This window comes from Rouxiella badensis (genome assembly GCF_002093665.1).
Taxonomy (GTDB): Bacteria; Pseudomonadota; Gammaproteobacteria; order Enterobacterales; family Enterobacteriaceae; genus Rouxiella; species Rouxiella badensis.
This window is the reverse complement of record NZ_MRWE01000004.1, coordinates 56181-113851: the sequence shown is the minus strand read 5'-3', so window position 1 is coordinate 113851 and position 57671 is coordinate 56181. Positions and strand designations below refer to the sequence as shown.

Annotated in this window: 55 protein-coding genes and 1 other RNA gene (2 of these 56 cut by a window edge); 27 read left to right on the top strand and 29 right to left on the bottom strand. The window is 52.9% G+C overall.

The window, feature by feature from the left end:
- Positions 1–380: the 3' portion of a tRNA uracil 4-sulfurtransferase ThiI gene (thiI, locus tag BS640_RS03870; protein ID WP_017489822.1), read on the top strand. Its footprint begins 1069 nt before the window's first position; 380 of the gene's 1449 nt are visible here — the last part of the coding sequence; the start codon falls outside the window, past its left edge; its stop codon occupies positions 378–380.
- A 97-nt stretch (positions 381–477) separates the two neighbouring features.
- On the opposite strand, the gene BS640_RS03865 is transcribed toward thiI, so the two are convergent.
- The 5 genes from BS640_RS03865 to BS640_RS03845 all read right to left on the bottom strand — a co-directional run bounded on the left by BS640_RS03865 (position 478) and on the right by BS640_RS03845 (position 4057).
- On the bottom strand, positions 478–1200 hold the full coding sequence (locus BS640_RS03865) for an acid phosphatase (protein ID WP_084911954.1): 723 nt from the start codon (positions 1198–1200) through the stop codon (positions 478–480).
- 136 nt (positions 1201–1336) lie between these two features.
- Positions 1337–1750 (bottom strand): hypothetical protein, encoded by a 414-nt coding sequence (locus BS640_RS03860; protein WP_139802761.1) that lies wholly within the window; start codon positions 1748–1750, stop codon positions 1337–1339.
- 118 nt (positions 1751–1868) lie between these two features.
- Positions 1869–2459, bottom strand: a complete 591-nt coding sequence (gene yajL, locus BS640_RS03855; protein WP_017489819.1) for a protein deglycase YajL — start codon at positions 2457–2459, stop codon at positions 1869–1871.
- A complete protein-coding gene (gene panE, locus BS640_RS03850; protein WP_017489818.1) occupies positions 2419–3333 on the bottom strand; it encodes a 2-dehydropantoate 2-reductase in 915 nt (304 codons plus the stop codon). Before panE ends, yajL begins: the two co-directional genes overlap by 41 nt.
- Positions 3334–3508: 175 nt before the next feature.
- Entirely contained in the window at positions 3509–4057 is a 549-nt protein-coding gene (locus BS640_RS03845; RefSeq protein WP_017489817.1) for a helix-turn-helix domain-containing protein, read from the bottom strand.
- Between the two features lie 102 nt (positions 4058–4159).
- Between BS640_RS03845 and BS640_RS03840 the strand changes: the two genes are divergently transcribed.
- The 3 genes from BS640_RS03840 to BS640_RS03830 all read left to right on the top strand — a co-directional run bounded on the left by BS640_RS03840 (position 4160) and on the right by BS640_RS03830 (position 5779).
- Positions 4160–4849, top strand: coding sequence for an AzlC family ABC transporter permease (locus tag BS640_RS03840; protein WP_084912007.1), 690 nt, complete (start codon positions 4160–4162; stop codon positions 4847–4849).
- Positions 4846–5169, top strand: a complete 324-nt coding sequence (locus BS640_RS03835) for an AzlD domain-containing protein (RefSeq protein ID WP_017489815.1) — start codon at positions 4846–4848, stop codon at positions 5167–5169. Before BS640_RS03840 ends, BS640_RS03835 begins: the two co-directional genes overlap by 4 nt.
- Before the next feature lie 118 nt (positions 5170–5287).
- On the top strand, positions 5288–5779 hold the full coding sequence (locus tag BS640_RS03830) for a YajQ family cyclic di-GMP-binding protein (protein ID WP_017489814.1): 492 nt from the start codon (positions 5288–5290) through the stop codon (positions 5777–5779).
- A gap of 85 nt (positions 5780–5864) precedes the next feature.
- Here BS640_RS03830 and BS640_RS03825 read toward each other — a convergent pair whose 3' ends face one another.
- The 8 genes from BS640_RS03825 to BS640_RS03790 form a co-directional block, all read right to left on the bottom strand.
- The gene (locus BS640_RS03825) at positions 5865–7295 is read right to left on the bottom strand and encodes an MFS transporter (RefSeq protein ID WP_225741563.1); all 1431 of its coding nucleotides are present in this window, start codon (positions 7293–7295) and stop codon (positions 5865–5867) included.
- A 143-nt stretch (positions 7296–7438) separates the two neighbouring features.
- Entirely contained in the window at positions 7439–8326 is an 888-nt protein-coding gene (gene cyoE / locus BS640_RS03820; RefSeq protein ID WP_017489812.1) for a heme o synthase, read from the bottom strand.
- A gap of 17 nt (positions 8327–8343) precedes the next feature.
- Positions 8344–8676 (bottom strand): cytochrome o ubiquinol oxidase subunit IV, encoded by a 333-nt coding sequence (locus BS640_RS03815; RefSeq protein WP_017489811.1) that lies wholly within the window; start codon positions 8674–8676, stop codon positions 8344–8346.
- Positions 8673–9287 carry a cytochrome o ubiquinol oxidase subunit III gene (locus BS640_RS03810; protein WP_017489810.1) on the bottom strand — a complete coding sequence of 205 codons (615 nt, stop codon included), beginning with the start codon at positions 9285–9287 and terminating at the stop codon, positions 8673–8675. The genes BS640_RS03815 and BS640_RS03810 overlap by 4 nt, the downstream gene beginning before the upstream one ends.
- The gene (cyoB, locus tag BS640_RS03805; protein WP_017489809.1) at positions 9277–11268 is read right to left on the bottom strand and encodes a cytochrome o ubiquinol oxidase subunit I; all 1992 of its coding nucleotides are present in this window, start codon (positions 11266–11268) and stop codon (positions 9277–9279) included. The genes BS640_RS03810 and cyoB overlap by 11 nt, the downstream gene beginning before the upstream one ends.
- A gap of 4 nt (positions 11269–11272) precedes the next feature.
- Positions 11273–12226 (bottom strand): cytochrome o ubiquinol oxidase subunit II, encoded by a 954-nt coding sequence (gene cyoA, locus BS640_RS03800; protein ID WP_017489808.1) that lies wholly within the window; start codon positions 12224–12226, stop codon positions 11273–11275.
- Positions 12227–12772: 546 nt separating this feature from the next.
- Entirely contained in the window at positions 12773–14251 is a 1479-nt protein-coding gene (ampG, locus tag BS640_RS03795; protein WP_084911949.1) for a muropeptide MFS transporter AmpG, read from the bottom strand.
- Positions 14252–14383: 132 nt separating this feature from the next.
- Positions 14384–14962 carry a lipoprotein gene (locus BS640_RS03790; RefSeq protein ID WP_026110240.1) on the bottom strand — a complete coding sequence of 193 codons (579 nt, stop codon included), beginning with the start codon at positions 14960–14962 and terminating at the stop codon, positions 14384–14386.
- A 314-nt stretch (positions 14963–15276) separates the two neighbouring features.
- Here BS640_RS03790 and bolA point away from each other — a divergent pair, with 314 nt between their 5' ends.
- The 9 genes from bolA (at position 15277) to BS640_RS03745 (ending at position 25992) form a co-directional block, all read left to right on the top strand.
- Positions 15277–15591: a transcriptional regulator BolA gene (gene bolA, locus BS640_RS03785; RefSeq protein ID WP_017489805.1), complete on the top strand. Its 315-nt coding sequence runs from the start codon at positions 15277–15279 to the stop codon at positions 15589–15591.
- Between the two features lie 316 nt (positions 15592–15907).
- Entirely contained in the window at positions 15908–17212 is a 1305-nt protein-coding gene (gene tig / locus BS640_RS03780) for a trigger factor (RefSeq protein WP_017489804.1), read from the top strand.
- A gap of 420 nt (positions 17213–17632) precedes the next feature.
- Positions 17633–18262, top strand: a complete 630-nt coding sequence (gene clpP, locus BS640_RS03775; protein ID WP_017489803.1) for an ATP-dependent Clp endopeptidase proteolytic subunit ClpP — start codon at positions 17633–17635, stop codon at positions 18260–18262.
- Between the two features lie 226 nt (positions 18263–18488).
- Positions 18489–19763: an ATP-dependent protease ATP-binding subunit ClpX gene (gene clpX, locus BS640_RS03770; protein ID WP_017489802.1), complete on the top strand. Its 1275-nt coding sequence runs from the start codon at positions 18489–18491 to the stop codon at positions 19761–19763.
- Positions 19764–19953: 190 nt separating this feature from the next.
- Positions 19954–22308, top strand: coding sequence for an endopeptidase La (lon, locus tag BS640_RS03765; protein ID WP_017489801.1), 2355 nt, complete (start codon positions 19954–19956; stop codon positions 22306–22308).
- Between the two features lie 216 nt (positions 22309–22524).
- Positions 22525–22800, top strand: a complete 276-nt coding sequence (hupB, locus tag BS640_RS03760; protein ID WP_009638628.1) for a nucleoid-associated protein HU-beta — start codon at positions 22525–22527, stop codon at positions 22798–22800.
- Between the two features lie 278 nt (positions 22801–23078).
- Entirely contained in the window at positions 23079–24959 is a 1881-nt protein-coding gene (gene ppiD, locus BS640_RS03755; RefSeq protein ID WP_017489800.1) for a peptidylprolyl isomerase, read from the top strand.
- 151 nt (positions 24960–25110) lie between these two features.
- Positions 25111–25494 (top strand): ComEA family DNA-binding protein, encoded by a 384-nt coding sequence (locus tag BS640_RS03750; protein ID WP_206600907.1) that lies wholly within the window; start codon positions 25111–25113, stop codon positions 25492–25494.
- Between the two features lie 105 nt (positions 25495–25599).
- The gene (locus BS640_RS03745; protein WP_017489798.1) at positions 25600–25992 is read left to right on the top strand and encodes a YbgC/FadM family acyl-CoA thioesterase; all 393 of its coding nucleotides are present in this window, start codon (positions 25600–25602) and stop codon (positions 25990–25992) included.
- Between the two features lie 135 nt (positions 25993–26127).
- Here the strand turns inward: BS640_RS03745 and queC are convergent, their stop codons facing one another.
- Positions 26128–26826, bottom strand: a complete 699-nt coding sequence (gene queC, locus BS640_RS03740) for a 7-cyano-7-deazaguanine synthase QueC (protein ID WP_017489797.1) — start codon at positions 26824–26826, stop codon at positions 26128–26130.
- Positions 26827–26948: 122 nt separating this feature from the next.
- Positions 26949–28682 carry an SgrR family transcriptional regulator gene (locus tag BS640_RS03735; protein ID WP_084911943.1) on the bottom strand — a complete coding sequence of 578 codons (1734 nt, stop codon included), beginning with the start codon at positions 28680–28682 and terminating at the stop codon, positions 26949–26951.
- 140 nt (positions 28683–28822) lie between these two features.
- Between BS640_RS03735 and cof the strand changes: the two genes are divergently transcribed.
- Entirely contained in the window at positions 28823–29680 is an 858-nt protein-coding gene (gene cof / locus BS640_RS03730; protein WP_084911940.1) for an HMP-PP phosphatase, read from the top strand.
- A 72-nt stretch (positions 29681–29752) separates the two neighbouring features.
- On the opposite strand, the gene BS640_RS03725 is transcribed toward cof, so the two are convergent.
- Positions 29753–30796: a PLP-dependent cysteine synthase family protein gene (locus BS640_RS03725; protein ID WP_017489794.1), complete on the bottom strand. Its 1044-nt coding sequence runs from the start codon at positions 30794–30796 to the stop codon at positions 29753–29755.
- Between the two features lie 122 nt (positions 30797–30918).
- Here BS640_RS03725 and BS640_RS03720 point away from each other — a divergent pair, with 122 nt between their 5' ends.
- The 5 genes from BS640_RS03720 (at position 30919) to amtB (ending at position 37048) form a co-directional block, all read left to right on the top strand.
- Entirely contained in the window at positions 30919–31374 is a 456-nt protein-coding gene (locus tag BS640_RS03720) for an Lrp/AsnC family transcriptional regulator (protein ID WP_017489793.1), read from the top strand.
- 92 nt (positions 31375–31466) lie between these two features.
- Entirely contained in the window at positions 31467–33230 is a 1764-nt protein-coding gene (locus BS640_RS03715) for a SmdA family multidrug ABC transporter permease/ATP-binding protein (RefSeq protein ID WP_017489792.1), read from the top strand.
- A gap of 2 nt (positions 33231–33232) precedes the next feature.
- Positions 33233–35041 carry a SmdB family multidrug efflux ABC transporter permease/ATP-binding protein gene (locus tag BS640_RS03710; RefSeq protein ID WP_084911937.1) on the top strand — a complete coding sequence of 603 codons (1809 nt, stop codon included), beginning with the start codon at positions 33233–33235 and terminating at the stop codon, positions 35039–35041.
- Positions 35042–35397: 356 nt separating this feature from the next.
- Positions 35398–35736, top strand: coding sequence for a P-II family nitrogen regulator (glnK, locus tag BS640_RS03705; RefSeq protein WP_009639071.1), 339 nt, complete (start codon positions 35398–35400; stop codon positions 35734–35736).
- A gap of 25 nt (positions 35737–35761) precedes the next feature.
- Positions 35762–37048: an ammonium transporter AmtB gene (gene amtB, locus BS640_RS03700; protein ID WP_084911934.1), complete on the top strand. Its 1287-nt coding sequence runs from the start codon at positions 35762–35764 to the stop codon at positions 37046–37048.
- A gap of 101 nt (positions 37049–37149) precedes the next feature.
- Here amtB and tesB read toward each other — a convergent pair whose 3' ends face one another.
- Positions 37150–38016 (bottom strand): acyl-CoA thioesterase II, encoded by an 867-nt coding sequence (gene tesB / locus BS640_RS03695; protein WP_026110582.1) that lies wholly within the window; start codon positions 38014–38016, stop codon positions 37150–37152.
- A gap of 281 nt (positions 38017–38297) precedes the next feature.
- On the opposite strand from tesB, the gene BS640_RS03690 reads away from it, so the two are divergent.
- Positions 38298–38867: a YbaY family lipoprotein gene (locus tag BS640_RS03690; RefSeq protein ID WP_026110583.1), complete on the top strand. Its 570-nt coding sequence runs from the start codon at positions 38298–38300 to the stop codon at positions 38865–38867.
- A gap of 33 nt (positions 38868–38900) precedes the next feature.
- On the opposite strand, the gene BS640_RS03685 is transcribed toward BS640_RS03690, so the two are convergent.
- Positions 38901–39209 (bottom strand): MGMT family protein, encoded by a 309-nt coding sequence (locus BS640_RS03685; RefSeq protein WP_017492275.1) that lies wholly within the window; start codon positions 39207–39209, stop codon positions 38901–38903.
- Between the two features lie 143 nt (positions 39210–39352).
- Here BS640_RS03685 and ffs point away from each other — a divergent pair.
- Positions 39353–39449, top strand: an RNA gene (gene ffs / locus BS640_RS03680) — signal recognition particle sRNA small type.
- A 46-nt stretch (positions 39450–39495) separates the two neighbouring features.
- Here ffs and BS640_RS03675 read toward each other — a convergent pair.
- Complete coding sequence (locus BS640_RS03675; protein WP_017492276.1) at positions 39496–40845, bottom strand: NCS2 family permease; 1350 nt, start codon at positions 40843–40845, stop codon at positions 39496–39498.
- 64 nt (positions 40846–40909) lie between these two features.
- Positions 40910–42697 carry an adenine deaminase gene (locus tag BS640_RS03670; protein ID WP_026110584.1) on the bottom strand — a complete coding sequence of 596 codons (1788 nt, stop codon included), beginning with the start codon at positions 42695–42697 and terminating at the stop codon, positions 40910–40912.
- Positions 42698–42840: 143 nt separating this feature from the next.
- Between BS640_RS03670 and BS640_RS03665 the strand changes: the two genes are divergently transcribed.
- Complete coding sequence (locus tag BS640_RS03665; protein WP_017492278.1) at positions 42841–43767, top strand: LysR family transcriptional regulator; 927 nt, start codon at positions 42841–42843, stop codon at positions 43765–43767.
- A gap of 178 nt (positions 43768–43945) precedes the next feature.
- Here BS640_RS03665 and BS640_RS03660 read toward each other — a convergent pair whose 3' ends face one another.
- The 3 genes from BS640_RS03660 to BS640_RS03650 form a co-directional block, all read right to left on the bottom strand.
- The gene (locus BS640_RS03660) at positions 43946–44149 is read right to left on the bottom strand and encodes an HHA domain-containing protein (RefSeq protein WP_026110585.1); all 204 of its coding nucleotides are present in this window, start codon (positions 44147–44149) and stop codon (positions 43946–43948) included.
- A gap of 44 nt (positions 44150–44193) precedes the next feature.
- Entirely contained in the window at positions 44194–44562 is a 369-nt protein-coding gene (gene tomB, locus BS640_RS03655) for an Hha toxicity modulator TomB (RefSeq protein WP_017492280.1), read from the bottom strand.
- 200 nt (positions 44563–44762) lie between these two features.
- Positions 44763–45116 carry a hypothetical protein gene (locus BS640_RS03650; protein WP_017492281.1) on the bottom strand — a complete coding sequence of 118 codons (354 nt, stop codon included), beginning with the start codon at positions 45114–45116 and terminating at the stop codon, positions 44763–44765.
- A 429-nt stretch (positions 45117–45545) separates the two neighbouring features.
- Here BS640_RS03650 and BS640_RS03645 point away from each other — a divergent pair, with 429 nt between their 5' ends.
- From BS640_RS03645 to BS640_RS03635, 3 genes are read left to right on the top strand one after another with little or no spacing between them, the layout of a single operon-like run.
- On the top strand, positions 45546–46283 hold the full coding sequence (locus BS640_RS03645) for a metal ABC transporter ATP-binding protein (protein ID WP_017492282.1): 738 nt from the start codon (positions 45546–45548) through the stop codon (positions 46281–46283).
- Positions 46280–47137, top strand: coding sequence for a metal ABC transporter permease (locus BS640_RS03640; RefSeq protein ID WP_017492283.1), 858 nt, complete (start codon positions 46280–46282; stop codon positions 47135–47137). The genes BS640_RS03645 and BS640_RS03640 overlap by 4 nt, the downstream gene beginning before the upstream one ends.
- A 36-nt stretch (positions 47138–47173) precedes the next feature.
- On the top strand, positions 47174–48052 hold the full coding sequence (locus BS640_RS03635; protein WP_017492284.1) for a metal ABC transporter substrate-binding protein: 879 nt from the start codon (positions 47174–47176) through the stop codon (positions 48050–48052).
- Positions 48053–48184: 132 nt separating this feature from the next.
- On the opposite strand, the gene ykgO is transcribed toward BS640_RS03635, so the two are convergent.
- The 4 genes from ykgO to BS640_RS03615 form a co-directional block, all read right to left on the bottom strand.
- Positions 48185–48325 (bottom strand): type B 50S ribosomal protein L36, encoded by a 141-nt coding sequence (gene ykgO, locus BS640_RS03630; protein WP_009639085.1) that lies wholly within the window; start codon positions 48323–48325, stop codon positions 48185–48187.
- Positions 48326–48345: 20 nt separating this feature from the next.
- Positions 48346–48600: a type B 50S ribosomal protein L31 gene (locus BS640_RS03625; RefSeq protein ID WP_009639086.1), complete on the bottom strand. Its 255-nt coding sequence runs from the start codon at positions 48598–48600 to the stop codon at positions 48346–48348.
- 183 nt (positions 48601–48783) lie between these two features.
- Complete coding sequence (gene acrB, locus BS640_RS03620) at positions 48784–51933, bottom strand: multidrug efflux RND transporter permease subunit AcrB (RefSeq protein ID WP_017492286.1); 3150 nt, start codon at positions 51931–51933, stop codon at positions 48784–48786.
- Positions 51934–51950: 17 nt separating this feature from the next.
- Complete coding sequence (locus BS640_RS03615) at positions 51951–53123, bottom strand: efflux RND transporter periplasmic adaptor subunit (RefSeq protein WP_017492287.1); 1173 nt, start codon at positions 53121–53123, stop codon at positions 51951–51953.
- 118 nt (positions 53124–53241) lie between these two features.
- Here BS640_RS03615 and BS640_RS03610 point away from each other — a divergent pair, with 118 nt between their 5' ends.
- Positions 53242–53460, top strand: coding sequence for a hypothetical protein (locus BS640_RS03610; protein WP_225741454.1), 219 nt, complete (start codon positions 53242–53244; stop codon positions 53458–53460).
- Between the two features lie 131 nt (positions 53461–53591).
- The gene (mscK, locus tag BS640_RS03605) at positions 53592–56984 is read left to right on the top strand and encodes a mechanosensitive channel MscK (protein WP_017492288.1); all 3393 of its coding nucleotides are present in this window, start codon (positions 53592–53594) and stop codon (positions 56982–56984) included.
- Between the two features lie 12 nt (positions 56985–56996).
- On the opposite strand, the gene rsmS is transcribed toward mscK, so the two are convergent.
- Both rsmS and priC read right to left on the bottom strand, forming a co-directional pair.
- Positions 56997–57170 carry a pleiotropic regulatory protein RsmS gene (gene rsmS / locus BS640_RS03600; protein ID WP_017492289.1) on the bottom strand — a complete coding sequence of 58 codons (174 nt, stop codon included), beginning with the start codon at positions 57168–57170 and terminating at the stop codon, positions 56997–56999.
- Between the two features lie 139 nt (positions 57171–57309).
- Positions 57310–57671: the 3' portion of a primosomal replication protein PriC gene (gene priC, locus BS640_RS03595; RefSeq protein ID WP_017492290.1), read on the bottom strand. It continues 175 nt past the right edge of the window; the window shows 362 of its 537 coding nt (coding positions 176–537); the start codon falls outside the window, past its right edge — the gene reads right to left on this strand; its stop codon occupies positions 57310–57312.

Here is a 57671-nt window from a genome sequence, read left to right as displayed (position 1 = left end):
AAGCAAAAATCGAAGCCGAAGAAGCGCTATTTGATTTCTCGATTCTGGAAAAAGTCATTTCCGAAGCCAAGAATCAGGACATTCGCACCATTGCCGAAGAGTCGCAGCAGGAAGTGGCCGAAGTCGAAACCGTGGCCGATTTTGCCGCGACCGACGTCGTGCTGGATATCCGAGCACCGGACGAACAGGAAGAGAATCCGCTGCAGCTTGAAGGGGTTGAAACAGCGGTGCTTCCGTTCTACAAACTCGGCGGCGCTTTTGGCTCGCTCGACCAGAGTAAGACCTACCTGCTTTACTGCGATCGTGGGGTGATGAGCCGCCTACAGGCGCTTTATCTGCACGAGCAGGGCTATAAAAATGTGAAGGTTTATCGTCCATAGGCCATCAGCGCTGAGTGCGATAACGAGGTAGAAAAAGGGATTGCCGTGGCAATCCCTTTTTTATGCGCAGATTTTAGCAATCCGGTCCCGGGCAGGGTTACTTTGCGTTTTGCCGCAGTTTGGCGATTTCTTCTTTAGCTTTCGCCAGCTGGCTGACGAACTGTGGGTTGTTGTGCAGTCGGGCGACGACCGCCGACGACACGACGCGCGCCGCATCGACGTCACTCTGCCAGTGATAGCCGCAAATCACGCGGCTTTGGCCCAGTTCGAAGCCACGTTTGAGGATCTCGTTTTGGCGCGTTGGATTAATTTCTGCCAGCACCAACGCAATCGACCAGCCGATGGCGGTATGGCCTGACGGGTAGGATCCGTTCTTGGCGAGCTTGCTTTCATCATCCGGGCGGCAGGTAGGTTCGTGGAAGAAGGCGAAAGGACGAATACGGTTATATTTTTCCTTGGCGGATTTGGTGGCATAGTCTCCGGCGTCTTCCTTCATGGTGGCGATGAGCTCATAGATTGCCGGGGTATTCTGCGCGGTTATCTCGAAGCCGAACGGGGTGGAGAAGTTTTTGGTGACGTTATCGGCCGACGAGTCGGCGTCGCTGTAGGCTTGTGTGCCGCGTGGGGTGTTACGCAGGTATTTGCCCTGCTCGTAGGCAGCTTTATCGGCCTGGAAGGCCACGCTGTCAAAGGCCGGAGGCGGCGGGAGTAGCTGCACGCTGTCGGCGGTGTCTTGCAGCGTCAGATAATGCTTGTCAGCGGCCTGCACGTAGCCGGTCAGTACCAGACTGATTAACAGGGCAGAGGTCAGTTTTTTCACGTTTATTTCCCTATCGTGTTTAAAAGATGCTTTAAATTTCGAAACATTTGGAAATAAAATGATATCAACCGCCAGACTTACTGCAATGGAGAAGACTATTGATTGTGATGGCGCTCCCGTTAACCGGTTTATGTTTCTACTCTATGGCAGTATCAGGCCAAATTTGCTGCTTAATCAGATCCACGTAGCACCACATAAGAGCGTTAGAAACTTCGGTAAATTCCTGTATTGGCGCTTCATTTTGGCCCAGCATGTAGGCTTCTCTACTCACGCTATCAATATTTTTGACCAGTTTTGTGCCCCAGCTAGATGTCGCAAGCAAATTGTTTTTGCAGGCAACAATTTCGATGTTTTTCAGCACCTCCTTCGCGCGGGTGCATTTTTTCTGAAGGTTTTGTGTGTTGCTGTGTATGGCCGCCATGCTGAGATACAGTCCGTCGATTCTGGCGGTCATCAGGATGCATGTCTGAGCTATCTCGGAATTAAAATAGCCTGGAGGATTGGGGCAGTCCGGCAAAGAGGAGGGGAGAATAGGGGGGATAATCATCACGATAACCTCTTGAAAAGAGATAATTATAATCCCTTTATATTGAGTCGCTTTTATCTTTCGCTCAATCCTCAAAATCAGTTAATCCGCAGCGCCAGAGCATGGCGCTGCGGATCAAGATTCAGTCTTGATAGTTGTGTACACCCGGGTAAAGCACCAACTGCGAGGCGACCTCGGCGGCTTTAGCTTTGCCCATCAGCAAGTCAATCATTTTAAGCGCGAATTCGATCGACGTGCCCGGCCCCTGGCTGGTCAGCAGGTTGACGCGCGGGTCGAACATTACGCGTTTATCCATCCACTTATCAGGTGACACCTTGTCCTTCAGGCCGGGGAAACCGGTCATATTGCCGACCGGGAAAAGGTCATGATATTCCAGCACCAGCGCGGGTGCGGCGCAGATAGCGGCAACCAGTTTTCCGGTGACGTTAACGTGGCGTACCTTTTCGACCAGCAGCGGACTGTCGCGAAAACATTCTGCACCTTTCAGGCCACCGGGCAGCACGATGGCGTCAAATTCTTCGTCTGCGACGTCAACCAGTGCGACGTCGGCGAGGATTTTCACGCCGCGCGAACAGCGGATCTCAAGGTTGCCATCACCCGCCACGCTGGCGGTGGTGACGTTAACCCCGGCGCGAACCAGCAGGTCTATCGCGGTGACGGCTTCCAGTTCTTCACTGCCAGGTGCCAGACATACCAGAGCCGAAACGCTCATAATCACTTTCCTTTCTTTTAATCATTTCGAATAATTTATTGTTCATCGGCAGCTGCAAACCGTGGCTGCGACCACGACGCAAAACGTAACCGGTGATGTAGTCAACCTCGGTATGACGTTGGGTGCGAATGTCCTGCAACATCGAGGAATGGTTGGCCGAGGTAGTATCGATAACCTGATAAACATAGCTCAGCAGCGACTCTTTGTGGGTCTGATAGCCTTCAATTGCCATGACTTCTGCCACTTCACCGCAGATGCTTTCAATCATCTCACCGTGCGCTATGAGGTCGCCGTTGGTACAGTTATACACCGCAGTCAAAGGATTGATCACGCAGTTTACCGCCAGTTTATTCCACAGTGACGGCAGAATATTGTCGTGCCACGCGACGTCAGGCAGGGCGCTGTGCAGAGGATCGGCCAGGTAGCTTGCCCCCGCACCGCGCTGATTTGCCGGACCGATATGCGTGATGCCCGCCGCGACGTGAATAATCGCATTTCCTTCGTGTCGCGCCGCGTGGGTCGTCGCTCCCAGTAGAATCGGCTGGCGATGTGCTGGGAGTTCATCGACGGTTCCCATACCGTTGTGCAGCAGCAGTACGCTGCAGTTTTCGTTGAGCTTTGGCAGCAGCGTACCGAGCGCGCTGGATACCTGCCAGGCTTTCAGCGTCACGATAAGCAGCTCGCTGTCGGCTAAATGCTGGGGATCGTTGGTCGGCAAATTACGATTGAACGCGGTGCCGTCGGGAGAGATGACGTTGACGGCGCAGAACGGTTGTGGAATGCGTACCCATCCTTGCACGTCGTGCCCCTGCTGGTACAGCGTCGAGAGCCAGAGTTGGCCCAGCGCGCCACACCCCAAAACACTAATCTTCATCTTTGCTCCTATTTACCCCCGCAGCTTTCGCGCCGCCGCCTTGCCGCCACACAAAATCTACCGGAGTACAGACAGTGTCCCAAAATCAAAAGAGACGTTGGAATGTTGCCAAAACGTTAAATCTATACCTCAAGTATAGTCTTTTGTGGGCCAGGTCACACTTTTGATGCAAACATTAATTCTGCTCGGAGATGAGGATGGCATGGGTGTTGGGTTCTAACGCTTTGAAAACGTGAGGTTGATCGCCTGGGTAACAGATATAGTCGCCGGGATTCAGTTCGGTAGCTGAATCGGTTGGGCCAACCAGCGCCCGGCCCTGAGTCACGATCAGATGTTCAATCGAGCCGGGAGAGTGCGGATGCGAATGGCGGTCTTCACCCGGCTGGGTGATCAGTTGATAGATATCTCTTCTCGCACCCGGTGGGCAGGTGGCTAAGAGTATCGCCTTGTAATGCGCCATCTCTGCGGTCACCGACGGTCCTTCGCCAAAACGAATCACTTGCGAAGTGCTGACTTCCTGTTCCATCAAGCGGGCGAAGGGAATATCCAACGCCACGCACAGGGACCACAGGGTCTCGATGCTGGGATTGCCGTTCCCTGACTCCAGCTGTGACAGCGTGGATTTTGCTATCCCGGCGCGGCGAGAGATCTCGGCCAGCGACAGGCCGGTGCGCTGGCGTTCGCGTACGAGTGCTTTGGCAATAATGCTGATGGGTTGCGTCATAGTGGCCACCGGTGTTTTTTATATCGAACGATCGTTCGTCTTGTAAGTTTGCTGTGAATTGTTCATTATAACAGCCTTCGCGTTCGATATGGGATAGGTATGATGCGTGTTAGCTGGATTTCACCGCTGGGCGGTGATGTTATCAAGGCCATTGCACTGGTGTGTCTGGCCGACGGAATTGTTGGCATTTCTTATGGCTCGATGGCGACGGCCGTTGGTTTCCCGCTGTGGGTGCCAATGACGCTGTCGCTGTTGGTGCTGGCCGGTGCCTCGGAGTTTCTGTTTATCAGTATCGTCGCGGGCGGCGGTAGCCCGTTTGCGGCAGCGGCGGCCGGGCTCTTAGTCAATGCGCGTCATCTGCCGTTTGGCATGGCGGTAAAAGATTTGATTGACAGTGAGGACGCAGCGCGTCAAGGGCTGGCCTATCGACTGCTGGGGTGCCACATCATGAACGATGAAAGCGTGGTGTTTGGCGTGTCGCAGAAAAGTCCGGCGAAAAGCCGTGCCGCCTATTGGCTCTGCGGGTTGGGGATCGTAGTTTGCTGGCCGCTTGGGGTATTGATTGGTGGAACCCTCGGCACAATGATTCCTGATATCAAGGTGATTGGCCTCGATGCGGTGTTCCCCGCCATTCTGGTTGCCTTGACGGCATCGGCACTTAAACATCGGCAAACGCTGCGCCGTGCTCTGACCGGCATGGCGTTGTCTCTGGCTGCGGTGCCGCTGGTGCCTGCGGGCCTGCCGGTGCTGTTTTCACTGTTTGGCCTGGCGCTGTGGAGGCGACACAAATGACCGAACATGGCCTGATTATCGCCGGAATTGCGGTGTTGGCGACCGGAACCTATCTGCTACGACTGGCGGGATTTCGTCTCGGCAGTCGCCTGACGCTCTCCCCTGGGGCGAACGCATTGCTTGGCGACGCGGCGACGACGTTATTATTGGCGGTAGCCGCGGTAGCAACCCTTTATGAGGGGGGCGGATTCGCGGGGTATGCCCGTCCTGTCGGCGTGGCGGTCGCCGCATTTCTTGCCTGGCGTAAAAAGCCGTTGATTGTGGTGATTCTGGTTGCCGCAGCCGTGAGCGCTGGACTGCGCCAAATTGGCTTAAAATAGTCCTAAAAACTGCTAACGACGTCAGTTTGTGTCGCCTGCTTTTGGCAATGTTCAGGGAAGACGGTATCATGTCTGCCATCGCAGAGTACGTACAAATAAATTTAAGGGAGAAGCGACAATGCCATCTTTCGATATTGTTTCTGAAATTGATATGCAGGAAGTTCGCAACGCGGTCGAAAACGCGACCCGCGACCTGGCTAACCGTTGGGATTTTCGTAATGTCGAAGCCAGCTTCGAGTTAAACGAGAAAGACGAGAGCATCAAGGTTGCCAGCGTTTCTGATTTTCAGGTTGAGCAGCTGCTGGACATCCTGCGCGCTGCCTTGCTGAAGCGCAGCATTGAAGGCGGTGCGTTGGAGATTCCGAAAGAGATGACCCACAGCGGCAAAACCTACAGCGTTGATGCCAAGCTGCATTCCGGCATCGAAAGTGCGCTGGCGAAGAAGATTGTAAAGCTGATTAAAGACAGCAAGCTGAAGGTTCAGGCGCAGATTCAGGGTGACGAAGTTCGCGTAACCGGTAAGGCGCGCGATGATTTGCAGGCCGTGATGGCGCTGGTGCGCGGTGGGGATTTGGGACAGCCGTTCCAGTTCAAGAACTTCCGCGACTAAAACGGGCTTTCCCCCGCCTTTATTCTGCGGGGGAAAGTAGAAGGGGGAGACGCTGTTTCAGCGCGGCTCCCCCCTTTATCTCTCATCAGGCCTGGCTAACGAACGCCTCTAATGCCTGTCGATTTGTCTGCTTGGTATCCACCTTCACGTAGGCGCTCAGCTCTTCCGCTACCACGACCACGTCGGCTACGCCCGGCTGCGATTTCATGCGCGTTGCCAGCGTTGCGTCTTTCGCCACATCTTCAGACAGCGTAATACGCAGGCTGCTGACGTAAGGCGGTTCAGACATCGTGGCACTCACAAAGAACCAGACTACGGCAATCGCCGCACAGGCCATGAATACGGCACCGGCACCGGCATGACCGAAGATAAAGCCGCCGAGGCTACCGCCGATTGCCACGCCGATAAACTGGCTCGTCGAGTAAAGACCCATCGCGGTACCTTTATAGCCCGCAGGGGATTCCTTACTGATAAGCGACGGCAGAATGGCTTCCATCACGTTGAAGGCCAGGAAGAACAGCTGAATCCCGGTAATGATCGCCCACAGATGAAGACCGGCAGCCCACAGCACCAGCTCTGCCAGCAGCAGCACCGCGACGCAGCCCATGAACACCTGCTTCATGTGGCGCTTTTTCTCGGCGTAAATGATAACCGGGATCACGGCAACGAATGAGGTCAGCATGGTGACCAGATAGACGCGCCAGTGTTCACTCGGTGGGAATCCAGCCTTTTCCATCACCTGCGGTAGGACCACGAAGCTCGACATCAACAGGATGTGCAGGCAAAGGATGCCAAAGTTGAGTTTCAGCAGTTTCCCGTTGGTCAGCACCTTGCCGAAGCTGCCTTTCACCACGCTCGATTCACGATTGAGCAGGTGAGTCGCAGGGGAGGGGACCACGGTCAGAGTAATGACGATGCCACAAAGGGTCAGAACCGCAATCGCCCAAAACAGTGCGTGCAGGCCCCAGGCATGGGTAATGATTGGGCCGAGTACCATCGCAATGGCGAAAGTAATCCCAAAGCTGATGCCGATGAACGCCATTGCTTTGGTCCGGTTCTGCTCGCGGGTCAGGTCGGACATCAGCGCCATCACGGCAGCGGCTATCGCCCCGGAGCCCTGGAGTGCGCGTCCGATAATGACGCCCCAGATAGAGTGGGTGCTGGCTGCTATCACGCTACCGGCGGTGAAGATAAGCAGCCCGAATACGATAAGCGGTTTGCGCCCGATGCGGTCAGAAAGCAGGCCGAACGGGATCTGGAAGATGGCCTGGGCCAGTCCGTAGATACCGATGGCAATACCGATGAGTGTTTCGCTTGCGCCGGCTAATGACATGCCGTAAGTGGTTAGAACCGGGAGAACCATAAACATGCCGAGCATGCGAAGTGAAAATACTGTCCCTAGTCCCCAGGTCGCCCGACTTTCCTGACGGGTCATTTGGTTATCGTTCATTGCTACCTCAAAATTACAAACAACGACATTGTAGTGTCTTTTTTGTGTGCAGGTAAATTGCTGGATGTTTAGCAGATATTTCAGGTTTCTCAAGGAGGGCTGAAAAATTAATTATACAACGAAACGCACAGGTAAAGAGGGGACTAAAAAGCTTAAAAAAAATGGCCGGTCAAGACCGGCCATTTCTCATTTGACGTTAACCGCCGAGCTTACCAAACGTAGGTCAGTAAGCTGCTCGGTGCTGCCGCGTTAAAGTCGATAGACATCATGACACTCAGTGACGTGATGGCAACGATGGAGAAAACAAACAGCTTTCTTGCCCATACGATGTCATTTTCAGTTTTGTATCCGCGCAGTGCCATGCCCAGCCACCAAACGCTTACCGCTGCTGCAACAATCAGGTATTTATAACCTGCGTAGCCGCTCAGGGTTAGCATCAGTGTGGCAATCATAAAGGCCAGGATCCAGACCGTAATATGATGCTTGGCAACCGCAACGCCTTTAACAACCGGAAGAACCGGGATATTCGCTGCCTGATAATCTTTGAAGCGGAAGATGGCAATCGCATAGGAATGCGGCATCTGCCACAGGCTAAAGATCAGTAACAGGATCAACGCACCGGTATCGAACTGGCCGCTGACGGCACAGTATCCGATAACCGGCGGCGCAGCGCCGGATAAGCTACCAATCAGCGTGCCGTAGACGGATTTGCGTTTCATGTACAGGCTATAAATCCCAACATAAACCACAAAGCCCATCACTGCTAACCACATAGACAGCGGGTTAGCACCAACATACAGCAACGCAAAGCCTAAAATACCCAGGAGAGTAGCGTAAACCAGGGTGGTTTTCGGCGGTATAAGTCCTTTTACCAGAACTCGGTTCTTCGTTCTTTCCATTACCTTGTCAATGTCGCGGTCTATGTAGTTGTTAAACACACAGCCCGATGCGACGACCAACGAGACGCCAACAAACGCAGCGAGAAAGAGAGGGAAGTCGATGCTTCCTTTGGAAGCAAGGAGGAATCCCCCGACGACAGAAATTAAATTACCGAAAATAATTCCTGGCTTAGTTACTTGCAGGTATTTCTTAATCATCACATGCAGCTCGGCTTTTAACTGACCATCATATTGAGGTTGAGGTTATACATAATCCACAGTGAGCCCACAACGACGATAAAGATAATCACAGCGGTGAACAGGAACGCAATCAGGTTCCAACGTCCTTCAGATGATGTATTCATGTGCAGGAAATACACCAGGTGAACAACGATCTGGATTACTGCCGACGCAACGACTGTCCCCAGGATGAGTGAGTGAGAGGCAGTACCGCTCATTACCATCGCAAATGGGATAACCGTCAAAATTACCGACAGCACAAAGCCAATCATGTACGACTTGACGCTACCGTGGCTTGCACCGCCGTGAGAGGTTGCTGAATGACTCATGACAGGACTCCCAACAGATAGACAACGGTGAATACACAAATCCAGACTACGTCAAGGAAGTGCCAGAACAGGCTCAGACACATCAGGCGCGTTTGGTTCACGGCGGTCAGACCGCGGCGGCTAACTTGAACAATCATGGTGATTATCCAAATCAGACCGACGGTTACGTGCAGACCGTGAGTGGCAACCAGGGTAAAGAATGCAGACAGGAAACCACTGCGCTGCGGGCCGTAACCTTCGACAATCAGGTGGTGGAACTCGGTGAGCTCCATCCCGATAAAGCCGAGACCAAACAGGAAGGTGATGAACAGCCAGCCTTTAACGGCGCCTGCTTTACCTTTGCTCATGTTCAGCATTGCGAAGCCGTAAGTAATAGAACTTAACAGCAGGCAGAAGGTTTCAACCAACACAAACTTCAGGTCGAAAATGTCTTTACCAGAGGGACCGCCAGCGGTCCCGTTCATCAGTACTGCGTAGGTTGCAAACAGGCTTGCAAACAACACGCAGTCGCTCATCAGGTAGATCCAGAAGCCGAAGACTTTGGTCTCACCCGCATCGTGGTGCCCATGATCGTCATGGGCCGCATGGTTAGTCAGAGAATCAGTTGACATGTTTCACGCCCGCTTTGCTGATATTTTCATAATGTTGGTTTTCGATACGTTCAACTTCTTCAACTGGAACGTAGTAATCAACATCCTCGTCGAAGCTTTTCCAGATCCAGGTGATGACGATGCCAAGCAGGCCAACGACGACTAACCACCACATGTCCCAGATTGCTGCGAAACCGAAGGCCAGGCTGAACACGGAGATAACAAAGCCCGCGCCGCTATTTTTAGGCATATGAATTTTTTCATATTTAGCCGGTTTCTTGTAAGCAGTGCCTTTCTCTTTCATGTCCCAGAACTCATCACGGTCGTGTACGTGTGGCACGATAGCGAAGTTGTAGAACGGAGGAGGAGAAGAGGTTGCCCACTCCAGGGTACGTGCACCCCACGGGTCACCGGTCAGGTCACGGTTCTGCTCACGGTCACGGATAGAAACGTAGAACATGATGAAGATACACGCGATACCACATGCGATCAGTGCTGCACCGCCAGCGGCCACAACCAGCAAGGTGTGGAACTGCGGGTCAATGTTTTGGCTCAGACGACGGGTCATCCCCATAAAGCCCAGTGCATACAGCGGCATAAAGGCAACGAAGAAACCGATAATCCAGAACCAGAACGCACGCACGCCCCATTTCTCGTTCAGCGTGAAGCCGAAGGATTTAGGGAACCAGTAAGTCAGACCTGCGAAGCAACCAAATACCACACCGCCGATAATAACGTTATGGAAGTGAGCAATCAGGAACAGACTGTTGTGCAATACGAAGTCAGCGCCAGGTACTGCCAGCAGAACGCCGGTCATACCACCCACAGAGAAGGTGATGATGAAGCCGATGGTCCACAACATTGCTGCGTTCAGCGTAATACGACCCTGGTACATGGTGAACAGCCAGTTGAAGATTTTTACCCCTGTTGGGATAGAAATGATCATCGTCATGATACCGAAGAAGGCATTGACGTTAGCGCCTGAACCCATGGTGAAGAAGTGGTGCAGCCAAACAATGAACGCCAGCAAAGTAATGGCAATGGTTGCCCATACTAATGAGGTGTAACCAAACAGGCGTTTCTTGGAGAAGGTCGCAGTAACTTCAGAGAACACACCGAACACAGGCAGAATCAGAATGTACACTTCCGGATGGCCCCAGGCCCAAATCAGGTTGATGTACATCATCATGTTGCCGCCCATATCATTGGTGAAGAAATGGGTGCCCACGTAGCGGTCAAGAGTCAGCAGTGCAATAGTCACAGTCAGGATCGGGAACGAAATGATGATCAGGACGTTAGTACACAGCGCGGCCCAGGTGAACACTGGCATCTTCATCAGAGGCATGCCTGGCGCGCGCATCTTCAGAATAGTGGTGAAGAAGTTAACGCCGGTCAACAAGGTCCCGATACCGGATATCTGTAGACTCCATATCCAGTAGTCGACCCCCACGCCCGGGCTGTATTCCTTACCTGACAACGGCGGATAGGCCAGCCAGCCAGTCTGTGCGAACTCACCAATACCCAGAGAGATGTTGATCAGTACCACAGCAACGGCGGTGAACCAGAAGCTGATGTTGTTCAGGAACGGGAAAGCAACGTCGCGCGCACCGATTTGTAGCGGTACAACTACGTTCATTAGACCGATAACGAAAGGCATCGCCATGAAGAAGATCATGATTACGCCGTGCGCGGTAAAGATCTGGTCGTAGTGGTGCGGCGGCAGGAAGCCGGGACTACCCTCAGATGCCAGCACCTGCTGGCTACGCATCATGATGGCATCGGCAAAGCCACGGATAAGCATGACAATCGCAAGGATGATGTACATGATACCCAGTTTTTTATGGTCAACAGAGGTAATCCACTCTGACCACAGATATTTCCATTTACCGAAATAGGTAATTGCCGCTAACAGGGCGAGACCGCCCACGATGATAGCGCCAACGGTGACCATAACGATTGGTACGTCAAATGGAATGTCACTTAGCGTTAGTTTTCCGAACATCTTATTATTCCCCGGCTCCGGCAGTGTGAGACTTATCACCCATATCCATGCCCTTCATGTCTGTGCCTGCTGGCATAGGCATTGTCTGGCCTGTTGACATGTTCATGTCATGTGAATATTGATGAATGATCTCTTTAAACAAGTCTGGCTGAACGGTAGAGAAGTATTCGACTGGGTTGTCGATACTGTCCGCGGCCAATTTCTTGAAATCATCTGGTGTTGCGAGCTGATTCGGAGCTTGCTTAACTTTCGCAACCCACGCATCAAAATCGGCACGGGTAGGTGTTGCAATAGCGTTGAACTTCATACCAGAGAAGCCGCGACCACTGTAGTTTGCCGAGATGCCTTTATAGGTACCAGCCTCGTTTGCAATCAAGTGCAACTGAGTCTGCATACCGGCCATCGCGTAAATCTGTCCACCTAACTGCGGGATAAAGAAGGAGTTCATAACAGAGTTAGACGTTACTTTGAACTGAACAGGCACATCTTTAGGAATAACCAGTTCATTAACCGTTGCGATACCCTGCTCTGGATAAATAAACAACCATTTCCAGTCGAGTGAGACGACTTCTACGGTCATTTGTTTTTCATTGCTAACGATAGGTTTGAAAGGATCAAGCTGGTGTGTGGTTTTCCAGGTTATCGTTGCCAGGATGGCAATAATGATAATTGGAATGGTCCATACCACGGCTTCCACTTTGTTGGAGTGTGACCAATTTGGACTGTACTTAGCGTTTGTATTAGAAGCGCGATACTTCCATGCAAAAGCAAAAGCCATCACGATCACTGGTATAACGACGATCAGCATTAAGCCGATGGCTGTCAGTATCAGCGTCCGCTGCTCCAGTCCAATTGCTCCCTTGGGATCCATAATTGCCGTATTGCAACCACTTAACATTACAGTGGATGCAAATATAGACAACATCCCAATACTTTTATTGTATTTCTTAAGTCTCATCTAACGACCTCAATAACAGGGCTCTATTGTCGCTTCATGTGTACGGGCATTTTACGGGAAGGTTACGGTACTGTAAACACGCTTAAAGCTGTGTAAATGCCCGTCCCACACTTTATGTTAACGTGGTCACACATGTTACGTGAAGTGACAATTTCTGAATGGCAACAATGCCTTGCGCTATTTTCATTCGCTATGACGAGAAAAAACAAGGCGTAGCAAGGGAATGGATATTTAGTGCCTTTTTTAAATGTTTATGCTAGGTATAAATTATGTAAACAGAATGTTGAAATTGAGTGAAATTAAATTTAATAAAAAGATTAAAAAAAGGTCAGAATGAAACAAGGTGTAAATGGTTAATATTTTTTTATTTATGTTAAGAGGTTTATTGATCCAGATCAGGGTAAATCAGGATATTAACCAAATAACAACAAGAATTCCCCAGGATACACAACATTTATGTCGCCTGGAGAAGGGGGGATTGATGGCGTTTTGGACGCGAATGACAAAAACAGTGTAGAGGAGATTATGGATCGTGCCAGGCAAACGCTAAATTTTTTCCTGGCGGCGCAGGGCGAGGAAGTCCAGCACGCTGCCGAGTACGATGCCAAGCAGGCAAAGCAGGGCGCCCAGCTGGACGGTTTTACCGGCAAGCGTCGCCAGATGCGTCCAGTCTAATCCGTCGGTAATCAGCATGACCACCCACAGCGCTAACAATAAACTGCCCGTCAGCAACAAACGTAACGCCCAACGATATGAGCCTGCGAAATGCACTCGCGGCAAGAAGCTGTCCGTGCGCTGGGTATATTCCAGCGTCTGACGACACATAGCCAGCAACAGCAAGCCAGGAACGGCGGCAACAATTGAGAAGAGATAAAACGCCGACCAGCCGTTCGCCTCGACAAACCATCCGGCAATCGGGCCTACGTAGACCCTACCCACCGCCGAAAGCGCCGACAGCAACGCGAACTGCGTCGCCGAAAACGATTTGTTGCACAGTGCCATCAATAGTGCGACGAAGGCTGCCGTGCCCATGCCACCGCACAGGTTTTCGAAAAAGATGGCGGTGCCCATCGAATAGAGATGTTTGTCGGTGACGGCGAGTATCCAGTAACCGGCGTTCGACGCGCCCTGTAAAATCCCGAACAGCATTAATGCTCGAAACAGGCTGAGACGCTGCATCAGTACGCCGCCAAGCAGTGCACCGAAGATAGTCGCCAGTAATCCCAGCGTCTTGTTGACCAGCCCGACTTCTCCGGCGTCAAAGCCGACGCCGCGAATCAGGAACGTGGTGCTCAGGCTACCGGCGAAGGCGTCGCCCAGCTTGTACATCACGATAAGCAGCAGGATGAGCCAGGCGTTATTGCGCCCGAAAAAGTCTTTCAGCGGGGCGACGACCGCCATCTCGAGCGTCGCGGGTACGGGCTGATGAATATCAGGCTCAGGGGCAAACAGCGTTGCCGCGACGCCAATCAGCATCAGCACGGCCATCAGCCAGTAGGTATGTTGCCAACCCAGATAACGGTCGGCCAGCCACAGCGCCAGCCCGCCCGACACCAGCATGGCCAACCGATAGCCGAGCACCGACACCGCCGCACCGTTGCCGCGCTCTTCCGCGCTCAGCAGGTCAGTTTTATAGGCGTCGAACACAATATCCTGCGACGCCGACGCGAAGGCAATCAGCACCGCCAGCGCTGCCAGCCAGAACAGGCTGCTTTTAGGATCCATGTAACCCATGGCAAAAATAGCCAGCACCAGTACCAGCTGAGTGATGATGAGCCAGCCGCGGCGTCGGCCAAAGAACGACGGCGTGTAGCGGTCCATCATCGGCGACCAGAGGAATTTGAACACATAGGCCTGACCGACCAGGGAGAAAATGCCGATAGTCTTGAGGTCGAGGTTTTCGACCGTCATCCACGCCTGAAGCGTGCCCGATGTCAGCGCGAGCGGTAAGCCGGATGCAAAGCCTAAAAGGAGCAAAATCGCGGTATTACGTTGGGTAAAGATAGTGAAGTACTGTTTTAGCATGGCATCCGTGTTCCTGCAGGCCGTTAAAGAGGGGGGCTGAGGGCATCATAAAGGATAAACGCGGAGAATAAAGGAGGGATTGGGCAGAGGAATCAAAAGGTTCTGCCCGGCATGGCCGGGCAGAGGGCAGGATTAGTGCGAGTTGGCTTTGATAAAGTCGCTCACGCTGGTGTCCTGTGCCATGTCGGAGATGACGTCACCCAACGCAGTGTTAACGACGTTGGTGATTTTAGCGTCGGTCGCAGTGAATGCGCCCTGCACGTTATAAGTCGTGTTGTAGTTCTTGACCTGTTTGTTGCCATTCTTCGCGGTAGCGATGATGGAAATGTCGGCCTTAGTGGTGATGTTGTAGCGTAGGTTGCCTTCCTGAACGTCGGCATACAGGCGGTTAACCACGATTTGCAGGTCTACCGCGCCATCAGGACCAATCATGTAGCCGCGTGCGGTCATCTGTTTTTCCAGCGCTTCTTGCAGCAGGAAACGCAGATCGCGTGACGGTGTCAGGGAGACCAGCTGGCCGTCGCGGTTCACTTTCGCGAGTGCCTTGTCTTGACGCATGTCGGCGCCGTTAATGCTGATAGTCACACCCATCAGGGTTGGATCCTGCGTTGGCAGGGCAATTTTCGGGGAAATGTTCAGTGTGTTGCTGCTGGTAGCACAACCTGCAAGCATAAAGACTGCCAGTACAGGGAAAAGAATTTTCTTCAACATGGTCATTTTCTCAATTTTCCATCTTTTCAAGATAAAAAGTTAGCGTGTTTTGATTGTAGAATGGGCAGCATCATAGCATTGCCACCGTTTAGCGTGCCATGGGATTGGACCTCGGAAATAGGTAATTTATCGCCGGTGAGCAAAAAAATAGTCATAAGAAGTTCTAATCTGCATCTCAAACGACTATTTTGTTCACATAAGTAATATTTTCTTGGTGAAAGTAAGAATAATACAGAAAACAGCCTATTATTTAGTATCAGACGGCGAAATAGTTGGGCGCAGTTCTCTGTAAGACGTGTTTTAAGGAGATGGCTATGATTCGCGAGCAAATAGAAGCAAAGTTAGCTGCAGCGTTTGAACCAACGCACTTGGACGTAACCGATGAGAGTTATCGCCACAATGTTCCGGCAGGATCCGAAAGCCACTTTAAGGTGGTGATGGTGAGCGATAAGTTCGTTGGCGAACGCTTTTTGTCGCGCCATCGTTCAATTTATTCAGTTCTAACGGAAGAACTGGCGGGCAGCGTTCACGCGCTGGCGCTACACACCTACACGCTGAAAGAGTGGGAAGGCCTGCAGGATACGGTGCCAGCTTCTCCGCCGTGCCGAGGTGCAGGCACACTTGCCTGAAATAGCGTATTTTCAGCAAAATCGTCACTAAAACCCTATTAATCGACAGTATCTCTGGAACTTTGCCCCCGAGATGCGGTATTAGTAGAGGCGAATTTTGAAACGGCCTGCGGGCCGTTTTTTATTTTGGGGTTTGTTGTTGAGGTTTTTGGTTTTAAGACACGCGTCCTCGACTCGCAGCGGTTGCGCCGCTATAATGTCGCGTCTTATTTTTCCGGAATGGTTTCGGGACTTCCTCGAATACTGAATCAGGGTTCTGCATGAAGCGAGCCGGTTCGGGGTTGACCGAGCACTGTGATTTTTTTGAGGTAACAAGATGCAAGTTTCTGTTGAAACCACTCAAGGCCTTGGTCGCCGTATCGCTATTACTGTTCCTGCTGAAAGCATTGAGAAAGCAGTAAAAAGCGAGCTGGCTAAAGCGTCTAAAACTGTACGTATTGACGGCTTCCGCAAGGGCAAAGTACCACACCACATCATCGAACAACGTTATGGCGCAAGCGTTCGCCAGGACGTTCTGAGCGATCTGATGCAGCGCAGCTTCGTTGATGCAATCATCAAAGAAAAAATCAACCCGGCTGGCGCACCGAACTATGTTCCGGGCGAATACAAACTGGGCGAAGATTTCAACTTCACCGTTGAATTCGAAGTTTATCCAGAAGTTGAACTGAAAGATCTGGAAAGCATCGAAGTAGAAAAACCAGTTGTTGAAGTTAACGAATCTGACGTTGACACCATGCTGGAAACTCTGCGCAAGCAGCAGGCTGATTGGAAAGAAACCGACGCAGCCGTTCAGGCTGAAGATCGCGTTACCGTTGATTTCTCTGGTTCCATCGACGGTGAAGAATTCGAAGGCGGCAAAGCCTCTGACTTCGTACTGGCAATGGGCCAGGGCCGCATGATCCCAGGCTTCGAAGAAGGTCTGGTAGGTCATAAAGCCGGTGAAGAATTCACCATCGACGTAAACTTCCCAGAAGATTACCACGCTGAAAACCTGAAAGGTAAAGCGGCCAAGTTCGCTATCGTTCTGAAGAAAGTTGAAGAGCGTGAGCTGCCAGAACTGACTGAAGAATTCATCAAGCGTTTCGGCGTGGCTGATGGTTCTGTAGAAGGTCTGCGTGCTGAAGTGCGTAAAAACATGGACCGTGAGCTGAAAGGCGCAGTGCGTAACCGCATCAAGTCTCAGGCAATCGAAGGTCTGGTTAAAGCTAACGAAATCGACGTGCCTGCTGCCCTGATCGACAGCGAAATCGACGTTCTGCGTCGCCAGGCTGCACAGCGTTTCGGTGGCAACGAGAAACAGGCTCTGGAACTGCCACGTGAGCTGTTCGAAGAGCAAGCTAAGCAACGCGTTGTTGTTGGCCTGCTGTTGGGTGAAGTTATCAGCCAGCACGAACTGAAAGCTGACGAAGATCGCGTTAAAGCGCTGATCGAAGAGATGGCTTCTGCGTACGAAGATCCGTCAGAAGTTATCGAGTTCTACAGCAAAAACAAAGAGCTGATGAACAACATGCGTAACGTCGCGCTGGAAGAACAAGCCGTCGAGACCCTGCTGTCTAAAGCTAAAGTGACTGAGAAAGCCACGACCTTTACCGAACTGATGAACCAGACTACCCCAGCTTAAGTTTTCGCTGCGGTTAACTGTTTTATCCTGGTATCAAGCCCGTAGTTTGCACTACGGGCTTTTTTATTGCATGTTCAAAGCTGAAAGGTAATTTTTAGCTCTTTCGTGCACTACATTTTCTTCGCTTTGCACTATATTTATCAGCGTGATAACCGAAAAATCGCCAGCCAGTACAATAATTGAGCTGTTTGATCACTCAATGATTCGCGAGGAGAAAAGAATTTCACCAGAGGCTTGAAATCTTGTCCTTGCCCCCCAATTGTCTTGTGCTACAAGGGTAACTTTGCTGTTAGCTTCTGACTGATAACAACCGTCAGCCGTGTATGTGGCGACTTGGCCGCTTGAGCATAGTCATCATCGCTTATCTCAAGTAGAATCGGTTTCAACTCGCGCTAAAGAGAATTCTATTAGGAGACGGTTATGTCATACAGTGGTGAAAGAGAACAATTTGCGCCAAACATGGCCTTAGTACCGATGGTTGTAGAGCAGACTTCACGTGGTGAGCGCTCTTATGATATTTTTTCCCGTCTGCTGAAGGAACGTATCATCTTCCTGACCGGACAGGTTGAAGACCAAATGGCTAACCTGATTGTGGCCCAGATGCTGTTTCTGGAAGCCGAAAACCCGGAGAAAGATATTTACCTTTATATCAACTCACCGGGCGGCGTTATCACCGCAGGGATGTCTATTTATGACACCATGCAATTCATCAAGCCCGATGTCAGCACCATCTGTCTAGGCCAGGCGTGCTCTATGGGCTCGTTCCTGCTGACCGCAGGTGCCAAGGGCAAGCGTTTCGCGCTGCCAAACTCGCGCGTGATGATTCACCAGCCATTGGGCGGTTTCCAGGGCCAGGCGACGGACATCGACATCCACGCCAGAGAGATCCTGAAGGTTAAAAACCGTATGAATACGCTGATGGCGCAACATACGGGCAAATCTCTTGAAGAAATAGAGCGTGACACTGAGCGAGATCGTTTCCTGTCAGCCGACGAAGCTGTAGAGTATGGCTTAGTCGATAAGGTAATGACTCATCGCGGCGAACTCTAATCGGCAATTTTCTGCTGACGCGATGGTCTATAGTTAAACTCATACGGATGTTTTTTGAGTGCGGCGGCGTGAAAATCGCCACCCTATGCTTTACCTGAAGCATGAGATATGAGTGAATTGTTTCAATAGACACAGCCAAGCGTCAGTCAGTGACATGTCTGTTGAGTTAAATGGTCGTACCGCCGTGTGTTGTCCGCGGGACTGAGATTAAAGAAGAGGTTTACTGATGACAGATAAGCGCAAAGACGGTTCAGGAAAGCTGCTGTACTGCTCTTTTTGCGGCAAAAGCCAGCATGAAGTGCGTAAGCTGATTGCCGGGCCGTCAGTGTATATCTGCGATGAATGTGTCGACTTGTGTAACGACATTATTCGCGAAGAGATTAAAGAAGTCGCACCGCATCGCGAACGCAGCGCGCTGCCGACACCACACGAAATCCGTGAACACCTCGATGACTATGTTATCGGTCAAGAGCCTGCGAAAAAAGTTCTGGCTGTTGCGGTTTATAACCACTACAAGCGCTTGCGTAACGGTGATACCAGCAACGGTATCGAGTTGGGCAAGAGCAACATTTTGCTGATCGGCCCAACCGGTAGCGGTAAAACGCTGCTGGCAGAAACGCTGGCGCGTTTCCTGGATGTGCCATTCACTATGGCTGATGCCACCACGCTGACCGAAGCCGGTTATGTGGGGGAAGACGTTGAAAACATCATCCAGAAGCTGCTGCAAAAATGTGATTACGATGTACAGAAAGCACAGCGCGGCATTGTCTACATCGATGAAATCGACAAGATTTCTCGTAAGTCAGACAACCCGTCCATCACCCGTGACGTTTCAGGTGAGGGCGTGCAGCAGGCGCTGTTGAAGCTGATTGAAGGTACCGTGGCCGCTGTTCCTCCTCAGGGCGGACGTAAGCATCCACAGCAGGAGTTCCTGCAGGTTGATACCTCCAAGATTCTGTTTATCTGCGGCGGCGCCTTTGCCGGTCTCGATAAAGTGATTGGCCAACGTCTGAACACCAGCACCGGTATCGGCTTTGGTGCAGAAGTGAAAGGCAAGACCGAGAAAGCAACCGAAGGTCAGCTGCTGGCTCAGGCCGAACCTGAAGATTTGATCAAATTTGGTCTGATCCCTGAGTTCATCGGTCGTCTGCCGGTTGTGGCAACGCTGAGCGAACTGAGCGAAGAAGCCCTGATTCAAATCCTTAAAGAGCCTAAGAACGCGCTGACCAAGCAGTACCAGGCGCTGTTCAATCTGGAAGGCGTAGAGCTTGAGTTTCGCGATGAAGCCTTAACCGCTATCGCTAAGAAAGCAATGGAACGCAAAACGGGTGCTCGTGGTCTGCGTTCTATTGTTGAAGCCGCTTTACTGGATACGATGTACGATCTGCCATCTCTTGACAGCGTGGACAAAGTCGTGGTTGACGAGTCCGTGATTGCCGGGCAGTCCGAACCTCTGATGATTTATGGCAAACCTGAGGCGCAACAAGCTTCTGGTGAATAATTAGCCAGTTTTACAGCGGTTTAGACTAAAAATGGGGGATTTTTTCCCCCATTTTTTTTTCCTCGCATTCTTGTCGTTGAATGTCGGATATTCATCCCCATATACTCAGTTAACTACTTGCTGAAACCCGCTGACTCGTGTTTCACGAGATTTCCTTAACCTGGCGGAAGCTAAACTAAGAGAGAGCTCTATGAACCCTGAGCGTTCCGAACGCATAGAAATCCCCGTATTGCCTCTGCGCGATGTGGTGGTTTATCCGCATATGGTGATCCCGTTGTTCGTTGGCCGGGAGAAATCAATTCGCTGCCTTGAAGCTGCAATGGACAATGATAAGAAAATCATGCTCGTTGCGCAGAAAGAGGCCTCGACGGATGAACCTGGTATCAACGATTTGTTCTCAGTGGGTACCGTAGCCTCTATTTTGCAGATGCTGAAACTTCCTGATGGAACAGTAAAAGTTCTGGTTGAAGGCTTGCAGCGTGCGCGAATCACTACCTTGTCCGACAGCGGCGAGCATTTTGCCGCACACGCCGAGTACCTTGAGTCGCCGGCGGTTGACGAGCGCGAGCAGGAAGTTCTGGTAAGAACGGCAATCAATCAGTTTGAAGGCTACATCAAACTGAATAAAAAGATCCCGCCTGAGGTGCTGACCTCTCTGAACAGCATCGAGGACGCTGCACGTCTGGCAGATACCATTGCCGCCCACATGCCGCTGAAACTGGCCGACAAACAGTCTGTGCTCGAGATGTTCGACATTACCGAACGCCTTGAGTACCTGATGGCGATGATGGAATCCGAAATCGACCTGTTGCAGGTTGAGAAACGTATTCGCAATCGCGTCAAAAAGCAGATGGAAAAAAGTCAGCGCGAATACTATCTGAACGAACAGATGAAGGCGATTCAGAAAGAGTTGGGCGAGATGGATGATGCGCCGGACGAACATGAGGCGCTGAAACGCAAAATCGACGCGGCAAAAATGCCGAAAGATGCGCGTGAAAAAACCGAAGCCGAGCTGCAGAAGCTGAAAATGATGTCACCGATGTCCGCCGAAGCCACGGTTGTTCGTGGTTATATCGACTGGATGCTTCAGGTGCCGTGGAACGCACGCAGTAAAGTGAAAAAAGACCTGCGTAAGGCGCAGGAAGTCCTTGATACCGACCACTTCGGTCTGGAACGCGTGAAAGACCGCATCCTTGAGTACCTCGCGGTGCAGACTCGCGTCAGCAAAATCAAAGGGCCGATCCTGTGCCTGGTAGGACCGCCGGGGGTGGGTAAAACCTCTCTGGGGCAGTCCATTGCCCGTGCTACCGGCCGTGAATACGTCCGTATGGCGCTGGGTGGCGTGCGCGATGAGGCGGAAATCCGCGGTCACCGTCGTACTTACATCGGTTCCATGCCGGGTAAACTTATCCAGAAGATGGCTAAAGTTGGCGTGAAGAACCCGCTGTTCCTGCTCGATGAAATCGACAAGATGTCTTCCGACATGCGCGGTGATCCGGCTTCGGCTCTGCTTGAAGTGCTGGATCCAGAACAGAACGTCGCTTTCAACGACCACTATCTGGAAGTTGACTACGACCTGTCTGACGTGATGTTCGTGGCGACCTCGAACTCGATGAACATTCCGGCACCGTTGCTTGACCGTATGGAAGTGATTCGTCTGTCGGGTTATACCGAAGACGAAAAGCTGAACATCGCCAAACAGCACCTGTTGCCGAAACAAATCGAGCGTAACGCGCTGAAGAAAAACGAGCTGACCGTTGAAGATAGCGCCATTATCGGCATTATCCGCTTCTATACTCGTGAGGCGGGTGTTCGTAGTCTGGAACGCGAAATTTCCAAACTGTGTCGTAAAGCGGTGAAACAGCTGCTGCTGGATAAAACCCTGAAGCACATTGTTATCAACGGCGACAACCTGAAAGACTATCTGGGCGTGCAGAAAGTCGATTACGGCCGTGCTGACACCGAAAACCGCGTAGGTCAGGTGACTGGCCTGGCGTGGACGGAAGTGGGTGGCGAACTGCTGACTATCGAAACCGCCTGCGTGCCGGGTAAAGGCAAGCTGACCTACACCGGTTCTCTGGGTGAAGTGATGCAGGAGTCGATTCAGGCTGCGCTGACCGTAGTTCGTGCGCGTGCTGAAAAGCTGGGCATCAACCCTGACTTCTACGAGAAACGTGATATTCACGTTCACGTACCGGAAGGGGCGACGCCGAAAGACGGCCCAAGCGCCGGTATCGCGATGTGCACTGCGCTGGTGTCTTGCCTGACCGGTAACCCGGTTCGCGCCGATGTGGCGATGACCGGTGAGATAACTCTGCGTGGTCAGGTATTGCCTATCGGCGGTTTGAAAGAAAAACTGCTGGCAGCACACCGTGGCGGCATCAAAGTGGTGCTTATCCCTGACGAAAACAAACGTGACCTGGAAGAGATCCCAGACAACGTGTTGGCCGACCTGGAGATCCACCCGGTTAAACGCATCGACGACGTTCTGAACCTCGCGTTGCAAAATCCGGCGTTTGGTGCACTGCCTGTGGCGGCAAAATAGTGACCTGATGCATAAAGTGTAAGCAAAACTGAGGCTGGCAAGTGAAAACCTACTTGCCAGCTTTTTTTTGTGCCGTTAAGTTAGTAAACCTGTCAGAAGGGTGTAACGCGTTCTGGGTCGCTTGCATACCCCTGACAAGCTTGATATAACAGCTGCGCTGTCGCGTCCGTAGGGATTTTTCGGCGTGACGATAGAATTTTAAGAGGGGATGAAAACGTGAATAAGTCACAACTGATCGACAAAATTGCAGCCGGTGCGGATATTTCTAAAGCGGCCGCTGGACGTGTGCTGGACGCGGTGCTTGCATCCGTAACTGATTCTCTGAAAGCCGGAGAAGAAGTTGCACTGGTTGGTTTCGGTACCTTTGCAGTTCGTGAGCGCTCAGCTCGCACAGGTCGTAACCCGCAAACCGGTAAAGAAATCAGTATTCCGGCTGCCAAAGTACCTGGCTTCCGCGCGGGTAAATCTTTGAAAGATGCAGTAAACGGATAATTACTAACAATAACCTGACGTCTCAGGGTTGGTAAGGTAATATATAGGGCGCATCGAAGAGATGCGCTTTTTTTCTTATGTGTACCGAAATACTTATGCGTGCCGAAAGTTTTAAATGTTGCCTGTTAACAGTGATTCTTTTGAACACCACTCAAAACGAAGTGTCAGTGTAAACACGCAGTTTATTGTGCTGCACCCTATGGGTGTCACAGGGATCGTTGGTATCCTACACGCGGCCCAAGTTTTAAACCCCAAATACAGCGGAGTGTTGCTTCACTATGATGGACAACTTACGCGCGGCAGCTAACCACGTCGTGCTCAAAATCATTCTTGGTTTGATCGTTTTATCTTTTGTTTTGACCGGTGTAGGCAATTACTTAATTGGTGGGTCAAGCGACTACGCAGCGAAAGTGAACGGCCAGGAAATCAGCCGTGCCCAGCTTGACGACGCCGTACAAAACCAGCGCAGCCGTTTACAGCAACAGCTAGGCGATCAGTTTGCCGCACTGGCAGGCAGCGACGGTTATATGCAGCAGCTGCGCCAGCAGTCGCTCAACAACCTGATTGACGTGACTCTGCTGGAGCAATACTCCAAAAAATTAGGCGTGACCGTTAGCGATCAACAGATCAAAGACGCGATTCTTGCCACACCGCAGTTCCAGACTAACAATCAATTCGATAACGCCAAATACCTGCAAACTATTCAGGGTATGGGTTATACCGCAGACAACTTCGCGCAGTTGATGAAGCAACAGCTGGTGAGCCAGCAGCTTGCTCAAGCGTACGGCGAGAGCGATTTCGTGCTGCCGATTGAAACCAAATCCATGTCTGAGCTGGTTCTGCAAGAACGTGATGTTCACACGGCGACCTTCAACGCCAGCGCCCTTGCCGCCAAGCAGCAGGCAAGCGACAGCGAACTACAGGCGTTCTACGACCAAAACAAAAACATGTTTGTGGCTCCTGAAGAGATTAAAGTTAGCTACATCGAAATGGATGCAGCGGCCATGCAGGCCAAGACTCAGGTTACCGACGCCGACGTTTCAGCCTATTACGACCAGCACAAAAGCGAGTTTGGCCAGCCAGAACGCCGTCGTTACAGCGTGATTGTGGCGAAAGACCAGGCGGATGCACAGGCTATCGATGCACAGCTGAAGGCAGGTGCGGATTTTGCTGACCTGGCAAAAACCAAATCTGTTGATACTCTCAGCGGCAAGAAGGGCGGTGATTTGGGTTGGATGGAGCCTGAAACCACGTTGCCAGAATTCAAGAGCGCCAACCTGACCAGCAAAGGTCAGATGTCAGGCGTTATTAAGTCTGACAGCGGCTACTTCATTCTGCGTCTTGATGACATTATGCCAGAACAGGTTAAACCTTTGGCAGAAGTGCATGACGGTATCGTTGACAAGCTGAAGCAGGAAAAAGCGCTGGACGCTTACTACGCGTTGCAGCAGAAAGTGAGTGATGCGGCCAGCAATGACAATGAGTCTCTGGCATCGGCCGAGCAAGCGGCTGGCACCAAGGCTTCACACACTGACTTCTTTACTCAGCAAAATGTGCCTGCTGCCATCAACTTCAAGCCGGTTGTACAGGCGTTGTTTGACGGTTCACTGATTGGTCACGACGGCACACCGGGCAGTAACTCTGACGTTATCACCGTTGACGGCGATCGTGCATTTGTTGTGCGTGTTGATGCACACAAAGCCGCTGGCGTGAAACCTTTTGCCGAAGTGAAAGATCAGGTGACTCAGCTTGTGAAGCGCCAGAAGGCCGAAGACCAGTCACGCGTTGATGCGCAGAAACTGCTGATCGCTCTGAAAGAAGGTAAAGGCGACGATGCGCTGAAAGCGGCCGGTTTGAGCTTTGGCGACGTGCAGAAGGTTCAGCGTACCGCTCAGCCTTCTGACTTCGAGCAGAACGTTTATGCCCTGCCACAGCCGCAAAACGGCAAGCCAAGCTACGGTATTTCTCAGGATGATCGGGGCAATACCGTGATAATCAAGCTGACCGCCGTAAACCCAGGCAAATTGACCGATGCCGAAGCCGCACAGTTCAATCAGCAGCTGCAGCAGACTTCATCAAACAACACCTTTGATGCACTGCTTGCAAACCTGCGCCACCAGGCCAAAGTGAAGTTTGGCAGCGCCGCACAGAACCAGTAAAAGTGCGAGGCTTCACGGAGCCGTAGTGTAACTATCTGCAATACCCAAAGGCCGCTTTCGCGGCCTTTTCCACATCTGAATTCTGCCATTTGTACTCTTCAGCGCGCTGCGCCACTCTGTTGGTGCTGTCAACAACATGGAGGATTACAGCATGCAAAGATTATCAATCACGACAATGGTATTAGCATTAGGTCTGGCGGTGATGCCGCTGAGCATTCAGGCCGCGAGCGACGGCGGTGCAAAAAACACGGCGTCCAGCAGCCTAGAAAAGTCGGTGGGGAAAGAGAAGTCGGCTGGTAAGGCATCCGCAAAAGAAACGGAAAAGGGGCTGGCCGAAGAAGAAAAGGTCAGCCTCAATAACGCCAGTGCCGAAGAACTGGCCAAGGCGTTAAACGGTGTCGGCATTAAGAAAGGGCAGACCATCGTAGAATACCGTAGCGAGATGGGGCCCTTCACCAAAATCGAGCAATTGCAGGAAGTCCCAGGCATTGGACCGTCATTATTCCAGCGTAATCAGAACCGTTTGAAATTGTGATACGGATCGCGGCGATGAGGCGAAGACTTTTGTCGCCGCGTTCTTCTGCTAATCTGAAAGAAGTCTGACCAGTTAACAAACTTCTTAAACAGCAGGTGTAACGCTATGCAAACGTTGATTAAAGTTCGTGGATTTCACATTGATGTTTACCAGCACGTTAACAATGCCCGTTATCTTGAGTTTCTCGAAACGGCGCGTTGGGAGTGGCTGGACAATAAGGAAGGTTTCCAATGGATGGCGCAAAACAAAATTGCTTTTATTCTGGTCAACATAAATATCAATTATCGCAGGCCGGCGGTATTGGGTGACCTGCTGCAAATCGACAGCCGACTCGAGCAGCTGAACAATAAGAGCGGCGTGCTCAAGCAGATAATCACCTGCAACGGCGAAACGGTGGTCGATGCAATATTAACCTTTGTATGCATCGACTTACGCAGCCAAAAGGCGTTACCGCTTGAGGGAGAGTTACTCGAAAAGCTGCGTGAGTTAGAAGAATAGCCGTCGTACTTCGCACCGCAGCAGCGTTGGCTACCCTCGCTCACCCCAGTCATTGGCTTATGTCAGCTCCTGGGGACTCGTTCGGTTGCCGCCTTGCTACAGCACGAATGACTTGGCTATTTGGATGCCAGCCTCTTATACCAGCCCGGTTTTTTCTTTCAGGCTGGCATTAATGGCTTCCGGAGCCTGTTGGTATTCTTCTAACCCTTTGGCGCGCAGGTGGCAGGCTGCACACTCACCACAGCCGTCGCCGGCGATACCGTTATAGCAGGTCAGGGTCTGATTACGTACCAGCGGCAGTTTGCCATAGTAGTCAGCCAACGCCCAGGTCTCGGCCTTGTTGAGCCACATCAGCGGCGTTTCAAAGCGGATGTCGCGCGCGATGCCCAGCGTGACGGCGTGGTTGAGCGCTTTAACGAATTCGTCGCGGCAGTCAGGATACCCTGAGAAGTCGGTTTCACAGACACCGGTAATCACCGCTTCTGCCTGAACCTGATAGGCATAGATAGCCGCCAGCGTAAGGAACAGAATGTTGCGTCCCGGCACGAAGGTGCTTGGTAAGCCGTTCTCGGCATTTTCGCCAAACTGCGGCACCGGAATGTTATCACGGGTCAGGCTGCTAACGGCCAGTTCATTGAGCAGGCCGACGTCCAGTACTTTGTGCGCTTTCGCGCCAAGCTCGACGGACAGCTTTTGTGCAATGTCGATTTCGGCGCGGTGACGCTGTCCATAGTCGAAGGTGATGCAGTGCACTTCGTCATACTGCGTGAGCGCCTGCACCAGACAGGTGGTTGAGTCCTGTCCGCCACTAAAGACCACAACGGCTCTTTTCATTTCTAAACCCTTTATATGCTGTTTAAGCAGCGCGATTAAGGCTGCTGTTCAAAGTCTCTACCCGCCAAACTGCGGCTAATGGCGGTATGTTACTGGCGTTTCACGCACGTTAATAGCAAAAATCAATCGGGCTGGCTGACCGGCGGAGGTAACCATGCCCGACAGAAATCAAACCAGCCCCAGGCGGTAAGCTGAACGCCGTTAACGCCCGGAGGTGCGCTAACCTGGTATTGATAGTTGAACAGCGGCGTAATGCTGCCGTGTTCCATCAGCTGGTAAAAATGCGCCCGTAGCTTCTCTTCCCGCAGTGACTCGGAGGGATGCTGCTGAATCGACAGCAAGCGCTGGTTTTGTTGGTCAAGGGCGTCGTCACTGAGGATGGCGTGCCACAGCGGGTCCTGACGCAGCCAGTTCTCCAGTGTTGCAACCGGTGCTTCACCAATCAGACGATCGCCAAGCATCAGGTCAACGGCAGTAAGCTGTGCGGCGTCGTTCCAGAGCCGACCCGGATGATAATGCGTTTCTAATTCGCAACCCTCATCAGCAAGAAGGGTCTTCAGCGCTCCGGCGACCAGTTCCAGCTCTATCGGTGGGTGAAACAGCAGCGAAAGTTTTTTCGGAAGCTGTACACCATCGTGTGTTTCCAACGCTTCCGTCGACGCGACAGGCAGCGGCCAGCCTGGCAGCATCTCTCGGCTGCGTTTAACCAGCGAATGATCGATGGGCAGATTGTCGAGCAGGCCGGAGTGGCGAATTAGCGCGACGATTTTTTGAGCCTGTGCAGGACTTAGCGCATTTTTGCGCAGATTGATGGCCAGATAGCAAAACCCCAGGCTGGTACTGCGCTTCACCGGTCTGACGAGCGCCATCTGATTTTTTTCTCCCAGGGTTATCCGAACCGGATGCTGGCAGCTCACCTTGTTTTTTATTTCGCTGTCGAACAGATGCGGCGTTATCCAGTACTCGATGGCAGAAAGATAGGGGCGCTGCAGATGATAATAAGGATGCTGTTCCAGCCGAACGCGCTCGGGCGCAAAATGTGCGAGCTTGAACGGTCCCGCGCCGACCGTGGGCGCATGCGGATGAAACAGCAGGCAACTGAGGTCGGCGAGCCGATGAGCGAACCAATAGTCGGGTTTTTGGAGCTGAAATTGCAGGCACAGCGCGTGCGGCTGCGAAATGGCTTCGACGTTGTCGAGGCTGTGTCGGCTGCGCGGCGACTGCCGAAAAGTTTCAAACAGCTGGCAAATCTGGCGGGTCAACAGCGGCTCGCCGTTGTGCCAGTAAAGGTGGCTGCGCAAAAAGAACTGCCACACCTTACCCTCATGACTGATTTGCCAATGGTGTGCGAGATCCGGCTGCGGTGCGGATTCTCCGGTGACGAAACGCGTCAGTCCGGCATGAAGGGTGTGAGCGATGTGCTGCTCTGCGCGCCCAGTCAGCGTCTGTGGGTCTAATGTTTGCATCGCGCGATAATAAGGAATGCGCAGAGTCGGGGCGTCCTCCTGCCATTGACCACCAAGATGTGGTGCCAACAGCGTATTAAGATGCTGTGAGTCTAACTGACTCAGCTGAAGCGCGGCCGAATGTTCGCCCTCATCAAGCAGCTTTTGCAGGTAGGATTCGCGCAGGCTTTCCGGCGTTTTTAGACAGGCGATTTCGGCGCGTTTGCCGCGCCCGGCCTGTGACGACCAACGGATCCATCCGGCCTGTTGAAATAGAGCCAGCAGGGTTCGCGTGTGGCGTTCGCTACAGCAAAAAATAGCGGCCAACGCAGATACGGTGATCGCCTGTGGCACAAGGCCGGTCTTGTTGTACAGCCGCTGATATTGGTTGAGGCGATTTTGCAGGCGCATAATAAATCCGGAAGTCTTTTCTCAAAGTCGTCACTATTTGTTCAGCATATATCAGGCGATACTTTTTACAGATTTTTATTCCGTTAATGACGGGTCAGTAGTACGTCTTGCAGATTTAGGCGAGGCATTAAGGAGCCGGAATGTTGAAAGAGAAAGGATTTGAGAAAGCGAGCGGTGCGGTGCGTCTGGCGGCGTTCGATATGGACGGCACGCTGTTGATGCCAAATCATCAACTGGGCGAGAAAACGCTTTCCAGCCTGCGGCAGCTTGCAGAACGTGGCGTTACGCTGACGTTCGCGACCGGTCGCCATTATCTCGAGATGAAACAGATCCTCGCCAACCTCGATATCCCCGGCTACCTGATTACCGGCAACGGCACCCGTGTACACGGTCTCGAGGGTACACTGCTCCACGCCAGTAATCTGTCCGAAGAGGTATTTTCCGAGCTGGTGGGCCGCGACTGGAAAACCTCGGCCAGTCTGCATGTGTTTCGGGACGAAGGGTGGGTAACCGAATTCGATAATCCTGACCTGTTGTTGGCGCACCAGTTCAGCGGTTTTGCCTATCAGCTGAAAAAGCTGGCGCAGGTGCCAAAAAGCGGCAATAGCAAAGTCTGCTTCTGTGCGCCCCACGAAACCTTGCTGGCCCTGTTACCCAGATTAGAGCAGCATTTTAGCGATCGGCTGGACGTTTGTTTCTCTGCCCACGACTGTCTCGATGTTATGCCCAAGGGCAGCAATAAAGGCAGTGCGCTGGCGCTGTTAACCTCGGACTTGGGGATTTCTCTGGAAGACTGTATGGCGTTTGGCGATGCGATGAACGACCGTGAGATGCTGCAAAGCGTCGGGCGGGGACTGGTGATGGGCAATGCGCTGCCGCTGTTGAAGCAGCACGTGGCGCACTTGCCGGTCATTGGGCACTGCAAAGATCAGGCGGTGTCACACTTTTTACAACATTGGCTGAACTCACCAAACCTGAGTTATTCCCCCGAATACTAAGGTCTTGCGGCCAGCCGACGTCCAAACGTCGGCTTTTTTCATTTTTTGCCGCTCACCGAGCCTGATGTTTTATCAGCGCAGACCCAGCAGTTTTTCGCGGAAAGGCGAGAGGTCGCCTAAATTTTCAGCCACCCAATGTGGGTTGAAATAGGTGTGCTGGTAGCGCTCTCCGCTGTCGCAAATCAGCGTAACAATCGAGCCTGTCTCGCCCCTTTCACGCATCTCTTCGGCCAGCTGCAGCGCACCCCAGACATTGGTACCGGTCGAACCGCCGACCTTGCGGCCCAGCATGGTTTCAAGCCAGTGCACGGTGGCGACGCTTGCGGCATCGGGCACCTGCACCATGCGGTCAATCACGCTCGGAATGAAAGACGGCTCAACGCGCGGGCGGCCGATGCCTTCAATACGGCTGCTGCACTGCGCCACTAAATCTCTATTACTCTGGTGGAAGCAGTCGTAAAACACCGAGTTTTCCGGGTCAACCACCACCAGTTCGGTCTGATGCCCCTGATAGCGGATGTAGCGGCCCAGCGTGGCCGAGGTGCCTCCGGTTCCAGCACTCATGACCAGATAGCGCGGGACCGGGTGCGGCTCGAGCGTCATCTGGCGATAAATGCTGTCGGCGATGTTGTTATTGCCGCGCCAGTCGGTGGCGCGCTCGGCGTAGGTGAACTGGTCCATATAGTGGCCGTTAAGCTCTTTGGCCAACTGTTCCGAGGCGGCGTAAATTTGGCTTGAGTTCTCAACAAAATGGCAGCGACCGCCGTAAAATTCGATCTGCTGAATTTTTCTCGGCGCTGTGCAGGCGGGCATTACCGCAATAAACGGCAGGCCTAACAGGCGGGCGAAGTAGGCTTCAGAGATGGCCGTGCTGCCTGACGATGACTCGATGATCGGCGTATTTTCCTTAATCCAGCCGTTGCACAGTCCGTATAAAAACAGCGAACGCGCCAATCTGTGCTTCAGGCTGCCGGTCGGATGGGTGCTTTCGTCTTTCAGATACAGCGAAATGCCTGGAAAGTCCGCAATATTCAATCGAATCAGATGGGTATCTGCTGAGCGTTGAAAATCGGCGTCGATCTCTTTAATAGCGTTTTTTACCCAACAGTCGTTCATTGCGTGCTTCCGAAAATATTTGAGTTGATGTGCAGTAGCTTACCTTGGTCAGCGAGGAAAAAAGTTGCTATTTTTAACGTACAAAAACCAATTTAGAGAAAATTTTTCTTCTGGGAAGCCAAATGATAGATAAAACTGACCGTAAACTTTTAGCGCTTTTGCAGCAGGACTGCACGCTGTCACTCAATGAGCTGGCCGAGGCGGTGAATCTCACTTCTACGCCGTGCTGGAAGCGAATCAAAAAACTCGAAGAGGAGGGAGTTATCCTCGGCAAAGTGGCGCTTCTGGATGGTGACAAACTGGGCCTGAGCCTGACCGCATTTGTGAGGATCAAAACCCAGCAGCATAGCAGCCAGTGGTATCAGAATTTTGTCGAACAGATCGAGTCTTTTCCCGAAGTGTTGTCATTTTATAGAATGGCCGGCGAATATGATTATCTGATGCAGGTCCAGGTGGCAGACATGAAGAGCTACGATAACTTCTATAAAAAGTTGGTCAGTGCCGTGCCGGGGCTGCTTGACGTCACCTCTAATTTTGCGATGGAACGAATAAAGTCCACCACCCATTTGCCTCTTTAGGCAAAAAAGTTTCATAAGAATGGGCGCTTATCGGTGTTATCCTAGCGCAGGAAATAAGAGAATTTAAAAACTAAAATCATGGAAAAATCTGCGTGAGACTGTTTGCCCAACTGGCCTGGTACTTTCGCCGCGAATGGCAACGGTACCTCGGAGCTGTCGCTCTGCTTATTATCATCGCCATCCTGCAATTATTACCGCCAAAGCTCGTGGGCATCATCATTGATGGCGTCACTAATAAAACCCTGTCCGAAGGGAAGCTGTTTGGCTGGCTCGGCCTGATTCTTGGCACCGCAATTCTGGTCTATCTGCTGCGCTATGTCTGGCGCGTGCTGCTGTTTGGGGCATCCTATAAACTCGCCGTTGAACTGCGCCAGAATTTCTACCGTCAGCTCAGTCGTCAGCATCCTGCCTTCTATTTGCGTCATCGCACCGGTGACCTGATTGCCCGCGCGACCAACGACGTCGACCGCGTGGTTTTCGCCGCGGGTGAGGGCGTATTAACGCTGGTTGACTCTCTGGTGATGGGGCTGGCGGTGCTGATTGTCATGGCGACGCAGATAAGCTGGGAGCTGACGCTGCTCTCGCTGGTGCCAATGCCCATTATGGCCGCGGTCATCAAACGCTACGGTGACCAACTGCACCAGCGATTCAAGGTCGCTCAGGCGGCATTCTCGTCTTTAAACGATCAGGCGCAGGAAAGTCTGACCAGTATTCGCATGATCAAGGCCTTCGGTTTGGAGAATCACCAGTCCTCACAGTTTGCCGAGGTCGCACAGGACACTGGCCTCAAAAACATGCGCGTCGCCCGCGTCGATGCCCGTTTCGATCCCACTATTTATGTCTCTATCGGCATGGCAAACATGATTGCCATCGGGGGCGGCAGTTGGATGGTGGTCAACGGTCATCTGACGCTGGGTCAACTGACCAGTTTCGTGATGTATCTGGGGCTGATGATTTGGCCAATGCTGGCGCTGGCCTGGATGTTTAACATAGTTGAACGTGGAAGCGCGGCCTACAGCCGTATCCGCAGTCTGCTTCAGGAAGCGCCGTGTGTGGTTGACGGCACGGTGCCTCTGTCGCCGGAGCGCAGCGTGCTGGAGGTCAATATCGACAGCTTCCATTATCCGGTAAATAGCGCCTCGGCGCTGCAAGACGTACATTTCAATCTCGCGCCGGGCAACATGCTGGGCCTCTGTGGACCGACAGGTTCGGGCAAGAGTACGCTTCTGGCGCTGCTGCAACGTCAGTTTGATGTGACTCAGGGCAGTATTACCTATCAGGGGAAAGCGTTGAGCGACGTGGTGCTCGACGACTGGCGTGCTCGAATGGCGGTGGTGAGCCAGACGCCATTCCTGTTCTCCGATACCGTGGCGCAAAACATTGCGCTGGGGCAACCGGACGCGACGCCCGAGCAGATAGAGCAAGCGGCGAAGATGGCCTGCGTGCATGATGATATTTTACGCCTGCCTCAAGGGTATGAAACCGAGGTTGGCGAGCGCGGCGTGATGCTTTCCGGCGGTCAGAAACAGCGTATCTCCATTGCGCGCGCACTGCTGCTCGACGCCGAAATTTTGATCCTCGATGACGCTCTCAGCGCGGTCGATGGCCGCACCGAACATCAGATTCTGCAAAATCTGCGTCAGTGGGGCAACAACAAGACGGTGATTATCAGCGCACACCGGCTTTCCGCTCTGATAGATGCCGCCGAAATTCTGGTGTTCAACAAAGGTACCGTGGTGCAACGCGGTAACCATGAAACGCTGGCCGCCAGCGCCGGCTGGTATCGTGATATGAACCGTTATCAACAGCTTGAAGCGGCATTGGATGACGTTCCTGCCCAAGAGGAGCCCGTCTGATCATGAGTAAAATTTTGTCCAAGGCGCCGCCGGCTAAGAAGATAAAACTGTGGCCAACGCTCAAGCGCCTGCTGGTTTATGGAAAATCGTACCGCAAGCCGCTGTCGATTGCCGTCATCATGCTGTGGGTTGCCGCCGCCGCCGAAGTGCTTGGCCCGATCCTCATCAGCTATTTCATCGACAACTTTGTCTCCAGGGGCACGATGCCGTTGGGGAAGGTCAGCCTGCTGGCTGTCACTTTTATCGTGCTGCAAATCTTGGCTGCCTGTCTTCACTATTCGCAGGCGCTGTTGTTTAATCGTGCCGCAGTGGGTGTGGTGCAACGTTTGCGCACTGACGTGATGGACGCCGCGCTGCGACAGCCGCTTAGCGCCTTCGATACCCAGCCGGTTGGCCAGCTGATTTCCCGAGTGACCAACGATACCGAGGTCATCCGCGACCTTTACGTCACCGTAGTTTCCACCGTGCTGCGCAGTATTGCGCTGATCGGTGCCATGCTGGTGGCGATGTTCCTGCTCGACTGGCGTATGGCCCTGATTGCCATCTGTATTTTCCCGGCGGTGCTGGTGGTGATGGCGCTGTATCAGGTCTACAGCACGCCTATCGTACGTGAGGTACGCAGTTACCTTGCTGATATCAACGACGGTTTCAACGAAGTGATTAACGGCATGGGCGTGGTGCAGCAGTTCCGCCAGCAGAAACGTTTTGGCGATCGCCTGGCGCGGGCCAGTCAGTCACACTATCTGGCGCGGATGAAAACGTTGAAGCTTGAAGGCTTTTTGCTGCGTCCTCTGCTCAGCCTGTTCGGGTCGCTCATTCTCTGCGGCCTGCTGGTGCTGTTTGGTTTTAGTGAGGAGGGCAGTATCGGCGTCGGCGTGCTCTATGCCTTCATTAACTACCTTTCACGCCTTAATGAGCCGTTGATTGCCTTGACCTCCCAGCAGTCGATACTGCAACAGGCGGTGGTTGCCGGTGAGCGTATCTTTGACCTGATGGACCGTGCTCAGCAGGAGTACGGCGAAGATGAAAAACCGCTGACCAGCGGCGAGATAGATTTTCGTGACGTGAGCTTTGCCTATCGCCAGGATAAATGGGTGCTGGAAAATATCTCCCTGCACGTGCCTTCGCGAGGATTCGTCGCGCTGGTTGGACACACCGGCAGCGGCAAAAGTACGCTCGCCAACCTGCTAATGGGCTATTACCCGTTAAACCGGGGCGATATTCTGATCGACGGCCGTTCACTAACCTCGCTTTCTCACGCCTGCCTGCGCAAAGGCGTGGCGATGGTTCAACAAGACCCCGTGGTGCTGGCCGAAACCGTGCTGGCTAACGTCACCCTCGGTCGTGACGTAGACGAAGAACAGGTGTGGCATGCACTGGAAACGGTGCAGCTTGCGCCGCTGGTTAAGGCGATGCCGGAAGGCGTCCACACCCGTCTTGGCGAGCAGGGAAATAACCTCTCGGTGGGGCAAAAGCAACTGCTGGCGATGGCGCGCGTTCTGGTGCAAGCGCCCGAGATTTTGATCCTTGACGAGGCAACGGCAAATATCGACTCCGGGACCGAGCAGGCAATTTCGCGTGCTTTGCGGGCTATTCGGCAGCAAACCACGCTGGTGGTGATTGCCCACCGTTTGTCTACCATCGTTGACGCCGATAATATTCTGGTATTGCATCGCGGTCAGGCGGTAGAGCAGGGGAATCACCTGCAACTTCTTCAGGAAAAAGGCCGCTATTATCAGATGTATCAGTTGCAGCTGGCGGGCGAAGAGCTTGCCACTGCCGAACAAGGAGAGGCGCTGACTACGCCTTGATCCCTCCGCGTAAAACCCTGGCCGATACGGTTTTACGCGGCGTTTTTTTCAACTTGTTATCTTCCCTTTTGCCGATGGCTCGCACCAACTTCATGCAATGCCTCAGCATGCTCTCATCGTCTTGCACCTTTTCTGAACGCAGCGCACCAAATTGGTGCTTCCTCTGCTACGCTTTTCTTATTGTTCCCCGCAGGTTCCTTGCCAAAAAACCCTAACGTTTATCTGAAAATGGCGCTGCCCGCGGTTAATGAGCTGAATCGATAATTTTAGACACATTTGGCACAGCCTTTGCTTTAACCACTTCGTATCGGGCGTGAGTCGCATCACGATAAGCTCTTAATTTAAGGAGTGGCAAAATGAAGCTGGTTACTGTGGTGATCAAACCTTTCAAGCTGGAAGACGTGCGTGAAGCATTGTCTGCTGTGGGCATTCAAGGGCTGACCGTAACGGAAGTTAAAGGTTTTGGTCGCCAAAAAGGTCATGCGGAGTTGTATCGTGGTGCTGAATACAGCGTCAACTTCCTGCCAAAAGTAAAAATAGATATCGCCATCGCTGACGATCAGCTTGATGAAGTCATCGACGTGATTAGCAAAGCGGCCTACACCGGCAAGATCGGTGATGGCAAAATTTTCGTTGCCGAATTGCAACGCGTTATTCGCATCCGTACCGGCGAAACCGACGAAGCAGCACTGTAATTTGAGAAACAGGGGTAGATTGATAATGAAAAAACTTTTATCCATGATGGGGCTTGCTGCGGTAGCGATGCTGCCAACGCTGGCAATGGCTGCCGACCCGGTAGCCAATGGCGCTGATAATGCCTTCATGATGATTTGTACTGCTCTGGTGCTGTTTATGACCGTTCCAGGCGTGGCGCTGTTCTACGGCGGTTTGTTGCGTTCTAAAAACGTGCTGTCGATGCTGACTCAGGTCATTGTCACCTTCGCGCTGGTTTGCGTGCTGTGGATGCTCTACGGCTACAGCCTGGCGTTTAGCACCGGCAACGCCTTCTTCGGCGGTTTCAGCAACGCGATGCTGAAAGGCATCGGTTTGACCTCAGTGACCGGCACTTTCTCTCAGTTGATTCACGTGGCCTTCCAGTGTTCCTTCGCTGCCATTACGGTTGCGCTGGTGGTTGGCGGTATCGCTGAACGCGTACGTTTCTCAGCCGTGCTTATTTTCACCGTTATCTGGCTGACCTTCTCCTATGTGCCGATTGCGCACATGGTCTGGGCTGGCGGTTTCCTGGCTGCCGATGGCGCACTGGACTTCGCAGGCGGCACCGTGGTTCACATCAACGCGGCGAGCGCAGGTCTGGTCGGTGCTTATCTGCTGGGTAAACGTGCGGGCTTCGGTAAAGAAGCGTTCAAACCTCACAACCTGCCGATGGTCTTCACCGGTGCATCAATCCTCTACGTTGGCTGGTTCGGCTTCAACGCCGGTTCAGCAAGTGCGGCAAGCTCTATCGCGGCGCTAGCGTTCTTGAACACCGTTATGGCAACCGCAGGCGCAATCCTGTCATGGGTGCTGGTCGAGTGGATGGTTCGCGGTAAACCTTCTCTGCTGGGTGCATGTTCCGGTGCTATCGCGGGTCTGGTTGCTATCACCCCAGCCTGTGGTACGGTCGGCGTTGGTGGTGCTCTGATAATTGGTCTGGTCGGGGGTGTTGCTGGCCTGTGGGGCGTTGTTACCCTGAAAAAATGGCTCAACGTTGACGATACCTGTGACGTGTTCGGCGTTCACGGCGTATGCGGCATCGTGGGTTGTATCCTGACCGGCATCTTCAGCGCCAGCTCTCTGGGCGGCACGGGTTATGCAGAAGGCGTGACCATGGGCCATCAGGTGTGGATCCAGCTGCTGAGCATCCTGGTTACGCTGGTGTGGTCAAGCGTAGTTGCCTTTATCGCTTACAAAATTGCTGACATGGCGGTGGGTCTGCGTGTTCCTGAAGAGCAGGAACGTGAAGGTCTGGACGTAAACAGCCACGGCGAAAACGCCTACAACCAGTAATATCGATTGCCAACAAAAAAATCCCGTACAAACGGATAATGATGACATAGCGCAAAAGGGGGACGATTTTATCGTCTCCCTTCTTTTTTGCTCTGCGTGGGTTATTCCGGCTTTCTCTGGCGCATCACGCCTTCCTGTACTGTCGACGCTACCAGCACGCCCTCGCGGGTGTAGAACTGTCCTCTCACGAAGCCGCGCGCGCCTGAGGCTGACGGGCTCTCAATGCTGTAAAGCAGCCACTCATCCATGCGGAACGGACGGTGGAACCACATTGAATGGTCGATGGTGGCAACCTGCATTCCTTCTTCAAGGAAGCCCACGCCGTGGGGTTGCAGTGCGGTAGGCAGGAAGTTGAAGTCTGAGGCGTAGCCCAGCAAATACTGATGAATGCGTAAATCGTCCGGCATCGCGCCGTTTGCCCTGATCCACACGGCGCGCTCAGGGGCTTCATGTTTGCCTTGCAGCGGATTGTGAAACTTGACCGGACGCATTTCAATCGGCCGCTCGCCGGTAAATTTCTCGTGAAAACGCTTGGGGATCATATGGATAAACTGCTTTGCGATGTCAGATTCCGAAATCAGGGTCTCGGGAGCAGGTACCTGTGGCATGGTATTTTGATGCTCAAAACCTTCCTCTAGGCTCTGGAACGAGGCCGTCATGTAGAAAATCGGCTTGCCGCCTTGCACCGCCTTAACGCGACGGGCGCTGAAGCTGTTGCCGTCTCGCAGGATCTCAACGTCGTAGACGATAGGCTTGGTGCTGTCGCCGGGACGCAGAAAATAGCTGTGGAAAGAGTGAATACCGCGGTCGCTCGGCACGGTCTGCTTGGCGGCATACAGCGCTTGGCCGACGACCTGTCCACCGAACACCTGGCGCAGGCCGAGATCTTCACTTTCCCCCCGAAATAGCCCTTCTTCTATCTCTTCCAGATTCAACAAATCCAATAAATTCTTTAGTGCCTGACTCATAGCTGGCCTCGCGAAAGTAGGGTTTTTTCCCGTCGGATTGTTCTCATAAATCCATGCAAAAAGAGGACGAAATCCATTCTACTATGCTGTCTCAACAGGATTTATAGACTTTATGATAGTGGATACTTTTTATCAGCAGAAGAGGGCTTTGTACCTGCGGTAGGAATAATTCGGATTTATGTGCCATAGTTATTTATACGAGTGGTTAAATTAACTATTCCAATCAAATCGGCATGTAGAAAACCGGTGCCGTGCAGATGACTATAAAGGAGTGATCAATTATGAAACTTTGGCAGATAGTAGGTGGGACCGCACTGTCTTTTGCTCTGGCAGGTTGTGCTACACATCAGCAGATGCCACCACCCGATTCACCCAATTCGACTGCTAGCCCATCAATGAGGCCAGCGATTACCGGACCGAACGTCTCCGGTGTAGTGAATATCTCTCAACGTGTCGCTCTGCCGCCTGATGCAGTATTAACCGTGACGCTGTCAGATGCGTCAATGGCGGACGCACCTTCTCGCGTCATCGCGCAGAAAGTCGCGCGTACAGAAGGCAAACAGGCGCCATTCAGCTTTATCTTGCCGTATAACCCGCAGGATATTAAACCGAATGCGCGTATCATCCTGAGTGCGGCAGTATCCGAAAACGGTCGCCTGATGTTCATTACTCAGGACATCAAAGAAGTGATTAATAACGCGATGGGTACGCGTGCGGACCTGCAGTTGGTGCCAGTCACATCGGTTCCGGTTGCGACCAAGCCAACCGGCCTTGGCCCTATGGGTAACCCATATTCCGCAGGCGCTGATGCACCGGTTCCCCCTCCGGCCTCTAGCCAGCCAGCCTATTAATCTGCTCACTTCCCCTGCATGCAGGGGAAGTTTTTAAAGCTTCCATCCGTACTTCAGTAAATCAATTTTGCCTTTCTGAAAGATAATCCCCTCGGCCAACAGTGCCTGGCGCTGTCTTTTAAAATCTTCGCCCTGAAGAGAAATCTCACCGTGACGATTGACCACCCGATACCATGGCAGAGTGCTGCCTTCCGGCAGTTTCTTGAGCACGCCGCCTACCTGTCTCGCCGCACGCGGAGAGCCTGCGAGCTTCGCGACGTCGCCGTAGGTCGTGACCTGACCTTCCGGAATGGCCGCAAGAATCTGAAACACCCGTTGGCGAAAATTGTCCACTTCTGACATGCCGATCACCTTTCTTAAAATTATTCGCCGTTGATTGTATAAGAAAACAACGGTTGTCGGCAGTTAACTTGCTTTTGTTATGGTCATCCCTGATAATGCCCACCGCTTCGCAGTACTGAAGCCGTCAACGTCAATGGGGGCCCTGTTGGTTCTCCCGCAACGCTAACTTGTTAACCAGGTCAGGTCCGGAAGGAAGCAGCCATAGCAGGTGTCGTGTGTGCCGGGATGTAGCTGGCAGGGCCTCCACCATTTCAGCCCTACCGCTTTGCTCATTCTCCCAAAATTCTCAGTGATGCGTCAGCGTCGCAAAGTAGTACACCAGCGGAATTGCCAGCACGTACAGACCGATCGGCACTTCGCGCGCCTTGCCTGCCACCACCTTAATGGCCACGTAAAACAGCAGACCCGCCGCAATCCCCGTTCCGAAACTGTTCGAAATCAGCGTCGCCATCACCATCATTAATACCGGCAGACCCTCGGTGAAATTGGCCAGATCCACCTTGCGCAGCCCGCTGAACATATTCAGGCCGATAAGGATGAGAGCCGGCGCGGTCGCCTCTTTAGGGATCATCAACGCCACCGGCGTCAACAGCAGCGTCAGCAGAAACATCAACGCCGCCGCCAATGCGGTCAGACCCGTTTTGCCTCCTGCCTCAGCGGCGGCGGCCGACTCAATTAGCGCCGTTGCCGCAGGAATGCCGAAAATAGGACCGAGCGCGGCGGCAATGGAGTCGACCACGAACGGGCGGTTGATATTGTTCATGTTGCCCTTTTCGTCGAGCAGTCCTGCCTCGCCACCCACCGCCAGCGTGGTGCCCATGGTCGAGAAAAACTCCGAAGCGAAGAAGATAAACAGGAAGGGCAGGAAGGCAATATTCAATGCTCCAAACAGGTCAATCTTGCCCAGCAAGGGGCCAACGGAGTGCGGGAGCGCTATCCATTCGCCTGGAAGATGAGTGATGCCAAAGGGAATACCGGCCAGCGTCGCCAGCAGGATAGCCCACAGAAGCGCCCCCGGCACGCGGCGCGCCTGTAGCCCAATGGCGACCATTAATCCCAGCAGCGCAATCAGCGCACCCGGTGCCGTAAAATCGCCGAGGCCAAGGGCGTGCGTTTTGGCATTGGCTATCACCAGCCCGGCATTACGAAAGCCTAGCAGCGCCACAAAGATGCCGATGGAGGCGGTCAGACCCAGCTTGATCGACTGGGGCACCGAGCGCGTCACTACCTCGCGCAGCCCGAGTACGGTGAGCACAAAGAACAGAATACCCGACCAGCAGGCTATTCCCAGGCCTATCGGCCAGCTGATACCGTCACCCGCCAGCGTGATGCCAACCAGCACCGAGCCGCCTATACCCGGCCCAACCATAAACGGCAGATTGGCATAGAAGGCCATCAGCAGGCTGCCGACGACCAGGATAATAATGGTGCCAGTGAGCGCTGCGCCTTTGTCGATCCCCCCGACAGAGAGCAAGCCGGGGATCACCACCAGAAGATAGGCAGCGGCCAGAAAACCGGTGACCCCGGCCAGACACTCGGTTTTAACCGTGGTCTGACGGTGATTAAGTTTAAAGCGCCTCTGCAACCAGCTGCCTTCGGCCTGCGGTGAGGTACTTTTAACGGAGGTGTCTGCCATGCTGTGTTCCCCTGAAAAATAAAATATTTATGATTATCAAAAGATTATTTCTGCTTTTGCGCGTTTACTCAATTTCCCACGCGGCGACCAGTGGGTTGATAATTTGCCGGGTACCGCCGTCGGTCAGCCCTAAATCGGTCAGATGTGGACCCGCGTTACAGGCCAGACAGGTCCCCTCAATCGCCTTGAAGACGCGGTAAGGCGGCTCCCAGTCGGCAATCTGTGCGCTAAGCTCTCGCAGGTTTTTAAACTGCGCCGCCAGTTCGCTGGCCGGTAAATCCGAGAGCATGCCGGCAATCGGCATCTCGACGCTGGCCAGCAGTTCGGCGTTCTGCGCCAACGCCATGCCGCCGCCGCAGGCAATCAGATGATTGGCTGCACGCACCATATCGGCCGGGTTTCGCCCAAGCACCACTAAATTATGTGAATCGTGGGAATAGGTGGTAGCAATCGCGCCGCGTAGCTCTCCCCAGCCTTCAAGCAGCGCCATCTGTGGTTTTGCCGGAGATTTGCCGTGGCGATGCTGCACCCAGATCAGACTAAATCCGGCAGGCAGTTGAGCAATGCCGTCGCGTACCTCCACCGTGGTCTCATTCCATTGAGTGAAGCGCGCACCTTTGATATGGCGTAGCGTGGCCTTGCCGTTTTTAATGCCCGGAATGCGTAGCTGGAAATCCGTGGCCTGTAGCGCGTTGAGGTGAACGGTGGCGCGAGGCGGTTGCATCGCGCTGGGTGGCGCGCTTTCTTCACGCAGCATGTGGCCTGCTTCGGCGACGCATTCTCCGTTAACAAATACGCGAGCAGGGCGGATATGCTGTAGTGAATCGAAGGTGAAGAAGTCAGCGGTTCTGCCTGCGGCAATCAGCCCCAGGTCGTCACGCTTGAGGCGCAGCGCGGCATTGAAGGACGCCATCCGCAGCACGTCTTCGGCACGCAGCCCGCAGTCGATCAATGTATTGACCAACGCAATCATCCCGCCTCTTTCCATCAGAAAATCAGGGGGCACGTCGTCGGTGCACAGGGTAATTTGCGACGACAGGTGCGGCAGAGCGTTGAGTGCGGCAACAATATCAGGCAGCAGGTAAGGGTGCGACCCACGGATTTGCAAATTAAGACCCGCGCGGAGTTTTTCCAGCGCGTCTTCGGCCGAGGTCAGTTCATGGTCAGAGCCAACGCCCGCCGCCAGATAGGCCTGTAGCGTTTTTCCCTTGAGGCCGCGGGCGTGGCCTTCAATCAGTTTGCCACTTTGCAGACCGGCCTCGAGGATTTCGAGCATCCGTTCGCTGCCGTTAATCACTCCGTGCATGTCCATCATCTCGGCGACACCTGCTACTTCCGGCCAGTCGAGCATGGTCTGCATCTCAGCCCCTCTGAAATCGGCCCCCGAGGTTTCAAGACCCGGCGTAGAAGGGACGCTTGAAGGCGCAGCGCAGATAACGCGCAGGGACAGCCCCCTGCTCGACTCGACGGCGTAACGCACACCCGCGACGCCGAGTACGTTGGCAAGCTCGTGCGGGTCCCAGTAAATCGTTGTAGTGCCTTGAGCGACCACAATCTGCGCGTAGCGGTCTGCGGAAAGGTGCGAGCTTTCGACGTGAACGTGGGTATCAATCAGGCCTGGCGAAAGATAGGCACCGGCTAAATCCAGCGTTTCAACCGCCTCAAATGCGTCACTGCATGGATGAACGCTGGCAATCATCGAGCCAGTCAGGCCAATATCGACGAGGCGGATTTCACCGGTCACCATATCCAGCAGATTGGCATTTTTTAGCAGCTTGTCGAAGGGCGTTTTTCCCATAGCGGCCTGAACCGCGCGTCGCCGCAGAGGGAGGGCTGAACTGTCTGTGGTCATGATTAACTATCGTCTTTAAAAAGGGGAATGGCTTACTGTAGGCAGGGCGGCGGGCATTTGACAGATGATTTATTTTATCACTGGATAAGATGGGGTTATGCTGGATAACACTTTATTAAGCATCATTGAATCATCGGGGCATTATGTCTGAACCCTGGCGCAGGCTCCCTGCGTTATCGCTTAAACAGATCCAGTATTTCGTGACGCTGGCCGAGCTGCGCAGCTTCACTGGCACAGCGCATCGACTGGCTATCAGTCAGCCTGCGTTGAGTAGCGCACTGCGCCAGATAGAGTCGGTATTGGGGGGCAAACTGGTGAACCGCACCGCGCAGTCGGTCACGCTGACCGAGCAGGGGTTGGCCATTCTGCCCTATGCCGAAAGAATGCTAAACATCGCGCACAACACCTTTGACGATATGCAGCAGATCATGGCGCAGGGCGGCGACGGCACGCTGCGCATCGGGCTGATTCCATCGGTCAGTACGCTGCTGTTTCCTGCGGTTCCCGAGTTGCTCGCCACGCGATTTCCGTCGATGCGCGTCGAGTTTCATGACTTGACCAACGATCGTCTGCTGATTGAGCTGGAGAAAGGGGCGATCGATTTTGGACTGGGTTCTCTCGACAGCTCGGTACCGCCGCAAATCGAATCGTATCCGCTGCTCGAAGACCCTTTTGTGGTGGTGATGCGCAAGGACGACCCGCTGGCGGATGCGCACCATCTGCCCTGGCGTCATCTTTCGCGGCGGCCAATAGCCATGTTCCAGAAAGGGAACGGTAGCCGTCTGGTTAATTCTTTAATTGAGAGCCATCGCTTAAGTTTGGATATCGCCTATCGGGTCGATTTTCAGGAAACGCTCTATGGGCTGGTGCGTTCAAGGCTGGCGTTGGCTATTCTTCCCGAATTATATACGTCGACGCTTAATGACGATGAATTAACCATTGTGCATCTACAACAGCCAGAATTAACGCGAACGGTTGCGATGTTGCGCACGCCTTCGCCATTTCGTTCGCCGCAGACTGAACAATGTTTTCAATATTTGCTGCAGGCGTTTCGTGACAGAGTGAAATAAACCCGCTGCGTTAGTGAGGGGAAATGAAGATTAAGGATGGTTTCAATAAACGGAACTCATTAGGAGGATAAATGTATTATCCCTTCGACGGTGAATCATTAATGACGGGAATGGGCAGAGTGACAGACGCGCATTGAGCCGATACGAATATCGGCTCAATGAGGTCATGAGCAAGTCGTTAGCGTACGAATTTCCAGACGGAGGTTGGGATTTTATCGTACAGCTTATTCATCGTCAGCTCGGCGAGACGGTGATCGGCCGCAGAGTAAAACAGCTCCAACTCATCATTAGAGAGTTCGTACTTATTCTTCTCAATAACACGTTCAAGTGTATCAATAGTGGTGCATTTTCTTAAACGCATCAAATAGTCGATTTTGTTCATCATGGCCTTTTCAACTGTAGCTAATTTCTTTATTAAATTATCTTTTATGTTTTCATCAGGGTACAGACATAATCCCCTGAGAACATTCTGAATAGTCGTTTCTTGGTTTTTTGCCATTGACGTAAATCAGAATCGTTTATTCCATAATTGCTGAACAAGGTGTAGGTATCGTCGAGATACTCTTCCACCAGGTCGCTGAGGTTTGTTTCATCCGGGTATTTTATTTTAAAGCTCATGACGAAAGAAGCAATATGCTCAATCAGGTCATTCAACTGCAGATTGACTGCTGAAGTTGGATCATTGACCCAGCCGTGATGGCTGTCTCCCAGGGTTGCAATTCCTTCGTCGTACAAACTTTCGTTGAGGAACCGCAGTTGCGCAATATCATGTCGCTTAGGCGAGTACTCATCCATATCATCCCCTCCGTAATGGTTATTCGGTGTGATAACACTCTGTGAGTAAACAAAATCTGTAAATAAACAACAAAATCCGTGCTAAACCAGGGACTGCTAAGTAAAAACGTTATTACCCTATTAAATTTAAACGACCATTTTCAATCTGTAATTTAAATATAATCCAATTTCTGAAACTTGCGTAAACCTATTACGGAAACTTACAATTCATTCTCTGTCGTGGCCGAATCAAAATCTATTATATCAAACTCCAATCCTTCGGGTTTAACAAGAAATGATACGGACTCTTTAGCGTCTTCCGCTGAGTTGAGATCAAGGCAACCATTGAAGATGGTCCAGTCATAAGTGTAAGTCATTGAATAAGATTGATTATTTCTGTGCTCAATGGATTTTATGACCAGCGAACCGGGTGTGTACCGAGCATTAGGGGAATAATAACCTAAACCCGCAGTTAATGCGTCTTCAATCACTTCGATATTAGATTCTATTATCTGCTTTAGTTCCGTAATGCCGGGTTTTTTTCCCTGAGTATCGCAAGGGATCAATTTTTTCATAGATGCTTTCAATTTTCATAAGAGCTATTGGCAACAAAAGCCTTCAGGATTAATTATTGCATATTTTTTAGTTAATGTGCGAAATGAGAGCAAAATAATTGCCGCGAAGAAAATTCACTAACATAATGATTTAAAAGTATTTTCATGTGTTTTTAATATTTAATTACGCTTTCCTGACGGAGGATGATGACAGCAATGTTGCAAATTGGGAGCCAGATCAATGAGCGAAGTTTACTCAACGTGTTTATGAATGATTACAACCTGCTACCTTGAAAAATCGTTCAAAATGTGGTGTTATATTATAACATCTCTAGAGCAATCCATTATGACTAAGACGCTATTTACCCTTTCTGCTTTCTCCCGCTGTGCTATTGCTTTAATTTTATTAGCAATTTTGTGGTCAGGGATCTACTGGGCCATCTCGTTACCATGATTAACATTTCAAAGCTTGAAGTGGGCTATGAACGCCGTCCGGTTGCCATGCCGTTGAGCGGACGCATCGTCGCAGGCTCATTGACGGCGGTTATCGGCGCCAACGGCGCGGGTAAGTCGACCTTCCTGAAGACCCTCGCAGGTTTGCAACCGGCCATTTCTGGTTCAATCGAATTCAGCGGCTCCTCTTCGAAAAACAAACGTCCGCAGCTGGCTTATCTCCCTCAGCAGGCCGAGCTGGACCGACAGTTCCCTATCAGCGTGTTTGACCTGGTGGCAATGGGATGCTGGCCGCAGAGTGGTCTGTTTGGTGGCATCAGCCGTGAGTCTGAGCGTCAGGTACTTGACGCGCTGCAAACCGTAGGGATGAGCGAGATGCGCAACTTTGCGGTCGGCGAGCTCTCCGGCGGTCAGCTACAAAGAACGCTGTTCGCGCGACTGCTGATTCAGCAAGCGCCGCTCATCATGCTCGATGAGCCTTTCACCGGTATCGACAGCCAGACCACCGAACTGCTTTTAAAAGTGATCCGCCAGTGGCATGAGCAGGGGAAAACGGTGATCGCCGTTCTGCACGACATCGCCATGGTGGCGCGTCATTTTCCTCAGGTCCTGTTCCTGAGCCAACAGCAAAATATTTGGGGAACGGCCGACGAAGTTCTGTGCCATTTTCCCCATCGCGATCATGCCTGCATCCTGGCCGACGAGTTCAGCGAGCAGCGGAGAGTCATCTCATGATGTTGTTCCACCTGTTAGTCGACCCCTTTGTTCAATTTGGATTTATGCGCCGTGCGCTGATTGCCTGCCTCGCGTTGTCCATTAGCGCGACGCCGCTGGGCGTTTTCCTGCTGTTACGCCGCATGAGTCTGGTCGGCGACGCACTCAGCCACGCGGTGCTGCCCGGTGCCGCTATTGGCTATCTGATTTCCGGTATGTCGCTGGTGGCAATGGGCGTCGGCGGCTTTATTGCCGGTCTGGCGGTCGCCATGCTTTCCGGCGTCGTCAGCCGCCGCACCCAGCTTAAAGAAGACGCCAGCTTTGCCGGCTTCTATCTTGGTTCTCTGGCGCTCGGCGTCACGCTGGTTTCCCTTAAAGGTTCCAGCGTAGACCTGCTCCACGTGCTATTTGGCTCAATACTCGCCATCGATTCTCACGCCCTGCTGATGGTCGGTTCTATCAGCAGCGTGTCGATGATCATCCTCGCCTGCATTTATCGTGCGCTGGTAATTGAGTCCTTTGATGCGCTATTCCTACGCGTCAGTTCGGGCAAGTGGCTGGCGGTTATCCAAGGTATATTTTTGGCCTTGGTGGTGGTGAATCTGGTCGCCGGTTTCCAAATTCTCGGAACCCTGATGTCGGTAGGCCTGATGATGCTTCCCGCCGCCAGTGCCCGTTTCTGGGGGCGTGATTTACCGCACACCCTGCTGATCGCCATGCTGATTGGCATGCTGTCGAGCGTTATCGGGCTCATCTGGTCCTACTACGCCTCGCTGCCTGCTGGCCCAGCCATCGTGCTCAGCGCCAACGTCATTTTCTTTATCTCGGTTCTGTTTGGAACGCGCGGCGGGATGTTGACTGCCTCGCGACGTTAGTCGTGAAAATAAAGAAGTACTTATAAAGGAGTGGAAATGAAACTTTTACCTGTTGCTCTGTCAGTAGCTGCCCTGCTGTCGAGCCCACTGGCGATGGCCAAGACGGTTAATGCCGTCGCCAGTTTCTCAATCCTTGGGGATATCGTGAAGGAAGTGGGTGGAGACCACGTTAAGGTCACCAGCCTGGTCGGCCCAAACGGCGATCCGCACAGCTTTGAACCTGCGCCGAGAGACAGCAAGTCGCTGGCCGCGTCTGACGTCGTCTTTGTCAGTGGATTGGGCATGGAAGGCTGGATGGATCGCCTGATCACTGCCTCCGGCTATCACGGCAAGGTCGTTGTCGCCTCGCAGGGCGTAGACTCGCGCCAGATGGACGAAGAGGGCAAGACAGTGACCGATCCGCACGCCTGGAACAGCATGGCGAACGGCGTCATTTATGCCACTAACGTGATGAACGCGCTGATTGCCGCCGACCCTGAAGACGCCGACTACTATCGCCAGCACGGCGGTGCGTACATCGAGCAGCTCAAGAAGCTGGATGCCTGGGCCAAGCAAGAGTTCAGCGGTATTCCGGTCGCGAAACGTAAGGTGCTCACCAGTCACGATGCCTTTGGTTATTTCGGCAAAGAGTACAACGTGACCTTCCTGGCACCGGTCGGCTTCTCGACGGAGTCGGAAGCTAGCGCCAGCGGCGTTGCCTCACTTATCAAGCAGATTAAAGACGAGAAGGTGAAAACCTACTTCATCGAGAATCAGACCGATCCGCGTCTGGTGAAACAGATTGCTGCGGCCACGGGTGCACAGCCTGGCGGCGAGCTTTATCCTGAATCACTTTCTGGCCCGCAAGGCCCGGCAACAACCTATGAGAAAGCCTTCACCCACAACGTGGAAGCGATTGTAGGCAGCATGAAATAAATCCGTTACCTCCCCGCTGGCAATGGCCAACGGGGAGGTAATTCTCCCCTTCTTTATGACGTAACAAAGCCCCGTCGGGCAAGCGACGGGGCTTTTTTTATGGCTGGCTAAGCTTTCATTCCACGCTGAGGATCAGCGTTTCTTCTTCCCGCCCTGTACGGCTTTAAAACGCGGGTTACTTTTACAAATCACGTACAGTCTGCCCTTGCGTTTCACGATGCGGCAGTCAGGGTGCCTGTTTTTTGCTGATTTTAACGAACTCAATACCTGCATTTATCCCTCCAAAAACAAACTTATTTTTTTCCGAGGAAGCTGCCGAAACGCTGCTGGAAGCGCGCGGTGCTGCCTTCTTTCGAGAACTCTTTCTGCTTGCCGGTGTAATACGGATGGGAAGCAGAGGAGATGTCCAGCGTCACGTACGGGAAGGTTTTGCCCTCCAGTTCAATGGTGCGGTCGGTCTTTATGGTGGAGCCGACGTGGAAATACTCATCAACGCTGGTGTCATGAAAAACCACGGTGCGATAAGCAGGATGAATGTTCTCTCTCATAATAAATCCTAAAATGTAATGTTATACTATAACAATTATTATGCGCGTATTAACCCGTCGCTTCAAGCCTCATTTTTAAGTTTTTTTATCGGAGTAGGGGGCAACCTGCTAACCGGGCAGGGAATTCAGGCCATAAAAAAGGCCGCTTACGCGGCCTTTGCAGGACTAACTTGTCAGTCTTGATTAATGATGTGGGGTCTCAACCTTAGGGTTGTGCTCCATATCTTCATTCTTCTTACCAAAGCGGCGGCGAACCACCACGAAGAACACTGGCACGAAGAAGATAGCCAGCAGCGTCGCGGTAATCATCCCGCCCATTACGCCGGTACCGACCGCGTTCTGTGCGCCAGAACCCGCGCCGGTGCTGATAACCAGCGGCATAACGCCGAGGATAAAGGCTAGCGAGGTCATGAGGATAGGGCGCAGACGCATACGTACCGCCTCTAGCGTCGCCTCAATCAGTCCTTTACCTTCTTTATCCATCAGGTCCTTGGCGAACTCGACAATCAAAATGGCGTTCTTCGCCGACAGCCCGATGGTCGTTAATAGCCCGACCTGGAAGTAAACGTCGTTGCTCAGACCGCGTATCGACGCGGCAATCAGCGCACCCACGACCCCAAGCGGCACCACCAGCATGACCGAGAACGGAATCGACCAGCTCTCATACAGCGCGGCCAGACAAAGGAATACCACGATCAGCGAGATGGCGTACAGCGACGGCGCCTGGTTGCCTGAGAGACGTTCCTGATACGACATACCGGTCCAGTCATAGCCGATGCCGGTTGGCAGTTTGGACGCCAGAGACTCCATCATTGCCATCGCTTCACCGCTACTCTTGCCCGGAACAGGCTGGCCCAGAATTTCCATCGAAGGCAGGCCGTTATAGCGCTCAAGACGCGGTGAACCGTATTCCCATTTGGCGGTTGAAAAGGCCGAGAAGGGCACCATCTGACCCGAACTGCCGCGAACGTACCAGTTCTGGATGTCTTTAGGCAGCATGCGGAACTTGGCATCACCCTGAACATAAACCTTCTTCACGCGGCCACGGTCAACGAAGTCATTGACATAGCTGCCGCCCAGAGAGGCCCCGAGGGTGGTGTTAATGTCCGAGAGGGACACGCCCAGCGCCACGGCTTTTTCCTGGTCGATTTCCAGCTTGTACTGCGGCGTATCTTCCAGTCCGTTAGGACGCACACCGGCCAGCAAATCAGGATGCTGTGCCACCATGCCCAACAGCTGGTTACGCGCCTGCGTCAGCTTGTCGTGGCCGAGGTTGGCCTGGTCAATCAGCTCGAAGTCAAAGCCGGTCGCCGTACCCAGTTCAACGATCGCGGGCAGGTTGAAGGCAAAGACCATCGCATCTTTGATTTTGCTGAACTCGCCCATTGCGCGACCGGTAATGGCGGCAACCTTGTTCTCTTCACCGCTGCGCTGCGACCAGTCTTTTAAGCTCACGAACGCGATACCGGTGTTCTGGCCGCGACCCGCAAAGCCGAAGCCGTTAACGGTAAACACCGAGTTCACGTTGGCTTTTTCTTTGGTCAGGTAGTAATGAGTGACCTCATCCAGCACTTTCTGAGTACGTTCCTGCGTTGCACCGGCCGGCAGCTGCGCCATGGTCAGGAACACGCCCTGATCTTCTTCCGGCAGGAAGGAGGTTGGCAGGCGAACAAACAGGAACGCCATGCCCACGACGATCAGCAGATAAATGACCAGATAACGCCCCGTACTGCGCAGGATGTTGCCTATGCTGTCGGTGTAGTGGTGCGTGCTCTGCTCAAACTTCTTGTTGAACCAGCCGAAGAAGCCTTTGGTTTTGCCGTGGTCGCCCTTGGCAATCGGTTTGAGCATGGTGGCGCAAAGCGCCGGAGTCAGAATCAAGGCAACCAGCACCGACAGCACCATCGCGGAAACGATAGTAATCGAGAACTGGCGGTAGATAACCCCGGTCGACCCGCCGAAGAATGCCATCGGAATAAAGACCGCCGAGAGCACCATCGCGATGCCGACCAACGCGCCCTGAATCTGGCCCATCGATTTGCGCGTCGCCTCTTTCGGCGGCAACCCCTCTTCGGCCATGACGCGTTCGACGTTCTCGACCACCACGATGGCGTCATCCACCAACAGGCCGATGGCAAGTACCATCCCGAACATTGTCAGAGTGTTTATCGAGTAACCGAAGGCGGCGATAATGGCAAAGGTGCCGAGCAAGACCACCGGTACCGCTATCGTCGGGATGAGCGTAGCGCGGAAGTTTTGCAGGAACAGATACATTACCAGGAACACCAGCACGATGGCCTCAACCAGCGTTTTCACCACTTCCTGAATCGAGATTTTGACGAAAGGCGTGGTGTCATACGGATAGACCACCTTCAGTCCGTTCGGGAAGAACGGCTGCAGCTTGGCCAGCTCCGCTTTTACGGCGGTCGAGGTGTCGAGGGCGTTGGCGTTGGTCGCCAGTTTAATCCCCAGACCTGCGGCAGGCTGTCCGTTAAAGCGGGCAATCACGTCGTAGCTTTCGCCACCGAGCTTGATGTCCGCCACGTCGCGCAGGCGAACCTGCGAGCCGTCTGGATTAACCTTCAGCAGAATCTTGCCGAATTCGTCGGCCGATTTAAGGCGGGTTTGCGCCACAATAGACGAGTTGAGCTGCTGGCCCGGTACCGGAGGCGTTCCGCCCAGCTGACCTGCGGCCACCTGGTTGTTCTGCACGGTAATCGCGCTGATAACGTCAACCGGCGTCAGCTGATAGTTATTTAGCTTGTTCGGGTCCATCCAGATACGCATCGCATACTGCGCACCAAACAGCTGCACATCCCCTACACCCGATACGCGGCTGATAGGATCCTTGACGTTTGATGCCACATAGTCGGCGATATCCTCCTGGGTCATGCTGCCATCAGAAACAAAGCCTGCCACCATCAGGAAGCTGCTGCTCGATTTCTGAACGCTTATCCCCTGCTGCTGAACTTCTTGCGGCAGCAAAGGCATCGCCAGCTGCAGTTTGTTCTGCACCTGAACCTGTGCGATGTCTGCGTCGGAACCTGAAGCAAAGGTCAGCGTTATCTGAACCGCACCAGAGGAGTCACTGGTAGATGACATATACATCAGGTTATCGATACCGTTCATGTTCTGTTCGATAACCTGGGTGACAGTATCCTGCACCGTTTGTGCGTCGGCACCAGGATAGGTCGCCGTCAGCTCAATGGCCGGCGGCGCTACGGTCGGATATTGTGCGATAGGAAGTTTGAGGATCGAAAGTCCCCCCGCCAGCATAATAATGATGGCGATAACCCACGCAAATATCGGGCGATCAATAAAGAAATTAGCCATGAATTACCGGCTCCTTTTTAAGACTTCGTCGCTTCATCTGCGGGGGCGTTCTGGTCAACTTCCTGTGCTGTCACCTGAACACCGGGTCTGATTTTTTGCAGGCCGGTCACGATGATTTTATCGCCCGGCTTGAGGCCATCCGTGACGACCCATTTGTCGCCAATAGCCTGAGTCGTCGTCACCGTACGAAGTTCCACTTTATTATCGGCACCGACAACCATCGCGGTTGCATCGCCGCGCGGGTTACGGGTGATCCCCTGTTGAGGCACCAGCAGGGCATTGTTGTTGACACCTTCGTCGAGACGGGCGCGCACAAACATACCCGGCAGCAGGAAGTCCTGCGTATTCGGGAATACCGCACGTAAAGTGATAGACCCCGTCGTTTCATCAACCGTAACATCGGAGAATTCCAATGTGCCAGGTTGTTGATATTCTTTACCGTTATCCAGAATCAGCGTCACTTTCGCTTTGCCGTTCTCCTGTTTGAGCGTACCGTCGGCCAGCTCCTGCTTCAGGCGCAGGAAATCATTGCTGGACTGGGTCACGTCAACGTAGATAGGGTCAAGTTGCTGAACCGTCGCCAGCGCGTCGGTCTGGCTGCTGGTCACCAGCGCACCCTCCGTCACTGAGGATTTACCGATACGGCCGCTGATTGGGGCAATGACCTTGGTGTAGGCGAGATTGATACGCGCCGTTTCAACCTCTGCCTTGGCCGCTACGACCGAAGCATCGGCCTGGAGTGCGGTGGAATTAGCAGTATCATAATCTTGTTTACTGATGTAGTTGGTGCCCAACAGCGGCTTGTAGCGGTTGACCGTCACGTGGGCAATCTGCGCACTGGCCTGTGCCTTCGCCAAATCACCCTTGGCGCTGTCGTACGTGGCCTGATAAGGCGCAGGATCAATCTGGTAGAGCGAGGTACCGGCCTTGACTTCACTGCCTTCCACAAAGTTACGTTTCAGGATAATGCCGCTGACCTGAGGACGTACCTCGGCAATACGGTAGGCCGAGGTGCGTCCCGGAAGCTCAGTTGTTACATTTAGCGGGGCGGCTTTCAACGTGACGACACCCACTTCGGGGGCTTTAGCGGCTCCCTGCTCGGTTTTTTTATCGTTACATCCTGTAAGAGCTAATCCACCGGTTAGCATAAGAACGACCGCCAGAGGCGTTAACCCTCTGTTTTTGTTCATAAATAAACCTCAAGTGTCCGATTTTAAAATTAACTTCGTTGCGTGCGGCGCTGTGACATCCCGCAGCTGCGTTTTTAGTATGTGCTGACTACGATTACCGATTTTGCACCCATGGAGGGTGAAAATCCTATTTCACAAATGTGAATTTGTTGGGGAGATGTGCTCCGTCCATGACGCACGCCGGGCGCCGACAGTCCGTTGCGCCTACATGACTGAAATGATGGAGAGTTGGCTTTTTATGCCAGAAAGTAACGACCTCCACAACCAGGTAAGTCAATTTATTGATACTTATATCGAGATGTTGAGGTTATGTCCAAGATTGATTAAAGGTAATTAAGTGTGTCAAGTGGCTGTAAGTAGAGTTTAGTAAAGTTTTACAAGTTTGATGCTGCCTGAGCACCTTCACTGCATACGCTGTAGAAGGGGGCCGTGTTAATATTGCGCATCTTTATTTGAATTAAGTTAACTATGTTTAGCCTATCCGCTGACTTTCGCTACCGCCACGCCGACTTTTTGCGTTTGGCCTCTTCAGGATTAATTTCTTTCCTGTTGATTGCATTGGTTTTTTGCGCCGCTATGCTGGCTGCTCCTCGTGCGTTAGCGGCGGGAACGGCGGATATCCCCCTGCGCGGTGAAGTGCAGAATCAACTTGATGCGCTGAGCCGCCAGAAAACGCTAACGCCGGTTGAAAAACTGACGCAGCAGGATCTCTATCGCACGATGGAACTGCTCGACGCGCTGGATCGCGTCAAACAGCAGCAAAATCAGCTCAGACAGCAGTTGGATGATGCGCCTGAAAAACTGCGCATCGCCACCGACGGCCTCGCCAAGTTGCAAAATCAGAGCAACCCGGCGGCGGATAAAACGGCGCTGCTGGCGATGTCGTTGCATCAGTTGGAAAGCACGCTCGGCGATACGCTCAACGATTTGCAGTCTTCGCAGAATGACCTCTCAACCTACAATACTCAGCTGATTTCTTTGCAGACCCAGCCTGAACGGGCGCAGAGTGCGATGTACAGCTACTCGCAAAGCCTGGAACAGGTGCGAAACGAGCTTAACGGCATGGCGCCGAATCAGCAGGATCTGCGGCCAACGCAGCAGGCGATGTTGGTCACCGAGCAGGCGCTGCTTAATGCCGAGGTGGATTTCCAGCGCAACAGCCTGGAGGCCAACACCACCTTGCAGGACCTCTACCAGAAGCAGCGCGACTATACCAATGCCCATATTTCACAGCTCGAAGCCTACACTCAAACGCTGCAAGAAGTGGTCAACGGTAAACGTCTGACGCTGTCCGAGCGTACGGCGAAAGAAGCTCAGACGCCGGAAAGCACCACCGATCTGCAAAAAGATCCGTTGGTGAGTCAGGAACTGGACATCAATCGCCATCTGAGCCAACGCCTGATAGCCTCTACCGAGGATGGCAACAAGCTGTTGCAACAGAACATCACCATCAAGAACTGGCTGGAACGTTCGTCGCAGTCGGAACACGATCTGAGTGAAGAAATCAGCGTCTTGAAGGGGAGTTTGCTGCTCTCGCGTATCCTTTATCAGCAGCAGCAAAATGCGCAGCCGACGGCCAATCTGATGACCGACACCCAGACGCAAATCGCCGATCTGCGCCTGGAGCAGTTCAATATCAACGAGCAGCGCGACGCGCTTTTCCAGGGTGATGACTATATTCAGAATCTGGTAAAAGGCAGCAAAGAAAAGATTAATGACGACATTAGCGATGCGCTTGAGCAAATCGTTGACGTGCGCCGCGACCTGCTGGACCAGCTCAACAAACAGCTTGGCAACGAGCTGGCGCTGGCGATCAATTTGCAAATCAACCAGCAGCAGCTGTTGAGCGTAAACCAGACCCTCAACGACACGCTGACCCAGCAAATCTTTTGGGTCAGCAGCAACAAGCCGATTGACTGGCAGTTTATTAAATCGCTGCCCGAAGACGTCAAAAATCAGATTAACAGTCTGAGTTTCAAGCTGCCGGTTGACGAGCTGAAGCAGGGCGCGCTGCGCTCGTTGCCGGTGACCGTGCCGATGCTGATAGCTGTCGTCATTCTTCTGTGGCGTCAGAAGGCTATCAAAGCGCGTATCGATAAACTGAGCAGCGACGTCGGCCAATTGAAGCGTGATTCCCAACTGCATACGCCTCAGGCGCTGCTCCTTCTCGTTCTCAGAGTGATGCCGGGCATGCTGCTGACGCTCGGCGTTGGCTATTGGCTGTCCGTTTGTGATATCGAGTTTAATAACTTTTTATGGACGCTGGCACAGCGCATCGCCGTGTTCCAGCTGGTGATGGGATTCTGTTACCGACTGCTGGGGCCGCGCGGGGTCAGTGAGCGCCACTTTAATATGGAAGCGGCCACCTGCGCGCATTACCGACGCTCAATCCTGCGTCTGTCACTCACCATGCTGCCGCTGATTTTCTGGACTGTTCGCGGTGAGAAGATCCCGCTGGGGCTGGTGGACGATACTATCGGTCAGGTGATTATTTTACTGACGCTGGCGACGCTGACAGTTCTGCTTTTTCCGATGTTCAGGGACGGCTGGCGCGAGAAAAATGCGCACAGCGTGCATCTGGTTATCGTCACCGCCATTGCATTGGCTCCGGTCTTCCTGATGGGACTGATGTTCACCGGCTACTTCTATACTACCTTGCGTCTCGCCAGCCGCTGGCTAGAAAGCCTCTATCTGCTGATAATCTGGAATATCACCGGCAGGATAGCGCTGCGCGGGCTGAGCGTGGCGGCAAGGCGTCTGGCCTATCGTCGTGCGCTGGCGCGTCGTCAGAACACCAATGTCAAAGAGGGTGCCGAAGGGGAGACCATCGAGGAAACCGTGCTCGGTCTGGACCAGATTAACCAGCAGACGCTGCGTCTGATCACCATGGCGCTGTTCATCGTCTTTGCCGCCGTGCTGTATTGGGTGTGGTCAGATTTGCTGACGGTTATCTCTTATCTCGACAGCATTTCGCTGTGGCACTACTCCGGTAATATCGGCGGCAAGGTGGTACAGCAGACGGTGACGCTGGGCAATTTCCTGTTGGCCTTTATCGAGATAATCATTGCCTATGTCCTGACGCGAAACCTGCCGGGCCTGCTCGAGGTGCTGGTGCTGTCGAGGCTGCATCTGCGGCAGGGGACCTCCTACGCGATTACCACCATTCTGACCTATACCATTACGGTTATCGGTGCGGCGGTGGCGCTGAGTGCGCTCGGCGTGTCGTGGGACAAACTCCAGTGGCTGGTGGCCGCGCTGTCGGTTGGACTGGGCTTTGGTTTGCAGGAAATCTTTGCCAACTTTGTTTCGGGCCTGATTATTCTGTTCGAACGCCCGATTCGCATCGGCGATACGGTCACTATCGGGACCTATTCTGGGACGGTCAGCAAGATTCGTATTCGTGCGACCACCATTACCGACTTTGACCGTAAAGAGGTGATCATCCCTAACAAGGCCTTCGTGACCGAGCGTCTTATCAACTGGTCGCTGTCGGACACCGTCACCCGCGTAGTTATTAAAGTTGGCGTAGCCTATGGGTCTGATTTAGATAAGGTTAAGGAGATTTTACTGCAGGCGGCGCATGAAAATGCCAAGGTGATGAGCGATCCTTCGCCGTCGGTGTACTTCCTTAACTTCGGGGCCAGCACGCTGGACCACGAGCTCAGGGTATACGTTCGCGAGCTGCGCGACAGGAGTTCGACCGTCGATGAGCTGAACCGCAGCGTAGACCAGCTGTGCCGCGATAACGATATCAATATTGCTTTCAATCAGTTGGAAGTGTATCTGCACGACAAAGGCGGCAACGAAGTTCAGGAAGTGAAACGCCCATTCACGCCGCCGGACGAGGCGACCCTCGTCTGATTCATACCGTCGTTATCGGTAGCTTATGGACAAGCTGCCGGTCGGATTCTTGAGTTTTTCCTGATAGTCCTTTTTGACAATCTCCAGTGCCGCCAACGCCACTTCAGGGGCGATTTCGTTACACTCCAGCAGGTAGATCAGATCTACGGCTAGTTGCAGTTCGGGAGGGGCGTTTTCAATGGACATAGGCGTTCCAGTCATCTTGGTAGTGGGCATCTGTTTTATCAGTCGTTAACAGGCTGACTAACGACGGGTAATCGAATTTCCAGTATAGAGATTTTGTCTCAACTAACGACGGTATTTTTCAAATTTTGTGATAAGAGCGTCAAAAACCCCTTTCCTGACGCTCGATGCTGCGCTCGATTTTGATCAGCGCCTGACGGCAGCGCATGAGGCGTCCCTCCAGTGCCGCAAGCTCTTTCTGCATATGCTGCTGTTCCTTGAAAGTCTCGACTCTCCCAAGACGACTCTCGCGGTCTTGAATCATCGCCAGCAATCGACGCTCATACTGTTGATGTTCAACCAGTTTACTGTAGTAATCGCCGCCGCTTTGTTCTTTCTGTTTATCGGCCTTGCGCAGGTTCTGGGTCGCGAGTTCGCGCTGTAGTGCGGTGATTTGCGAGACCAGCCGCTCGGCGACAAAGGCGACCTGCGCGCTGCGGTTTTCTTCGACTACCTGACGCAGCT

What these genes read in the sequence shown, in the direction of transcription:
- amtB (WP_084911934.1), top strand. Translation starts at nt 35,762, where the DNA reads ATGAAAAAACTTTTATCCATGATGGGGCTTGCTGCGGTAGCGATGCTG.
- clpX (WP_017489802.1), top strand. Translation starts at nt 18,489, where the DNA reads ATGACAGATAAGCGCAAAGACGGTTCAGGAAAGCTGCTGTACTGCTCT.
- BS640_RS03790 (WP_026110240.1), bottom strand. Translation starts at nt 14,962, where the DNA reads ATGTTGAAGAAAATTCTTTTCCCTGTACTGGCAGTCTTTATGCTTGCA.
- tesB (WP_026110582.1), bottom strand. Translation starts at nt 38,016, where the DNA reads ATGAGTCAGGCACTAAAGAATTTATTGGATTTGTTGAATCTGGAAGAG.
- bolA (WP_017489805.1), top strand. Translation starts at nt 15,277, where the DNA reads ATGATTCGCGAGCAAATAGAAGCAAAGTTAGCTGCAGCGTTTGAACCA.
- BS640_RS03650 (WP_017492281.1), bottom strand. Translation starts at nt 45,116, where the DNA reads ATGAAAAAATTGATCCCTTGCGATACTCAGGGAAAAAAACCCGGCATT.
- BS640_RS03690 (WP_026110583.1), top strand. Translation starts at nt 38,298, where the DNA reads ATGAAACTTTGGCAGATAGTAGGTGGGACCGCACTGTCTTTTGCTCTG.
- panE (WP_017489818.1), bottom strand. Translation starts at nt 3,333, where the DNA reads ATGAAGATTAGTGTTTTGGGGTGTGGCGCGCTGGGCCAACTCTGGCTC.
- queC (WP_017489797.1), bottom strand. Translation starts at nt 26,826, where the DNA reads ATGAAAAGAGCCGTTGTGGTCTTTAGTGGCGGACAGGACTCAACCACC.
- cof (WP_084911940.1), top strand. Translation starts at nt 28,823, where the DNA reads ATGTTGAAAGAGAAAGGATTTGAGAAAGCGAGCGGTGCGGTGCGTCTG.
- ykgO (WP_009639085.1), bottom strand. Translation starts at nt 48,325, where the DNA reads ATGCAGGTATTGAGTTCGTTAAAATCAGCAAAAAACAGGCACCCTGAC.
- BS640_RS03840 (WP_084912007.1), top strand. Translation starts at nt 4,160, where the DNA reads ATGCGTGTTAGCTGGATTTCACCGCTGGGCGGTGATGTTATCAAGGCC.
- BS640_RS03745 (WP_017489798.1), top strand. Translation starts at nt 25,600, where the DNA reads ATGCAAACGTTGATTAAAGTTCGTGGATTTCACATTGATGTTTACCAG.
- glnK (WP_009639071.1), top strand. Translation starts at nt 35,398, where the DNA reads ATGAAGCTGGTTACTGTGGTGATCAAACCTTTCAAGCTGGAAGACGTG.
- BS640_RS03660 (WP_026110585.1), bottom strand. Translation starts at nt 44,149, where the DNA reads ATGAACAAAATCGACTATTTGATGCGTTTAAGAAAATGCACCACTATT.
- BS640_RS03725 (WP_017489794.1), bottom strand. Translation starts at nt 30,796, where the DNA reads ATGAACGACTGTTGGGTAAAAAACGCTATTAAAGAGATCGACGCCGAT.
- BS640_RS03625 (WP_009639086.1), bottom strand. Translation starts at nt 48,600, where the DNA reads ATGAGAGAGAACATTCATCCTGCTTATCGCACCGTGGTTTTTCATGAC.
- BS640_RS03675 (WP_017492276.1), bottom strand. Translation starts at nt 40,845, where the DNA reads ATGGCAGACACCTCCGTTAAAAGTACCTCACCGCAGGCCGAAGGCAGC.
- BS640_RS03670 (WP_026110584.1), bottom strand. Translation starts at nt 42,697, where the DNA reads ATGACCACAGACAGTTCAGCCCTCCCTCTGCGGCGACGCGCGGTTCAG.
- cyoA (WP_017489808.1), bottom strand. Translation starts at nt 12,226, where the DNA reads ATGAGACTTAAGAAATACAATAAAAGTATTGGGATGTTGTCTATATTT.
- BS640_RS03735 (WP_084911943.1), bottom strand. Translation starts at nt 28,682, where the DNA reads ATGCGCCTGCAAAATCGCCTCAACCAATATCAGCGGCTGTACAACAAG.
- BS640_RS03645 (WP_017492282.1), top strand. Translation starts at nt 45,546, where the DNA reads ATGATTAACATTTCAAAGCTTGAAGTGGGCTATGAACGCCGTCCGGTT.
- tomB (WP_017492280.1), bottom strand. Translation starts at nt 44,562, where the DNA reads ATGGATGAGTACTCGCCTAAGCGACATGATATTGCGCAACTGCGGTTC.
- BS640_RS03720 (WP_017489793.1), top strand. Translation starts at nt 30,919, where the DNA reads ATGATAGATAAAACTGACCGTAAACTTTTAGCGCTTTTGCAGCAGGAC.
- acrB (WP_017492286.1), bottom strand. Translation starts at nt 51,933, where the DNA reads ATGGCTAATTTCTTTATTGATCGCCCGATATTTGCGTGGGTTATCGCC.
- BS640_RS03815 (WP_017489811.1), bottom strand. Translation starts at nt 8,676, where the DNA reads ATGAGTCATTCAGCAACCTCTCACGGCGGTGCAAGCCACGGTAGCGTC.
- BS640_RS03640 (WP_017492283.1), top strand. Translation starts at nt 46,280, where the DNA reads ATGATGTTGTTCCACCTGTTAGTCGACCCCTTTGTTCAATTTGGATTT.
- BS640_RS03635 (WP_017492284.1), top strand. Translation starts at nt 47,174, where the DNA reads ATGAAACTTTTACCTGTTGCTCTGTCAGTAGCTGCCCTGCTGTCGAGC.
- BS640_RS03830 (WP_017489814.1), top strand. Translation starts at nt 5,288, where the DNA reads ATGCCATCTTTCGATATTGTTTCTGAAATTGATATGCAGGAAGTTCGC.
- BS640_RS03665 (WP_017492278.1), top strand. Translation starts at nt 42,841, where the DNA reads ATGTCTGAACCCTGGCGCAGGCTCCCTGCGTTATCGCTTAAACAGATC.
- mscK (WP_017492288.1), top strand. Translation starts at nt 53,592, where the DNA reads ATGTTTAGCCTATCCGCTGACTTTCGCTACCGCCACGCCGACTTTTTG.
- clpP (WP_017489803.1), top strand. Translation starts at nt 17,633, where the DNA reads ATGTCATACAGTGGTGAAAGAGAACAATTTGCGCCAAACATGGCCTTA.
- ampG (WP_084911949.1), bottom strand. Translation starts at nt 14,251, where the DNA reads ATGCTAAAACAGTACTTCACTATCTTTACCCAACGTAATACCGCGATT.
- BS640_RS03750 (WP_206600907.1), top strand. Translation starts at nt 25,111, where the DNA reads ATGCAAAGATTATCAATCACGACAATGGTATTAGCATTAGGTCTGGCG.
- rsmS (WP_017492289.1), bottom strand. Translation starts at nt 57,170, where the DNA reads ATGTCCATTGAAAACGCCCCTCCCGAACTGCAACTAGCCGTAGATCTG.
- cyoB (WP_017489809.1), bottom strand. Translation starts at nt 11,268, where the DNA reads ATGTTCGGAAAACTAACGCTAAGTGACATTCCATTTGACGTACCAATC.
- yajL (WP_017489819.1), bottom strand. Translation starts at nt 2,459, where the DNA reads ATGAGCGTTTCGGCTCTGGTATGTCTGGCACCTGGCAGTGAAGAACTG.
- ppiD (WP_017489800.1), top strand. Translation starts at nt 23,079, where the DNA reads ATGATGGACAACTTACGCGCGGCAGCTAACCACGTCGTGCTCAAAATC.
- BS640_RS03710 (WP_084911937.1), top strand. Translation starts at nt 33,233, where the DNA reads ATGAGTAAAATTTTGTCCAAGGCGCCGCCGGCTAAGAAGATAAAACTG.
- cyoE (WP_017489812.1), bottom strand. Translation starts at nt 8,326, where the DNA reads ATGATTAAGAAATACCTGCAAGTAACTAAGCCAGGAATTATTTTCGGT.
- BS640_RS03685 (WP_017492275.1), bottom strand. Translation starts at nt 39,209, where the DNA reads ATGTCAGAAGTGGACAATTTTCGCCAACGGGTGTTTCAGATTCTTGCG.
- BS640_RS03835 (WP_017489815.1), top strand. Translation starts at nt 4,846, where the DNA reads ATGACCGAACATGGCCTGATTATCGCCGGAATTGCGGTGTTGGCGACC.
- tig (WP_017489804.1), top strand. Translation starts at nt 15,908, where the DNA reads ATGCAAGTTTCTGTTGAAACCACTCAAGGCCTTGGTCGCCGTATCGCT.
- lon (WP_017489801.1), top strand. Translation starts at nt 19,954, where the DNA reads ATGAACCCTGAGCGTTCCGAACGCATAGAAATCCCCGTATTGCCTCTG.
- BS640_RS03845 (WP_017489817.1), bottom strand. Translation starts at nt 4,057, where the DNA reads ATGACGCAACCCATCAGCATTATTGCCAAAGCACTCGTACGCGAACGC.
- BS640_RS03615 (WP_017492287.1), bottom strand. Translation starts at nt 53,123, where the DNA reads ATGAACAAAAACAGAGGGTTAACGCCTCTGGCGGTCGTTCTTATGCTA.
- BS640_RS03810 (WP_017489810.1), bottom strand. Translation starts at nt 9,287, where the DNA reads ATGTCAACTGATTCTCTGACTAACCATGCGGCCCATGACGATCATGGG.